59 protein-coding genes, 1 tRNA gene and 1 CRISPR repeat array are annotated in these 57,671 nt (G+C 29.4%); of the genes, 47 read left to right on the top strand and 13 right to left on the bottom strand.

The features are described 5' to 3' along the window. Window positions 1–83 precede the first annotated feature (83 nt). Complete coding sequence (locus tag DW911_RS01490) at window positions 84–1,364, top strand: alpha-amylase family glycosyl hydrolase (RefSeq protein WP_118432153.1); 1,281 nt, start codon at window positions 84–86, stop codon at window positions 1,362–1,364. A 31-nt stretch (window positions 1,365–1,395) separates the two neighbouring features. Here DW911_RS01490 and def read toward each other — a convergent pair whose 3' ends face one another. Together def and DW911_RS01480 are read right to left on the bottom strand one after the other, a co-directional pair. Continuing rightward, window positions 1,396–1,965, bottom strand: coding sequence for a peptide deformylase (gene def / locus DW911_RS01485; RefSeq protein WP_118432151.1), 570 nt, complete (start codon window positions 1,963–1,965; stop codon window positions 1,396–1,398). Between the two features lie 54 nt (window positions 1,966–2,019). Continuing rightward, a complete protein-coding gene (locus DW911_RS01480; protein WP_118432149.1) occupies window positions 2,020–2,199 on the bottom strand; it encodes a hypothetical protein in 180 nt (59 codons plus the stop codon). 120 nt (window positions 2,200–2,319) lie between these two features. Here DW911_RS01480 and DW911_RS01475 point away from each other — a divergent pair, with 120 nt between their 5' ends. The 19 genes from DW911_RS01475 to DW911_RS01385 all read left to right on the top strand — a co-directional run bounded on the left by DW911_RS01475 (window position 2,320) and on the right by DW911_RS01385 (window position 18,804). Beyond that, window positions 2,320–2,586 carry a UPF0223 family protein gene (locus tag DW911_RS01475; protein ID WP_118432147.1) on the top strand — a complete coding sequence of 89 codons (267 nt, stop codon included), beginning with the start codon at window positions 2,320–2,322 and terminating at the stop codon, window positions 2,584–2,586. A 1-nt stretch (window position 2,587) separates the two neighbouring features. Continuing rightward, on the top strand, window positions 2,588–3,814 hold the full coding sequence (locus DW911_RS01470; RefSeq protein WP_118432145.1) for an FtsW/RodA/SpoVE family cell cycle protein: 1,227 nt from the start codon (window positions 2,588–2,590) through the stop codon (window positions 3,812–3,814). Window positions 3,815–3,839: 25 nt separating this feature from the next. Further along, window positions 3,840–4,145, top strand: coding sequence for a spore coat protein YlbD (gene ylbD / locus DW911_RS01465; protein WP_118432143.1), 306 nt, complete (start codon window positions 3,840–3,842; stop codon window positions 4,143–4,145). Beyond that, complete coding sequence (locus tag DW911_RS01460) at window positions 4,132–4,314, top strand: YlbE-like family protein (protein ID WP_118432141.1); 183 nt, start codon at window positions 4,132–4,134, stop codon at window positions 4,312–4,314. The genes ylbD and DW911_RS01460 overlap by 14 nt, the downstream gene beginning before the upstream one ends. Further along, window positions 4,311–4,658 carry a YlbF family regulator gene (locus DW911_RS01455; protein ID WP_118432139.1) on the top strand — a complete coding sequence of 116 codons (348 nt, stop codon included), beginning with the start codon at window positions 4,311–4,313 and terminating at the stop codon, window positions 4,656–4,658. The genes DW911_RS01460 and DW911_RS01455 overlap by 4 nt, the downstream gene beginning before the upstream one ends. Then, the gene (gene rsmD, locus DW911_RS01450; RefSeq protein ID WP_118432137.1) at window positions 4,655–5,206 is read left to right on the top strand and encodes a 16S rRNA (guanine(966)-N(2))-methyltransferase RsmD; all 552 of its coding nucleotides are present in this window, start codon (window positions 4,655–4,657) and stop codon (window positions 5,204–5,206) included. Before DW911_RS01455 ends, rsmD begins: the two co-directional genes overlap by 4 nt. 3 nt (window positions 5,207–5,209) lie before the next feature. Further along, a complete protein-coding gene (coaD, locus tag DW911_RS01445) occupies window positions 5,210–5,698 on the top strand; it encodes a pantetheine-phosphate adenylyltransferase (protein ID WP_118432135.1) in 489 nt (162 codons plus the stop codon). A gap of 164 nt (window positions 5,699–5,862) precedes the next feature. After that, window positions 5,863–7,125, top strand: coding sequence for a dihydroorotase (locus DW911_RS01440; protein ID WP_118432134.1), 1,263 nt, complete (start codon window positions 5,863–5,865; stop codon window positions 7,123–7,125). A 9-nt stretch (window positions 7,126–7,134) separates the two neighbouring features. Beyond that, on the top strand, window positions 7,135–7,890 hold the full coding sequence (locus tag DW911_RS01435; protein WP_118607373.1) for a dihydroorotate dehydrogenase electron transfer subunit: 756 nt from the start codon (window positions 7,135–7,137) through the stop codon (window positions 7,888–7,890). Beyond that, window positions 7,883–8,800, top strand: coding sequence for a dihydroorotate dehydrogenase (locus tag DW911_RS01430; protein WP_118432130.1), 918 nt, complete (start codon window positions 7,883–7,885; stop codon window positions 8,798–8,800). The genes DW911_RS01435 and DW911_RS01430 overlap by 8 nt, the downstream gene beginning before the upstream one ends. Before the next feature lie 85 nt (window positions 8,801–8,885). After that, window positions 8,886–11,033, top strand: coding sequence for an ATP-dependent helicase (locus DW911_RS01425; RefSeq protein ID WP_118432128.1), 2,148 nt, complete (start codon window positions 8,886–8,888; stop codon window positions 11,031–11,033). A 43-nt stretch (window positions 11,034–11,076) separates the two neighbouring features. Then, window positions 11,077–11,565, top strand: a complete 489-nt coding sequence (locus DW911_RS01420; protein WP_118607372.1) for a superoxide dismutase family protein — start codon at window positions 11,077–11,079, stop codon at window positions 11,563–11,565. Between the two features lie 96 nt (window positions 11,566–11,661). Then, complete coding sequence (ligA, locus tag DW911_RS01415; protein WP_118607371.1) at window positions 11,662–13,653, top strand: NAD-dependent DNA ligase LigA; 1,992 nt, start codon at window positions 11,662–11,664, stop codon at window positions 13,651–13,653. A gap of 38 nt (window positions 13,654–13,691) precedes the next feature. Next, the gene (locus DW911_RS01410) at window positions 13,692–14,762 is read left to right on the top strand and encodes a CamS family sex pheromone protein (protein ID WP_118432122.1); all 1,071 of its coding nucleotides are present in this window, start codon (window positions 13,692–13,694) and stop codon (window positions 14,760–14,762) included. A 120-nt stretch (window positions 14,763–14,882) separates the two neighbouring features. Then, window positions 14,883–15,608 carry a hypothetical protein gene (locus tag DW911_RS01405; protein WP_118432120.1) on the top strand — a complete coding sequence of 242 codons (726 nt, stop codon included), beginning with the start codon at window positions 14,883–14,885 and terminating at the stop codon, window positions 15,606–15,608. 35 nt (window positions 15,609–15,643) lie between these two features. Next, window positions 15,644–16,996 carry a 23S rRNA (uracil(1939)-C(5))-methyltransferase RlmD gene (gene rlmD, locus DW911_RS01400; RefSeq protein ID WP_118432118.1) on the top strand — a complete coding sequence of 451 codons (1,353 nt, stop codon included), beginning with the start codon at window positions 15,644–15,646 and terminating at the stop codon, window positions 16,994–16,996. A 52-nt stretch (window positions 16,997–17,048) separates the two neighbouring features. Then, window positions 17,049–17,372 (top strand): cupin domain-containing protein, encoded by a 324-nt coding sequence (locus tag DW911_RS01395; RefSeq protein WP_233541829.1) that lies wholly within the window; start codon window positions 17,049–17,051, stop codon window positions 17,370–17,372. Between the two features lie 101 nt (window positions 17,373–17,473). Continuing rightward, on the top strand, window positions 17,474–18,109 hold the full coding sequence (locus DW911_RS01390) for a TVP38/TMEM64 family protein (protein WP_118432114.1): 636 nt from the start codon (window positions 17,474–17,476) through the stop codon (window positions 18,107–18,109). Continuing rightward, entirely contained in the window at window positions 18,109–18,804 is a 696-nt protein-coding gene (locus DW911_RS01385; RefSeq protein ID WP_233541828.1) for a 16S rRNA pseudouridine(516) synthase, read from the top strand. Before DW911_RS01390 ends, DW911_RS01385 begins: the two co-directional genes overlap by 1 nt. A gap of 13 nt (window positions 18,805–18,817) precedes the next feature. On the opposite strand, the gene DW911_RS01380 is transcribed toward DW911_RS01385, so the two are convergent. Further along, window positions 18,818–20,005: an MFS transporter gene (locus tag DW911_RS01380; RefSeq protein ID WP_118432112.1), complete on the bottom strand. Its 1,188-nt coding sequence runs from the start codon at window positions 20,003–20,005 to the stop codon at window positions 18,818–18,820. Window positions 20,006–20,128: 123 nt separating this feature from the next. On the opposite strand from DW911_RS01380, the gene DW911_RS01375 reads away from it, so the two are divergent. From DW911_RS01375 to DW911_RS01345, 7 genes are all read left to right on the top strand, one after another. Continuing rightward, window positions 20,129–20,578, top strand: coding sequence for a GNAT family N-acetyltransferase (locus tag DW911_RS01375; protein ID WP_118432110.1), 450 nt, complete (start codon window positions 20,129–20,131; stop codon window positions 20,576–20,578). Continuing rightward, window positions 20,571–21,365: an SDR family NAD(P)-dependent oxidoreductase gene (locus DW911_RS01370; RefSeq protein WP_118432108.1), complete on the top strand. Its 795-nt coding sequence runs from the start codon at window positions 20,571–20,573 to the stop codon at window positions 21,363–21,365. The genes DW911_RS01375 and DW911_RS01370 overlap by 8 nt, the downstream gene beginning before the upstream one ends. Window positions 21,366–21,469: 104 nt before the next feature. Continuing rightward, window positions 21,470–22,711 (top strand): pyridoxal phosphate-dependent aminotransferase, encoded by a 1,242-nt coding sequence (locus DW911_RS01365; RefSeq protein ID WP_118432106.1) that lies wholly within the window; start codon window positions 21,470–21,472, stop codon window positions 22,709–22,711. Between the two features lie 57 nt (window positions 22,712–22,768). Further along, window positions 22,769–24,067 carry an ATP-binding protein gene (locus DW911_RS01360; protein WP_118432105.1) on the top strand — a complete coding sequence of 433 codons (1,299 nt, stop codon included), beginning with the start codon at window positions 22,769–22,771 and terminating at the stop codon, window positions 24,065–24,067. Window positions 24,068–24,069: 2 nt separating this feature from the next. Further along, entirely contained in the window at window positions 24,070–24,579 is a 510-nt protein-coding gene (locus tag DW911_RS01355; protein WP_118432103.1) for a nitroreductase family protein, read from the top strand. Between the two features lie 59 nt (window positions 24,580–24,638). Next, window positions 24,639–25,343 carry a hypothetical protein gene (locus tag DW911_RS01350; RefSeq protein ID WP_118432101.1) on the top strand — a complete coding sequence of 235 codons (705 nt, stop codon included), beginning with the start codon at window positions 24,639–24,641 and terminating at the stop codon, window positions 25,341–25,343. Continuing rightward, window positions 25,330–25,581, top strand: coding sequence for a kinase to dihydroxyacetone kinase (locus tag DW911_RS01345; protein WP_118432099.1), 252 nt, complete (start codon window positions 25,330–25,332; stop codon window positions 25,579–25,581). Before DW911_RS01350 ends, DW911_RS01345 begins: the two co-directional genes overlap by 14 nt. A 45-nt stretch (window positions 25,582–25,626) precedes the next feature. Here the strand turns inward: DW911_RS01345 and DW911_RS01340 are convergent, their stop codons facing one another. The 3 genes from DW911_RS01340 to DW911_RS01330 are packed head-to-tail and all read right to left on the bottom strand — an operon-like array spanning window position 25,627 to window position 27,450. After that, complete coding sequence (locus DW911_RS01340) at window positions 25,627–26,226, bottom strand: J domain-containing protein (RefSeq protein WP_118432097.1); 600 nt, start codon at window positions 26,224–26,226, stop codon at window positions 25,627–25,629. Continuing rightward, entirely contained in the window at window positions 26,213–27,055 is an 843-nt protein-coding gene (locus tag DW911_RS01335) for a DUF5685 family protein (RefSeq protein ID WP_118432095.1), read from the bottom strand. Before DW911_RS01335 ends, DW911_RS01340 begins: the two co-directional genes overlap by 14 nt. 2 nt (window positions 27,056–27,057) lie before the next feature. Next, entirely contained in the window at window positions 27,058–27,450 is a 393-nt protein-coding gene (locus DW911_RS01330) for a hypothetical protein (RefSeq protein ID WP_118432093.1), read from the bottom strand. A 194-nt stretch (window positions 27,451–27,644) separates the two neighbouring features. Here DW911_RS01330 and DW911_RS01325 point away from each other — a divergent pair, with 194 nt between their 5' ends. From DW911_RS01325 to pepD, 7 genes are all read left to right on the top strand, one after another. Continuing rightward, window positions 27,645–28,349 (top strand): prealbumin-like fold domain-containing protein, encoded by a 705-nt coding sequence (locus DW911_RS01325; protein WP_118432091.1) that lies wholly within the window; start codon window positions 27,645–27,647, stop codon window positions 28,347–28,349. Between the two features lie 43 nt (window positions 28,350–28,392). Further along, window positions 28,393–30,144 (top strand): ABC-F family ATP-binding cassette domain-containing protein, encoded by a 1,752-nt coding sequence (locus DW911_RS01320; RefSeq protein ID WP_118432090.1) that lies wholly within the window; start codon window positions 28,393–28,395, stop codon window positions 30,142–30,144. A 73-nt stretch (window positions 30,145–30,217) separates the two neighbouring features. Beyond that, window positions 30,218–31,111, top strand: a complete 894-nt coding sequence (locus DW911_RS01315) for a DUF7916 family protein (RefSeq protein ID WP_118432088.1) — start codon at window positions 30,218–30,220, stop codon at window positions 31,109–31,111. 65 nt (window positions 31,112–31,176) lie between these two features. Beyond that, window positions 31,177–32,046 carry a diacylglycerol/lipid kinase family protein gene (locus tag DW911_RS01310; RefSeq protein ID WP_118432086.1) on the top strand — a complete coding sequence of 290 codons (870 nt, stop codon included), beginning with the start codon at window positions 31,177–31,179 and terminating at the stop codon, window positions 32,044–32,046. A gap of 40 nt (window positions 32,047–32,086) precedes the next feature. After that, entirely contained in the window at window positions 32,087–33,466 is a 1,380-nt protein-coding gene (locus DW911_RS01305; RefSeq protein ID WP_118432084.1) for a UDP-N-acetylmuramoyl-L-alanyl-D-glutamate--2,6-diaminopimelate ligase, read from the top strand. Next, window positions 33,463–33,747: a hypothetical protein gene (locus DW911_RS01300; RefSeq protein WP_118432082.1), complete on the top strand. Its 285-nt coding sequence runs from the start codon at window positions 33,463–33,465 to the stop codon at window positions 33,745–33,747. The genes DW911_RS01305 and DW911_RS01300 overlap by 4 nt, the downstream gene beginning before the upstream one ends. Before the next feature lie 11 nt (window positions 33,748–33,758). After that, window positions 33,759–35,192, top strand: a complete 1,434-nt coding sequence (pepD, locus tag DW911_RS01295) for a beta-Ala-His dipeptidase (RefSeq protein ID WP_118432080.1) — start codon at window positions 33,759–33,761, stop codon at window positions 35,190–35,192. A gap of 34 nt (window positions 35,193–35,226) precedes the next feature. Here the strand turns inward: pepD and DW911_RS01290 are convergent, their stop codons facing one another. The 5 genes from DW911_RS01290 to DW911_RS01270 form a co-directional block, all read right to left on the bottom strand. Then, window positions 35,227–37,581: a homocysteine S-methyltransferase family protein gene (locus tag DW911_RS01290; RefSeq protein ID WP_118607370.1), complete on the bottom strand. Its 2,355-nt coding sequence runs from the start codon at window positions 37,579–37,581 to the stop codon at window positions 35,227–35,229. Then, the gene (locus DW911_RS01285) at window positions 37,563–38,204 is read right to left on the bottom strand and encodes a vitamin B12 dependent-methionine synthase activation domain-containing protein (protein WP_118432076.1); all 642 of its coding nucleotides are present in this window, start codon (window positions 38,202–38,204) and stop codon (window positions 37,563–37,565) included. The genes DW911_RS01290 and DW911_RS01285 overlap by 19 nt, the downstream gene beginning before the upstream one ends. Beyond that, the gene (gene metF, locus DW911_RS01280) at window positions 38,185–39,075 is read right to left on the bottom strand and encodes a methylenetetrahydrofolate reductase [NAD(P)H] (protein WP_118432074.1); all 891 of its coding nucleotides are present in this window, start codon (window positions 39,073–39,075) and stop codon (window positions 38,185–38,187) included. Before metF ends, DW911_RS01285 begins: the two co-directional genes overlap by 20 nt. 85 nt (window positions 39,076–39,160) lie before the next feature. Further along, window positions 39,161–40,066 (bottom strand): LysR family transcriptional regulator, encoded by a 906-nt coding sequence (locus DW911_RS01275; protein ID WP_118432072.1) that lies wholly within the window; start codon window positions 40,064–40,066, stop codon window positions 39,161–39,163. Continuing rightward, complete coding sequence (locus tag DW911_RS01270; RefSeq protein ID WP_118432070.1) at window positions 40,063–40,608, bottom strand: DUF1836 domain-containing protein; 546 nt, start codon at window positions 40,606–40,608, stop codon at window positions 40,063–40,065. The genes DW911_RS01275 and DW911_RS01270 overlap by 4 nt, the downstream gene beginning before the upstream one ends. A 129-nt stretch (window positions 40,609–40,737) precedes the next feature. Between DW911_RS01270 and lspA the strand changes: the two genes are divergently transcribed. Genes lspA through DW911_RS01255 form a run of 3 tightly spaced genes read left to right on the top strand, consistent with a single transcriptional unit; the run spans window position 40,738 to window position 42,588 of the window. Continuing rightward, the gene (lspA, locus tag DW911_RS01265) at window positions 40,738–41,226 is read left to right on the top strand and encodes a signal peptidase II (protein WP_233541827.1); all 489 of its coding nucleotides are present in this window, start codon (window positions 40,738–40,740) and stop codon (window positions 41,224–41,226) included. Next, window positions 41,213–42,121 carry an RluA family pseudouridine synthase gene (locus tag DW911_RS01260; RefSeq protein ID WP_118432066.1) on the top strand — a complete coding sequence of 303 codons (909 nt, stop codon included), beginning with the start codon at window positions 41,213–41,215 and terminating at the stop codon, window positions 42,119–42,121. The genes lspA and DW911_RS01260 overlap by 14 nt, the downstream gene beginning before the upstream one ends. Next, window positions 42,121–42,588, top strand: a complete 468-nt coding sequence (locus DW911_RS01255; RefSeq protein ID WP_118432064.1) for a deoxycytidylate deaminase — start codon at window positions 42,121–42,123, stop codon at window positions 42,586–42,588. Before DW911_RS01260 ends, DW911_RS01255 begins: the two co-directional genes overlap by 1 nt. Window positions 42,589–42,599: 11 nt before the next feature. Here the strand turns inward: DW911_RS01255 and rnhC are convergent, their stop codons facing one another. Next, on the bottom strand, window positions 42,600–43,385 hold the full coding sequence (gene rnhC / locus DW911_RS01250) for a ribonuclease HIII (RefSeq protein WP_118432062.1): 786 nt from the start codon (window positions 43,383–43,385) through the stop codon (window positions 42,600–42,602). A 99-nt stretch (window positions 43,386–43,484) separates the two neighbouring features. Between rnhC and DW911_RS01245 the strand changes: the two genes are divergently transcribed. The 6 genes from DW911_RS01245 (at window position 43,485) to DW911_RS01220 (ending at window position 50,301) form a co-directional block, all read left to right on the top strand. Next, window positions 43,485–44,303, top strand: a complete 819-nt coding sequence (locus DW911_RS01245) for a CvpA family protein (RefSeq protein WP_118432060.1) — start codon at window positions 43,485–43,487, stop codon at window positions 44,301–44,303. Then, entirely contained in the window at window positions 44,293–46,605 is a 2,313-nt protein-coding gene (locus DW911_RS01240; protein WP_118432058.1) for an endonuclease MutS2, read from the top strand. The genes DW911_RS01245 and DW911_RS01240 overlap by 11 nt, the downstream gene beginning before the upstream one ends. After that, window positions 46,605–48,374, top strand: a complete 1,770-nt coding sequence (gene uvrC, locus DW911_RS01235) for an excinuclease ABC subunit UvrC (RefSeq protein WP_118432056.1) — start codon at window positions 46,605–46,607, stop codon at window positions 48,372–48,374. The genes DW911_RS01240 and uvrC overlap by 1 nt, the downstream gene beginning before the upstream one ends. Window positions 48,375–48,413: 39 nt before the next feature. Further along, complete coding sequence (locus tag DW911_RS01230) at window positions 48,414–48,611, top strand: helix-turn-helix domain-containing protein (protein WP_118432054.1); 198 nt, start codon at window positions 48,414–48,416, stop codon at window positions 48,609–48,611. Window positions 48,612–48,664: 53 nt separating this feature from the next. Then, on the top strand, window positions 48,665–49,804 hold the full coding sequence (locus tag DW911_RS01225) for a M15 family metallopeptidase (protein ID WP_233541826.1): 1,140 nt from the start codon (window positions 48,665–48,667) through the stop codon (window positions 49,802–49,804). A gap of 86 nt (window positions 49,805–49,890) precedes the next feature. Further along, window positions 49,891–50,301, top strand: coding sequence for a GNAT family N-acetyltransferase (locus tag DW911_RS01220; RefSeq protein ID WP_118432050.1), 411 nt, complete (start codon window positions 49,891–49,893; stop codon window positions 50,299–50,301). 74 nt (window positions 50,302–50,375) lie between these two features. On the opposite strand, the gene DW911_RS01215 is transcribed toward DW911_RS01220, so the two are convergent. Beyond that, window positions 50,376–50,452 (bottom strand) — tRNA-Arg (locus DW911_RS01215). A gap of 142 nt (window positions 50,453–50,594) precedes the next feature. Here DW911_RS01215 and cas9 point away from each other — a divergent pair. The 4 genes from cas9 to DW911_RS01195 all read left to right on the top strand — a co-directional run bounded on the left by cas9 (window position 50,595) and on the right by DW911_RS01195 (window position 56,057). Next, a complete protein-coding gene (cas9, locus tag DW911_RS01210; protein ID WP_118432049.1) occupies window positions 50,595–53,912 on the top strand; it encodes a type II CRISPR RNA-guided endonuclease Cas9 in 3,318 nt (1,105 codons plus the stop codon). Window positions 53,913–54,011: 99 nt separating this feature from the next. Next, the gene (cas1, locus tag DW911_RS01205) at window positions 54,012–54,905 is read left to right on the top strand and encodes a type II CRISPR-associated endonuclease Cas1 (RefSeq protein WP_118432047.1); all 894 of its coding nucleotides are present in this window, start codon (window positions 54,012–54,014) and stop codon (window positions 54,903–54,905) included. A 4-nt stretch (window positions 54,906–54,909) separates the two neighbouring features. After that, window positions 54,910–55,218 (top strand): CRISPR-associated endonuclease Cas2, encoded by a 309-nt coding sequence (gene cas2 / locus DW911_RS01200; RefSeq protein ID WP_233542978.1) that lies wholly within the window; start codon window positions 54,910–54,912, stop codon window positions 55,216–55,218. 38 nt (window positions 55,219–55,256) lie between these two features. Beyond that, window positions 55,257–56,057 carry a hypothetical protein gene (locus DW911_RS01195; protein ID WP_147358155.1) on the top strand — a complete coding sequence of 267 codons (801 nt, stop codon included), beginning with the start codon at window positions 55,257–55,259 and terminating at the stop codon, window positions 56,055–56,057. A 47-nt stretch (window positions 56,058–56,104) separates the two neighbouring features. Further along, window positions 56,105–57,196: direct repeats of the CRISPR family, unit length 36 nt; unit sequence GTTTTGTTACCATATGGATTTTTGCTAGAATAAGAC. Window positions 57,197–57,671: the final 475 nt, after the last annotated feature.

Genomic DNA, 57,671 nt, shown 5'->3' with positions numbered 1-57,671 from the left:
AACACCTCCTGTTTATTATATAATAGCATATTTCATAATATAAATGTCAGTAATTTGTTATAATAGATATAGGAGGTACGTATATGTGGTATCAAGATAGTGTATTTTATCAAATCTATCCTTTAAATATGGTTAATGCACCTCAAGATAATGATGGTCAATGTGTTTCAAGAATAAATCAAATTCAAACATTTATTCCTTATTTAAAGGATTTGGGTATTAAAGCAGTTTATTTTAATCCGGTTTTTTCTAGTGATCATCATGGTTATGATACAAGAGATTATCGCAAAGTTGATGAAAGACTAGGAACAAATGAGGATTTAAAATCATTAATTGAATTATTTCATCAAGCATCTATAAAAGTTGTATTAGATGGTGTTTTTAATCATGTTGGAAGGGGCTTTTTTGCTTTTAAAGATGTTTTACAACATCATAGTCAAAGTCAATATAAAGATTGGTTTTATTTATCTTTTGATGGTGATTCACCTTATCATGATGGCTTTTATTATGAAGGATGGGAAGGACATTATGAATTAGTAAAATTAAATCTAGATAATACAGAAGTGCAAAATTATTTATTAGAATCTGTTGATATGTGGATTAATGAGTTTAATATTGATGGTATACGTTTAGATGTTGCCTACAGTTTACCAAGATGGTTTATGGCTATGTTAAAAGAACGTTGTCGAAATTTAAAATCAGATTTCTTTTTACTAGGAGAAGTATTAGGAGATAATGCAGGTTATATGTTTAGTGAAGCGCATCTAGATAGTATTACTGATTATCCTGGTTTTAAAGGATTATGGTCTTCTTTTAATTCGCTTAATATGTTTGAAATAGCACATACTCTAAAACGTAATTATGGTGAAATGTATAAAGGTCAAAGTTTATTTACTTTTGTTGATAATCATGATGTAACAAGAATTGCTAGTCAATTAACTGACTTAGACAAATTACCACTTATTTTTGGAATGCTTCTTACATTACCAGGAATACCATGTCTTTATTATGGTAGTGAGTGGGGGCAAAAAGGAGTAAAGGGTCAAGGAAGTGATGATGCTTTAAGACCTGCCATCAGTGAACCTTTAGCTAATGAACTGACTGATTATATAAAAAAATTGATTTCTTTAAGAAATCAATATCCAGCTTTGAGTCATGGCAATTATCATGAATTGGTACTTACCAATCGTCAGTTTGTATTTGAAAGAACCACTAGGGAACAAAGAATGATTATTGCTTTAAATATAGATGATCAAAATTACCAATGTCCAGATATTTTTAATGTACAATCATTTGAAACGTTATTAGGTAGTCATGATAGTTGCTTACCACCTAAATCATTGACTATTTGGAAAATTAAATAAAAAAACAGGCTTCAATTTTTGAAGTCTGTTTTTATTCAATGACCATTGCATTTTCAATTGGTACTAATGGATAATCTTTATTAATATGGTCGTAATAAAGAACGCCATCAAAATGATCTAATTCATGCTGTAAACAAATGGCTAAAAAACCACGAGCAACAATAGAAACATTTTGATCAGTTAAAGCATCATAACCTTCAATTGTGACTTTAGCATGACGAGGTACATAACCTTTAACATCTTCGTCTACTGATAAACAAGCTTCACCAGTTTTTAAATAAGATTGTTTTTGAGTATATGAAACAATCTTTGGATTGACTAAGGCATAATCAGTTGATTTTGTAGGTTCTCCGTTTTCATCATAATCTAACACGTGAATAGCACACATTCTTTTAGGAATTCCTAATTGAATAGCAGCAATTCCAACAGCAGGACGTAAATTATATTTTTCAGATAATTCTTCATCTTGACTGGCTACAAGGAATTCATGCATTTCCATTAATAAGTCATGATCCTCTTTACTAAGAGGTAAAGATACCTCTTTTGATATTGTTCTAATTAATTTGTTTTGATCATTTATAATATCTTTCATTAATAACATACTATCACCTCATTACTTGGTCATTATAGCACATTTTGAGGTGATATTAATACATTAAGGATGAATTCTTGAATTTCCACAAATGATTAATAATAAGAATACAACTAAGACAATCGCAAACCAACTGCATCCACTGTTGCATCCAAATGATGATAAAGGCATGGCGCTACCACATGAGGAACATCCACCGCAGCCAAATGGGTTACAGCTAGCAAAGTTACAACCACAGTTCATCTTGATCCCTCCTTCTAGTACATATTATTCTTAAATGGGAGATTTGTTAGGGATAATGTCCTAATTAAGTTTATTTTTTAGTTTATTTAAGATATAATGTTCAAGAAATGGGGTGAAATTATGGATTACAATTATCCATTAGATTATACATGGTCAACAGAAGATATTATTGATGTTATGGCATTATATAACGCTGTTGAACAAGCTTACGAACAAGGAATTAGTAAAGAAGAATTTATGAAAGCTTATCGTCAATTTAAAAATGTCGTTCAAAGCAAAAGCGAAGAAAAACAAATTGATCAACAATTCAAAGAAGTTTCATCTTATTCAATCTATCAAGTATATAAAGCAAGTCTTGAAAATGATTGGATTAAATTAGGAAAATAAAATGAATCAGATTAATAGAAAATTCAGTAATTTTTTTAAGAAAAAAGGAGCAGATAAAACCATTTATGGTGCTGTAAGTGTTTTAATTTGTTTTGGAATTGTCATGATTGGTTCAGCTTCTGTAGGAGCTGTTTCTTCAAAGGGCTTAAACTTTGTCCTTAAAAACATGGGAATGCAGGCTGCATATGCAGTCATTGGAATTATAGCTATGATGATTTTATCAAAAAAATTTGATAATCGTTGGGTTAATCATCGTACGAGTTTACTCGTTTATTGGATAGGTATTGCTTCAATGTGCGTATGCCGCTTGTGGAGAACGAAAGGATCTTATGCTTGGATCCATTTAGGACCGATAACTATTCAACCGGCGGAGTTCATGAAGATTGCCATGATTTTAATTTTATCTTACTTTTTAACAGAAACAGATGCAGCTTTTGTGGTTAAAGGAAAATTTAGAACGAATGAATTAAAAAAACAGTTTTATAAAAAGAAACTTATTGATTGTGTTATTAAACCGATAGGAATGATGTTATTTGTAGCTATTATTGGAATAGGGGTACAGCATGACTTTGGTTCAACTGCGATCTTAGCAGCTATTTGTTTTATTTGTTTTATGGTTACGACGAGACCTTATTATAAAACATATAAAAAGATTATTTGGATTGCAGTTATTGCTTGTATTGTTGTTGGTCTTATAGTGGCAAAGTTCTTTTTGCAAAGCTATCAATTAGCGAGAATTACAACTTGGCTTAATCCATTAGAAAATATTTATGGTGATTCATGGCAATTATTAAATTCAATGATTGCTTTTGCTAATGGTCAACTATTTGGTAGAGGTTTTGGAAATTCTATTCAAAAATATGACTATATATCAGAATCTCATAATGATTTTATTGGTGCTATTATATATGAAGAACTAGGAATCGTAGGTTTAGCGTTTATTATTATTCCTACAGCTATTATTATTTTTAGATTATTAAAATATGCTGATAAAATTCAAGATAATCGTTCACGTATTATTTTAACAGGTGTTGCCTCTTATTTCTTTTTACATTTGTTTGTTAATTTAGGAGGAATTTCTGGAATGATACCAATGACAGGAGTCCCTTTGTTACTCGTTTCATATGGAGGATCATCAACACTGGCTACTTTAATGGGGATTGGAATATGTCAATCCATTATTGCTCGTTATAACAAAGATAAACTGCGCACCGATGCATCTTATTAACATATAATATGATGAGGTGAAAGTTGTGGATAATCTTGAATCATTTAAATCTTTTTTAAAAACAATACCTTCTATTAAAGATGATGTTGTAAGTAAAAAATATACTTGGCAACAGATTTATGAAATTTATACTTTATATGGACCTAAAGATGATTTTTTTAAACCTTATCTTAATCGTCAAAATGATCAATTACATTTTATGGATATTGTCAAGAATATTGATTTCGACGGTTTAGCATCTTCTTTACAGTCTATTGAAAAAGTATTAAATATGGTTAATTCTTTAATGAGTAAAAATGATGCAAAGGATCATTGGTATGACGAAAAATGATGTTTATATGTATTTACGATATCATCCTCAATGGTATATCGTTTTATCAAGATATCCTGAAAGATATCAAGATTTGTTAGAAGAAATGAAACAAAAACAAAATAATGAATTAATTGATAAATTAGATAAGCTATCTTTATTTATTCAAATGATGGAGATGTTAAAATGAATGAAAAAATTGATAATCTTGTTTGTGCTATTAAAGAAGATCAACGTTATATTAATTTTATAGAAGCATCTAAACTTTTAGAACGTGAAGATGTACATCAATTATTAATACAATATCAAACTGTTTTATCAAAATTAAATGAGTTAAAACAGTTTGATCAGTACATAGACAATTCTAAAATTAGAAAAGAATTGAAAGATATTAAAATGCAAATGGCAAGTGATGATATCATTCAAAACTATTATCAATGTTATCATGAGTTAAATGATTTATTAGCGCATGTTACTCATATAGTTTTTAATGGCATTAGTGATTCTTTAGATATGACGGGGATAAATTTATGAGAGTAATCGCAGGAAAATACAAAAGTCGACAATTAAAAGTGCCTAAGACAAATTTAACGAGACCTACGACAGATCGTAATAAGGAAAATATGTTCAATATGATAGGACCTTATTTTAATGGTGGAACAGTATTAGATTTATTTGGTGGTAGCGGTGGTCTTGGTATAGAAGCAATGTCTAGAGGTTGTGATTGTCTTTATACAGTAGATAAACAATATGAGGCTTTTAAAACAATTAAAGAGAATTTTACATTATTAAAATTAGAAAATGCGTATGTTTATAAAATGGATTATCAGCGAGCTTTAAAGCGTTTTAGTGAGGAAAATATTAAATTTGATTTAGTATTTTTAGATCCTCCTTATGGTAAAGGGTTAGTTGACGGCATTTTAAAAACATTAGTAGAAAATCATGAATTGAAAGATGGTGCTTTAATTATGATAGAAGAATTAAAAGAAGTGACTTTTCTGCCTATTAGTGGATTAGAACTCATTAAAAAGCATCAATATGGAATTACAGCTTTAAATATTTATCGTTACAAAGAGGATTAAAAAATGAAAGAAAAAATAGCAGTCTATACGGGTACGTTTGATCCCGTTACGAATGGTCATTTAGATATTATTGAAAGAGCAAGTCGTGTATTTGATAAACTCTATGTTACAATATGTAAAAATCCTAATAAAAAAGGAATGTTTAGTGTAGAGGAAAGAAAAATATTATTGCAAGAAGCAACAAAAGAGTATGACAATGTCATCATTGATGCGACTGATATGTTATCAGTAGAGTATGCTAAAAGTGTAGGAAGTCAAATATTGGTACGTGGTATACGTGCGACTATGGATTTTGAATATGAACTACAGCTTGCGTTTTCTAACCAGCATTTAGATGCTGATGTAGATATGGTCTTTTTTATGACAAGACCTTCACATTCTTTTATTTCATCTTCAGCTATTAAAGAAATGGCAAGTCATCATCGTTCATTAGAAGGGCTTGTTCCACCATGTGTAGAAACAGCAATGAAAGAAAAATTCAAAGATCAATAAAGTTTATATATTGTCTGATATACGAGTATGTGTTATATTAAAAAACAAAGGGAGAGTGATGATGATGGAAACAAAGGTAGCTTTGACAATTCTAAATGATCACTCTTTTTACATTTATTTTTAACATATCAAGTTATTGATATGTTTTTTTATAAGGAGGGTTTATGAAAACAGTTATTCAAAATGGACAAGTATTTTATCAAGGAAAAATTCAATCATTAGATGTAGAAATTACTGATAAAAAAATAAGTGCAGTAGGAAAACATTTAGAAGGTGAACACACCATTGATGCAAAAGGATTACTCGTTATCCCCGGATTAGTTGATTTACATGTTCACTTACGAGAACCAGGATTTGAACATAAAGGAACGATTAAGACAGAAACATTATCAGCTAAACATGGTGGCTATAGTCATATTGTAGCGATGGCTAATACATTACCATGCATGGATAATATGGAAACAATTGCAGATTTTAAACAACGTGTAGCTAAAGATAGTTGTATACATACTTATACTTATAGTGCGATTACTAAAGGATTAAAAGGAAAAGAATTGGTGGATTTTAAGGCTAATCATCAAAGTGATATTGTGATGGGATTTTCAGATGATGGAAAAGGCGTTCAAAGTCAAGACATGATGGAACAAGCTATGAAAGAAGCTAAAAAATATGAAAGTATTATTGTTGCACATTGTGAAGATGAAAGTGAACTTCAACCAGGAGCTTGTATTAATTTAGGTAGAGTTTCTAAAGAAAATCATCTTGTTGGTATTAATAATGCTTCTGAATATAAACAAGCATCTCGAGATTTAAAATTAGTTGAGAAAATTCATAATCGTTATCATATTTGTCATATCTCAACTAAAGAAACAGTTCAAGCATTAAAAGAAGCTAAAGCTAAAGGATTACCAGTAAGCGGTGAAGCTTGCCCTCACCATTTGATTTTAACAGAAGATAATATTAAGAACTTGAATCCTAATTATAAAATGAATCCACCTTTACGTAGTAAAGAAGATTTAAATGCTTTAATTGAAGGAATTAAAGATGGTACTGTATCTTGTATTTCTACAGATCATGCACCTCATGCCTTTGAAGAAAAAAATAAACCAATTGATCAAGCACCATTTGGTATTATTGGAAATCAGCATGCTTTTTCTTTAATGTATACATACTTGATAAAAAAAGGTTTACTAGACTTAGAAACAGTCATTAAAGCGATGACAATTCAACCAGCAAAGGTGATTGGTTTAGATCATGATTTAGCAGTAGGAAAAGATGCTAATATCGCTATCTTTGATTTAAATGCTAAGTACATGATTACTGAAGAATCATTGTATTCTAAAGCAAAAAATACACCATTTTTAAATACAGAATGCTATGGTTTATTAAAATACAGTATTATTGATGGAAAGATAGAAGAAATGTAGGAGGAAATTATGGCTAATTTACAGGGAATGATGAAAATAGAAAGCATTAAAAATATTGCTGATGATGTTTATGAGATGGTTTTAAAAGGTGATGGGGCCAAGTATATTAAACAACCTGGACAATTTATTAATATTAAGATTAATGATAGTTTACAACCTTATTTAAGAAGACCTATGTCTATTAGTGATTATGATGATGAAACAATTGTGATTGTTTTTAAAGTTGTGGGACAAGGAACAGAAATCTTAAAAAATAAAGAAATTGGTGATACTTTAGACTGTTTAATTGGATTAGGTAATGGTTTTACAATTAAAGAAGGAAAAGCCTTACTTATTGGTGGAGGACTAGGAACACCACCATTATATAAATTAGGAAAAGAATTAAAAAAACAAGGTATTGAAGTTACAACAGTCCTTGGATTTAATAGTGCTAAAGATGTTTTCTATCAAGATAAATTCAAAGAATTTGGTGATGTATTTGTAGCGACAATGGATGGATCATTAGGAACAAAAGGAACAGTTGTCGATGTTATTAAAGCAAATAACTTAACTTTTGATCAATATTATACATGTGGACCAGAACCTATGTTAGATGCTTTAGTAATGAATTATCCAGAACATGGGCAATTATCGTTTGAAGCTCGTATGGGATGTGGTTTTGGTGCTTGTATGGGATGTTCATGCAAAGTGAAAACAAAACCTTATAAACGAATCTGTGTAGAAGGACCAATTTTAGTAAGTGAAGAGGTGATTGTAAATGGCTAATTTAAGAGTATCTTTACCAGGATTAGAAATGAAAAATCCAGTTATTCCTGCCAGTGGAACATTTGGATTTGGTTATGAATTTACAAAATTTTATGATATTAACGTATTAGGAAGTATCATGATTAAAGGAACAACTTTAGAACCCCGTTATGGTAATCCTTTACCACGTATTGCTGAAGGACCAAGTGGTTTATTAAATGCTATTGGTTTACAAAACCCTGGGGTTGAAGCTGTTATGAATGAAGAATTAGAAAAATTAAGACCAGTTTATCATGATAAAGTTATCGCTAATATTGGTGGAAGCTCTCCAGATGATTATGTTGAATGTGCACGTCGTCTTTCAACTCATGATATGGTCGGTGCTTTGGAATTGAATATCTCATGTCCTAATGTTCATTGTGGGGGTATTCAATTTGGAACGAATCCAGAGATGGCTGCAGAATTAACTAAAAAAGTGAAAGCAGTGAGTCAAAAACCAGTCTATGTTAAATTATCACCTAATGTTACTGATATTGTCGCTATGGCAAAAGCTGTAGAAGCAGCAGGAGCAGATGGTATTACGATGATTAATACTTTAATTGGTATGCGTTTTAATTTAAAAACTGGAAAACCAATTATTGCCAATGGGACAGGTGGTTATTCAGGACCAGCTATTTTCCCGGTTGCTTTAAGAATGGTTCATCAAGTTTCTAAAGCAGTCAATATACCTGTTATTGGTATGGGTGGTATTAGTTGTGCTAAAGATGTTATTGAAATGATGATTGCTGGGGCTGATGCAGTGGCCATTGGTTGTCAAAACTTAATTGATCCTTATGCTTGTGATAAAATCATTAAAGATTTAAATGATGAGCTTGATGCAATGGGAATTAAAGATATTAATGACATTGTAGGATTGTCTCATCAATATTAAAAAATAAAAAGTTTCTTAGAAATAAGAAACTTTTTCTATCTAAAAATACAATCTTCATATATAATGTAAGGACGGAGGGAAGTCTATGGATTTAAAAAGTGTATTAAATGAAAATCAATATCAAGCAGCAACTTATTTAGATAGTCATCTTCGTATTATTGCTGGTGCTGGATCAGGAAAAACAAGAGTTGTGACTTATCGAATCGCTTATTTGATTGAAAATATTGGTATTGATCCACGTTCTATACTGGCAATTACCTTTACCAATAAAGCTGCAAATGAAATGAAAGAAAGGGTTCAAAAATTAATTGGTGTTCAAGCAACAGGCTCACTTATTTGTACCATTCATTCTTTATGTGTTCGTATTTTAAGAGCGCATATTAATGTCTTAAATTATCCTAGTCATTTTACCATTATGGATGAAGAAGACCAAAAAGCTTTATTAAAAAAGATTTATAATCAACTAGAAATTGACCCTAAAGTTTTTTCAATAAAAAATATGATTAATACAATATCAGGATACAAATGTGCCCGAGTATCACCACAAAGAGCTTTAGAATTAGCTGGTAATTTTGCTGGTGAAACTAAAAAAGCAAAAGTTTATGAAGCATATGAACAATATAAAGAAGATCATTTTTTATTAGATTTTGATGATTTATTATTAAAAACGGTCTATATATTTGATCATTATCCTGAAATATTAGAAAAATGGCAACGTAAATTCCAGTATATTCATGTTGATGAATTTCAAGATGTAGGGGAAATAGAATATCATCTTGTTCATTTGTTAAGCCAAAATGCTAAAGTATGTGTTGTTGGAGATCCTGATCAGACAATCTATAGTTTTAGAGGGGCTGATGTAAACTATATTCTTAATTTTGATAAAGACTTTAAACCTAATCATACTGTTATTCTAGATCAAAATTATCGTTCAACAGGAAATATCTTAAATGTAGCGAATAACTTAATTCGTAAAAATAGAAATCGTTTAGAAAAAGATTTATATACAAATCAAACTGGCGGTGAAGATGTTGTTCATTATGTCGCTAAAAGTGAAGAAGAAGAAGCAAACTGGATTGCTAATAAGATAGAAGATATTATTAATAATGAAGAAGGTGTCAATTATCGTGATTTTGCTATTTTATATCGAGCAAACTATTTATCACGAGTTATTGAACAAGTATTAATTCGTAAAGGAATTGATTATCGTATTTTTGGTGGTTTGAAATTCTTTAGTCGTAAAGAGGTTAAAGATGCTTTAAGCTATCTTCGTTTAGTTAATAGTGATGAAGATTTAGCTTTTGAAAGAATAATAAATGTACCAGCTAGAGGAATTGGTAAAAAGACATTGGAAAACATTCAAAATGTGGCTTTAAATTATTCAATTAGCCTTTATGAAGCTTTAACTTTACATAGTGATGAAATTCGTTTGTCATCTAAAGCTAAAAAGGAAGTTAGAAATTTAGTTGAAGCTATTGAAACAGCGAAACAATCTAAAAAACCATTACATGAAATGTTTGAACAACTGATGATCGATGTTGGTTATTTAGAAATGTTAAAAAGAGATTTAGAAGATAATCGTATTGATAATATTCATGAATTACAACGTTCAATATATGATTTCCAAGTTGCTAATCCAGATACAGCTACTTTAGAAAACTATTTACAAGATATATCATTATATACTGATAACGATGTTGAAGATGAAAGCCAATATGTATCATTAATGTCAATTCATATGGCTAAAGGACTTGAGTTTAATTATGTCTTTGTTTTAGGTTTATCAGAAGGCATTTTTCCAAGTTTTAGAAGTATGTCTGAAAGTGGCGATGAAGGTTTAGAAGAGGAAAGAAGATTAGCGTATGTAGCCTTTACGAGAGCTAAAAAACAATTATTCTTAACCGATAGTGAAGGATTCAGTTTTGTAACGGATTCGCCTAAAATTTCAAGTCGATTTGTAGATGAAATTGGTAATGAAGGTATTGTGCATAGTGGCGCAAGACCACGTTATAAAACAAGTGATTATATACAAACAGGACCTACTAAAGAGGAAATGATAGGTAATAATGAAGTCACGGACTGGCAAGTTGGTGATTTAGTCATGCATGATGTATTTGGTAAAGGTGTTGTTGTTAAAGTCAATAAAACTATTCTAGATATTGCTTTTGAATTACCTGTTGGCTTAAAATCTTTAATGGCTAATCATAAAGCATTAAAACGTTTAACGAATTAATACATAATTTTGATTGCTTAACATAATCTATAATGGTGAGATAATGAAAGTAAAACAATCAAAATTAACAATGATGATGTTAAAAGCAATAGAAAATAATCCACAGGCTTATGCTTTGATAAAAGGAAATAAAATAGAAGGGACAGTCAGTTTCTTTAATATGTTTGATGGGACCTTAATGGTTTATCAAATCAGTGGTTTACCGACAGGTGAAAAAGAGAATCATGCTTTTTTTGGCTTCCATGTCCATGAAGGTAAAACTTGCATTAATGATACTGCTATTCCTTATGAAAAAACATTAGGACACTTTAATCCAACTAAGCAAGATCATCCGTACCATATAGGTGATTTACCACCTATCTTTGCTAGTCATGGTACTGCATGGGCTATGATATTTATTGATAAATTTAGACCATCAGATATAATTGGTCATACTTTAGTTATTCATGAACATGCAGATGATTTTAAAAGTCAGCCTGCAGGAGATTCAGGTATGAAAATAGCTTGTGGTGAAATCAAGAAAATGAACTAAAACATGGAAAATTCCATGTTTTTATTTTAAAGAGTTATATCTTTTCTCTAAGTGGGGATTTTGATATAATAGAAAGGTATATGGAGGAATGAAAAAATGGATGATTTAAAGAAATATGAAGAATTAAAAAAGACAATAGAATATCATAGTGATCGTTATTATAATCAGGATAATCCGGAAATTTCAGATTATGAATACGATATGTTAATGCAAGAATTAAAACAGATTGAGAAGAATCATCCTGATTATGTTACTCCTGATTCACCTACACAACATGTTGGTGGTACAGCAAAAAGGGAAGCGGGTGTATTGATTAGACATCGTGTACCTATGCTATCTTTACAAGATGTTTTTTCTAAAGAAGAAGTAGATGAATTTGTACTTTCAATGCAAGAACAACTTGTAGATCCTACATTTGTAGTAGAATACAAAATTGATGGTCTTTCTATGGCCTTAAGATATGAACAAGGAATACTGACAACAGCTATTACCAGAGGTGATGGCATTATTCAAGGTGAAGATGTAACGGCTAATGCGAGAGTTATTAAAGATGTTGTAAAAAAACTAAAGGAACCGATTGAATATTTAGAAGTCCGTGGTGAAGTTTATATGACAAATCAAGCCTTTGATCAAGTCAATGAAGTACAAGAATTAAATGGGAAAAAACTTTTTGCGAATCCGCGAAACTGTGCTGCAGGAACATTAAGACAATTAGATTCACGGATTACTAAAGAAAGAAATTTATCAATGTTTATTTTTAATATTCAAGATATTCGAGGTAAAGAAATTCTAACTCACAGTCAAGGATATGAGTTTTTAAAACAACAAGGAATGAAAATCATTGATAATTATCGTGTATGTAAAACAAGTGATGAAGTTTGGCAAGCTATTCAAGAAATTGGTGAACAGCGAGATCAACTAGGATATGATATAGATGGGGCTGTTGTGAAGATTGATAATTACGATCAAAGAGCGCAACTAGGAAATACTGCTAAAGTACCACGTTGGGCTATTGCTTTTAAATATCCTCCTGAAGAAAAAGAAACAAAACTACTAGATATAGAATTATCAGTAGGAAGAACGGGAAGGATTACACCAACAGCTATTTTTGAACCTATTCGTTTATGTGGAACAACAGTTTCTAGAGCAACACTTCATAACCAAGACTTTATTAATCAGTTGGATATTCGTATTGGCGATACGATTCTTGTCTATAAATCAGGGGAAATCATTCCTAAAGTAAAACGTGTTGTTAAAGAAAAAAGACCCGAAGGAACAGAACCATTTTTAATTGGTCATACTTGTCCAGTTTGTGGTGCACCTACAGTTCAAGAAGAAGGAACAGTAGATATTAAGTGTTCTAATCCAAGTTGTCCAAGTAAACTCGTAAGAAATGTTGTTAATTTTGTTGGTCGTGATGCTATGGATATTAAAGGGTTTGGTTTGGCTTATGTGGAAACGCTCATTAATCAAGGATATATTCATGATTTAAGTGATATTTATACATTAAAAGATAAACGACAAGAATTGTTGGAACATAAAGTGATTGGTTTACAAAAGAGTACTGATAATTTATTAAATGCGATTGAAAAAAGTAAAGAAAATGATGCTGTTAAATTACTTACGAGTTTAGGTATTTCTAATATAGGTAAATCAGCTGCCAAGTCTTTAATGAAAAAATATCAAACAATGGATGCTTTGATGAATGCATCATTTGCAAGTTTAATTGAAGTTAATGATATCGGTGAAACAAGTGCTAAAGCGATTATTGATTATTTTAAAGATGAAAATAATCAAAAAATGATACAAAAATTTAAAGATTATGGTTTGAAAATGGAAATTGAACAAAGTGAACAATCAAATAAATTAGAGGGTCTTATTTTTGTTGTTACAGGAACATTACCAACTTTATCTAGAAAGGAAGCAACAACGTTGATAGAGGATAATGGTGGTAAAGTAACGGGTTCTGTGTCTAAGAAAACAAATTATTTAGTTGCTGGTGAAAATGCAGGAAGTAAGTTAACGAAAGCACAATCTTTAAATATTACTGTCTTAAATGAAGAACAGCTTAATGAGATGCTAAAATAATAAAGACATGTTATAATGCATTTAAATAGGAGGCTTTTATGAAAAAAATAGTTCTTTTTATACTTTGCTTATTAGTTTTAACAGGATGTACTTCAGCTAAAGATACGGTTGATAAAAATAGCAGTAAAGATACAACATCAACAGATTCATTAGATGATACTTTTTATCCTATTGTTAATTTAGGCGCAAATACAAACCGTGAAACAATATATAGTGATTTTCATGGTACTGATGATTTTCAAACAATTGGTCGTGAATTGCAAGTTCTTTCTACTGAACATTATTCAACGAGTAAATATTATATGTCTGAGGGGTTACAGTTTACAAAGGATGATAAAGATAATTTGTTATTGAGATCAGATGATCCCAAAAAATATCCTTATTCTTTACAACCATCAAAGGGAACAAGTATTGAAAATATAGAAAATCCAATTATGGTTGAAAATATTTATGAACAAGATTATTACACAAAAGGAGCTACTGACTATAAGTTAGAAGGATTATCTGTGGCTATTGTGGTTCATCCTAAAGATAGCTCAGATCATGAATTATCAACACCAATGAGTGATTCAGTTGTTAAAGAATATGCTAGAGGAACGATTGAAAAACTATATAAATATATGCAATCAAAGAAAAAATTAAAAGATTTGCCAGTGTTTATTGCTGTTTATCAAGCAGCCACAAGTAATAATTCTTACAGTGGTAAATATATTTATAGTTCTTATTGTAATGGTTCTGTAGGATCTATTAGTGAGTTAGATTATAATACTTTGGTTTTTACAAGTAGTGATGCTGAAAAAAAAGATGCTGAAACTTCTTCACAATTTGCTATTTTTAAAAATAATTTAAAGAATGCTGCTACTGAAGCAGTGGGAGTTATTGGTTATGGACGTTACCAGGATGGTCATTTAAAATCCATGAAAATACAAATGTCAGTTAATATTAAAACGTACACTGAATTAATCTATTTAGTACAATTGGCTGCTGATGATTTGGATAGTCGTTTTAGTGGCTTTGATATAAGTGTCATTGTCAATGATCAAGATGGTCTTAAAGCAGTGATTATTAAAAAATCAGGTAAGAGTGCAGAAAGTACTTTATTGTATTAATGACAATAATTCAACAAGATTAGCTAAGTAGTCTTGGTATAATGTTATAGTGAAAAGGTATTTCTTAATGTACAAACAGTAAGTTATTTGATAGAATATGAAAGTAAAGAAGGTGAAAAAATGGCCAAACAAAGATTCTCATTTGATGACACTGAGGAATATGATAGAAATGATTTAAATAAAAAATCGGCTGTCAAAAAAGAAGAGTTTGTCTTTGATGATTCATCTCATCAAAAGAAAAAAAGTGTTAAATCAATGAAAAAGAATAATAAAAAGAAAGGTAAAATTAAAAAGTGGCAGATTGTTTTAATTGCACTTATTTCTTTGATTATTGTTTTCCTTATTTATATATTTGTTGCTTCAGGAAATAGTGATGGTCCTGTATATGGAAAGCGTTGTGAAAAATTAGTTTCTATTGATAAGAGTCAATTTAGCCAAGTAGAAAGCAATGTTGTTGCTAATGATAAAGTGGAGCAATTAAAGATTGAAAAGCACTGTCGTACAATAAAAATGACTTTTAAATATACTGAGGGAACAACAGCAAATGATGCTATCAGTGTTGCAACGGACGCATTACATCAATTAGATGATGCTCTAGGAAAAGAAAAAAGTTCTGGTGCTTCTTGGTCCCAAGTATTTAATAAAGCAAATGGTAGAATGCAATATGATGTGGATTTTGTTTTAAAGGGTAGTGGTGATGATTTTCCTGTTTTTGGAACAAAACATGCAGGTGTTGACAATATTTCTTTTACAAGCGCAGCTGTAAAAGATCAAGAAACAACGGATAAAGTATACCAACGTCAAGCTGAAGTAGATGCCGCAAATAAGGCACAACAAGGAAACTAAAAACGAGCATAGCTCGTTTTTTTTGGAGGTGGATTATGAAAAAAAATGATTATTTTATTGGTGAATGTGTGGATATGTCACATGATGGAAAAGGTATTGTAAAATATGAAGGATTTACTTATTTTGTAAATGGAATGATTACTGGAGAAGTTGGAAAAATAAAATGTATTAAAATGCTTAAAAATTATGGGGTAGGGCGTCTTATAGAGATAAATGAGCCTTCTATTTATCGTCAAGCTCCTCGTTGTCATATTTATCAAGGGTGCGGAGGTTGTCATTTAATGCATTTGAATCAAACAGGACAACAGTTATTTAAAACTAAAAGAGTTAAGGATTGTATGGAACGAATTGGTCATAGCTATGTTGAAGTACAAGATTGTTTGATGCAAGATGATCCTTGGTATTATCGTAATAAAGTTCAAGTTCCCGTTGGATATAATCAAAAAGGTGAACTTGTTACAGGATTTTATAAACAAAGGACCAATGATATTATCGCAAACGACCATTGTTTGATTCAAAATAATGACTCTAATAAAATTGTAAAAAGAGTCAAAGAACTTATGATACAATACCAAATTGAACCATATGATAAAGTTAAACATACAGGAAATATAAAACATATCTTGACTAAAAAGGGATTTTATAGCCAAGAAGTGATGCTTGTTTTTATTTCTTATCGTCAGACAATTCCTCATATTCAAGAAATAGTTGACCAGCTAACAAAAGAATTTCAACAAATAAAAACCATCATTCAAAATATTAATCCTCGTCATGATAATGTTATTTTAGGTGATCAGGAGATATATTTGTATGGACCTGGTTATATTTATGATACTTTATTAGGTAATAAGTATAAGATTTCTTTAAAGTCATTTTACCAAATTAATCCAATTCAAGTTGAAGTTCTTTATTCAAAAGCCATAGCTGCAGCAACCTTATCTAAGGAGGATGTGGTTTTAGATGCTTATTGTGGGATTGGAACGATTACTTTATCATTGAGCCAACATGTAAAAAAAGTATATGGTGTGGAGATTGTAGAAGCTGCCATTAAAGATGCTAAAAATAATGCTTTAATTAATCATATTGATAATGTCGAATTTATATGTGATGATGCAGGAAAATATATGATTGATTTAGTTAAACAAGATATTCATTTAGATGTTGTTTTTGTTGATCCTCCTAGAAAAGGTTGTTCAAAGGAATTTTTAGATTACTTAATTAAAGCAAATCCTAAACAAATTATTTATATTTCTTGTGATGTAGCAACTCAAGCCAGAGATATTGCTTATCTTCAAGATTTTGGTTTTCAAGTAACTTATTGTCAACCGGTGGATATGTTTCCTCATACATCTCATATTGAAAATATTGTAAGAATTGAAAAAGCATAATTGTATAAAATAGAGTACATCTATAGTACAATAATAAATGGAGGAAAGATATATGTTAAAAAATATTGATAAAAAAACGGTAGTAACTTTAAAAGAAGAAGTAAGTTATCAAAAAGGTCAAGTTATTTCTAAAACTTTAGCACAAAATAATGCTTTAAGTGTGACTTTATTTTCTTTTGATAAAGGAGAAGAAATAAGCAGTCATAAAAGTGGTGGAGATGCTTTTGTTACTTGTTTAGATGGTGTAGGTGAAATTACTATTGATGATCAAAAATATATATTAAATGAAGGAGAATCAATTGTGATGCCTGCCGGTCATCCACATGCTGTTTATGGTAAAGAACAGTTTAAAATGTTATTAGTAGTTGTATTCTAGGAAATGCTTAAAGTATTTCCTTTTTCTTTAGAAAAAATTAAGGGTTAATAGGACTAAAAATAAAGAATTATAGAGAATAATAAATACATGAGGTGAAATGTATGACGATAAAGAGAAAACGCATGTATTTATTCATTTTAGCGATTATAGTTTGTTGTTTACTGGTTTATAAAATAGATTGGCAGCATCTACTTATCATAGTGAGTCATTATCCTGCAGGGTTAAAAGAAATAACAATGATTTTATTACAAGCACTACAAATAGTGATTGCCTTTTTACCAGGGGAGCCATTAGAACTTTTTTCAGGTTATATGTTTGGTTCATGGTGGGGTACAGTTATATGTTTACTTGGATCACTGCTAGGAACAATCATTGTATATGGTTTAGTAAAAAAATATGGGTATCAAATCATCCGATTCTTTTTTAAAGAAGAAAAAATTAATGAGTTTAAGCAAATATTAGAAAAGAAACGAAATAAGTATTTATTATATGGGCTTTACTGTATTCCAGGTTCGCCTAAAGATATCATGACATATATGATGTGCTTGTTTGATCTTTCTTTATTTAAATGGCTTATTTTTACAACCCTAGCAAGAATACCAAGTATTGTGACTTCAACTTTTTTAGCTGGAACAATAAAAAATCAACAATACGACCTTGCAATCATGATATTCCTTGTTACAATAATTTTAGTTATGATTGCTATGATCTATTATCGAAAGGTGAAAACAAAATAATGAAAGATCTTTATTATATCATGATGTTTAATCATCTAGGTAACGCTAAATATTGTAAAAAACTAATAAAAAATAAACATGTCATGGTTAATGGAAAGACATGTTTAGATAGTCATTATCAAGTTCAATTTGATGATGATATTACAGTTGATTATCAAAAAATAAAAGCACAGCCTTTTACATATATCATGTTAAATAAGCCAAAAGGTTATATTTGCGCTCGCTATGATCAAAAATACCCTTGTGTTAATGATCTTATTGATCAAAAAGATTGTTATTGTTTAGGAAGGCTAGATAAAGATACGACAGGTTTATTAATTATGAGCGATGATCCCACTTTATCAAAAAGATTGTTATTACCGCAAAATCATGTTTCAAAAAAATATTTTGTTACGACTCAATATCCTATGAATCATCAATATATTGAAGCCTTTAAAAAAGGTATTATCATTGATCAAAACACACTTTGTTTACCAAGCCAATTAGAAATCATTGATGATTATCATGGTTATGTTACTTTACAAGAAGGAAAATATCATCAAATAAAAAAGATGTTTTTATCTTGTCAAAATGAAGTTGTTGATTTAAAAAGAATATCATTTGGTCAAATTCAACTTGATCAACAATTAAAAATAGGAACGTATCGGTATTTAACAGAAAATGAAATTAAATTATTAATAAAAAATAGAGAATGAACTTCATTCTCTATTATACTTTTTCAGCTGTAAGACAAACAATGATAGCTCCTACAACAGAAAGAACAACACCAACTAATAAAACTTCATGAACACCAATGGCATCTAATAAAATACCACCAATAAAATTAGCGAAAACACCTGATAAAGTCATAGCTGTTGTTACCATTGATTGACCTTTAACACGATCGGCAACTGCTATTTTTTCATTAACATAATAAACTGATGCAGGAATAAATAAAGCATAAGCAAACATTTGGCAAACTTGACCAATATAGATCATGAGCATATTAGTAGCAAAGAAAGTAATCACATGTTTAACTAAAAACATGATAATTGAAAACTTAATCAAAGTGCCACAATTTATTTTTTTACTTAGTTGATTAAAGTAAGCCATTGTAGGTAATTCTAACATAGCTGCTAAAAAGATTGCATTACCCATATCACTACTATTGCCACCAATATTATTAATAATTTGAATAAAGAAATTATTAATAATTGTATGAGCAAAATAAACAAGAACAAATCCTAAAAGAAAAACAATGAACTTCTTATATTTGGCACAAAATTGACCAAATGATAATTGAGTTGTTGTTTCTTCTTTTTCTTGATGATCATCTTCAACAATTTGATAATTTCCTTTAGGTAAAACAAATACCTTAACAACAAGATAAAGTAAAACAGAAAAGATAATATAAAATAAAGGTAATAATTCAGGGGAATAATCAGCAACAATATGTCCTAGTGCCATTGAAGTAACAGCATAAGCAACAGAACCAAGTCCTCTTGCAAGACCGTAATTAATATGAATACCGTATTTTTCAAATGTAAAGGCAAGAGAATTCATAAGGGGCATAATACTTGACATTAATGCAAATATTGTGACAACTAAAATTAAAATCATCATGCCTGTTACAGGAACTATGTATAAAATAGCAGATAAAGCAATAACAATCATCATGATGATACTTAACATTTGTCTAAGTTCTATTTTTTTATGTTTATCAGCAAAGGATGCTAACATTGGTTGAGCAATAACGGCAATGATATTAGATACAGCCAAAACAATACCGATTGTTGAATTGTTGAATTTTTTGTCTAATAAATAGACGGATGCATATCCCATCATGGCACAAAATGCAGCAAAATAAAATATCTGACTACCAGCATATTTTATGTCTAAAACTTTTTCTTTTTTCATAATCGAACCTCCATTAACTATATCATATCATGTTTGTATGCGCTTAACTATATTTAAAAGTACCATTTTACTTTTATTATGTTCTTTTTTTAGATAAAATATAATAATAGTGGAGGTTTATTTATGATTACACAATTAACAAAAGAATATAAAGAAGAATATTTAGAATTAGTTAATGAATTTTATCACAGTGAGGCTGTTTTACACCCTGTGCCTTTTCAATATATGGAAGCAACTTATCAAGAAGCAGTCAACAATTCACCTTATGTAGGATGTTATTTATATTTAGTTGATCAAATGCCAGTGGGATATATGCTTTTAAGTTATTCTTTTTCTGCCGAAGCAGGAGGCAAGGTTGTATGGTTAGAAGAACTATATATTAAAAAACAATATCGAGGACAGGGAATAGGTCATCAATTTTTAAAATATTTAAATGATGAGGTAGTAAAAGATAAGGCACGTGTACGTTTAGAAGTAGAACCAGATAATGAACGTGCTTTAAAATTATATAAGAGCCAAGAATTTGAAATATTACCCTATATTCAAATGATTAAGGACTACCAAGATGAGTAAAAGAATTATTGTTGTGACTGGTGCCAGCAGTGGAATGGGAAAAGAATTTGTTTACCAAATTATCAAAAAAGAATCAGTTGATGAGATATGGTTAATAGCGAGAAGAAAAGAGCGATTAGATCAACTTGCACGTGTAATTTCTATAAAGAGCAAAGTATTAAGTTTAGATTTATCATCTAAAGAAGATTTGAATACTTATAAAGTCATGTTGGAAAAAGAAAATGTAGAAATTGTTATTTTAGCTAATTGTGCAGGTTATGGTAAAATTGATCATTATGAAAATATCAATCACGAAACAACAATGAATATGATGAATTTAAATATGAAAGCAATAGTGACGATGATTGATTATTCATTACCCTATATGGTAAAAGGATCCAAGATAATGAATCTTGCATCGTGTAGTGGTTATTTACCGATTCCTTATTTAAATGTTTATGCTGCCAGCAAAGCTTTTGTTTTAAATTATTCAAGGGCACTTAATCGAGAATTAAAATATCGTGGTATTCATGTTTTAGCGGTATGTCCTTATTGGGTCCACACTGAGTTTTTTAAACGTGCCAAAGACCAGCAAAGTCATGATGTTTTTCGTTTTTATGGAAAAATATATCAAGCTCAACCAGTTATTAATAAAGCTATCAAAGATTTATATCGTCAGCGAGATGTTTCATTGTATGGCATTATTAATAAATTACAAATCTTTCTTGTTAAGATTTTACCTATGAACCTTGTAATGAATGTATGGTTAAAAATACAAAATTTACATGGAGAGAAGAATATTAAATAAGATTTTATACAATTATACAATTATTTCTAAAAAGAAATTGACAAATAAAGATATAACGCTTACCATATTTGAGAAGATATTATTTAAAATAAGGGGTATATAAAATGAAAGAATTTATTAAGTCCAGTATTGATCAAACACCAATTGAAGATAATGTATTTAAGATTGTTTCTTTAGCTAATGAAGATATAGCTAAAATAGGAAAAGAAAATGTGATTAATGGAACAATCGGTGCCTTATATGATGAACAAGGTCAATTGGTTGCTCTTGATTCAGTATTTGATACATATAATCATATTGAAAACAATCAAAAGGCTAAATATGCAGCAAGTTTTAGAGGAAATGATAACTTTAGACAACAAGTATTAAAATGGGTAAGTCAGGGAAGTGAATTAAATTTAGCCTCTTCTGTTATTGCAACACCAGGGGGAAGCGGTGCTGTCAGTTCAACGATTATTAATACTTTAGATGCTCATGAAACATTAATTTTGCCTTCTATTGCTTGGGGTTCATATAAATTAATGGCTGGTATTGAAAATATTAATGTAACAACTTATGAAATGTTTGATGGTGATCATTTCAATTTAAATAACTTTAAAGAAGTATGTCAAAAAGTGATGGATCAACAAGGAAAAGTTGTTGTCGTGATTAATGATCCTTGTCATAATCCTACTGGTTATTCAATGTCTCATGATGAATGGCAAGAAGTGATTGCTATTGCAAATGAGTTATCAAGTAAAGGACCATTTGTTATTTTAAATGATATTGCTTACATAGATTATTCATATCAATTAGAAAAATCACGTACATATATGAATTATTTTAATGATATTAGTGATAATGTTATGGTTGTTGTTGCTTTTTCATGTTCTAAGACTTTAACATCATACGGACTTAGATGTGGTGCGGCAGTTGTTCTTGCTAAGCAAAAAGAAAGTGTTCGCCAAATGGAAATCGTGTTAGAAAAACATGCTCGTGCTAATTGGTCTAATATTCCTAATGCAGCTATGGAAAACTTTGTGCGTGTCACAACACAACATCTAGATTCTTTCTTAAAAGAAAAAAATAAATATGTTCAGTTGCTTAAAGAAAGAAGTTCAATTTTTACTCAAGAAGCTGATGCTTGTGGATTACAATATTATCCATATAAAGAAGGATTCTTTGTTACTTTAAAGATTGAAGATAATCAACTTTTAAGTCAGTTCCATGAAACTTTAATGGATCATCACATTTATACTGTTAAAGTGAATAAAGGAATTCGTGTTGGTATTTGTTCTTTATCTGTTGCTAATTGTAAAGGGTTAGCAAAGAAGATGAAAGATATTCTTGATCAATGCCAAAATTAATAAAATAAAAGGGGACGGTTCCCCTTTTTTATCATAAGTGAAAAGGAGAAAATAAGAATGTATCGAATTATTTCAAAACTCATTATGTATGGACACATGGATGAAGATAGTATTTTAATGCAATTAGCTAAACTCATCGATGATAATACTTTACCTGAAGATCAATTAATTGCGGCTATTTATAGTCAAATTAAACATTTATTAGAACTTGCAACACAGTATGGTTTTAATGGTAACTTATGGCATAATTATTTAACATTTATTTTAATTACAAATGAAAATCCATTTAGTATTACTTGTGAAAAGCAAGGGGCTAAAGATGGAAGTGTTAATCATTTTGCAAAAAATGATTTTAAAGTATTTAAACAACTATTTGATTATGATTTTAGTGAAGTAGAAGAACGCCTAGGAATCGATTGTTTTTCTGTTATTTGTGATTATAAAGCCTTACAAAAACCTGAATTAATGTATAATAAAAATGTTTCTGAAAAAGTTCAAAATTTATCATTAAAATTAGAAAAGGCAAAAGATGAAAATGAATTCTTTGATATTGTTACGACTTTCTATAATGATTATGGTGTAGGTATGTTTGGCTTAAATAAAGCCTTTAGAATTGCTTCTAGCCAAGAAAACAAAGTAACATTAAAACCTATTAATAATATGGATGAGGTTGTTTTAGATGATTTAGTAGGTTATGAAATTCAAAAGAAGAAATTATTAGACAATACAATTGCTTTTGTTGAAGGCAGAAAAGCGAATAATGCTTTATTATATGGTGATAGTGGTACTGGTAAATCTACAAGTATTAAAGCTATTGTAAATGAATTTTATGATCGTGGGCTACGTATGATTGAAATTTATAAACATCAGTTTAAAGATTTATCTAATATTATTGCTCAAATTAAAAATCGTAATTATCGTTTTATTATTTATATGGATGATTTATCTTTTGAAGAATTTGAAATTGAATATAAATTTTTAAAAGCTGTTATTGAAGGTGGGGTAGAAACAAAGCCTGAAAATATCTTAATTTATGCAACAAGTAATCGTCGTCATTTGATTAAAGAAAACTGGTCTGATCGTAATGATGTTGTTCAACAAAATGGTATGCATCAATCTGATACAATGGAAGAAAAATTATCTTTAGTTAATCGTTTTGGTGTTAAAATTAATTATTCTAAACCTAATCGTAAAGAATTCAATACCATTGTTTTAGAATTAGCTCATAAAGCAAATATTAAAATGTCTGATGAACAATTACTTGCTGAAGCAAATAAATGGGAATTATCTCATGGTGGGGTTTCTGGTAGAACAGCTCAACAATTTATTAATTACATTCTAGGAATGGAGGCATAGTGATGGAAGCAATTGAAGCTTTACAACAACGAAGAAGTAATCGTTTATTTTTAGATAAACAAATATCTCAAGATGAATTAAATAAGATTTTACAATGTGGTCTAAATGCTCCTAGTGGAAAGAATAAACAAGATACAAAGTTAGTTGTTATTCAAGATCAAAAAACATTAAAAGAACTATCAAAGTTGAATGCATTCATTATGAAAACAGAGAGTGATCCTTTTTATCATGCACCTACACTCATTATTGTTTTTGCTCCACAAGATTCAGTTAATCGTATTAAAGATGGCTCAGCAGTTCTTACTAATTTACAAAATGGAGCTTATGCATTAAATATAGGTTCATGTTGGATTAACCGTGCTAAAGAAATGTTTGAACTTCCTGAAGGGAAAAAATATTTAGATAAGTGGCATTTGACAGGATATGAAGGTGTTGGTTGTTGTGTTTTAGGGTATAACCAAAAAGAACCTCAACAAATAAAGAGAAAAGAAAATAGAATTATTTTTGATTAGAAGAGGAAACTCTTCTTTTTTTTATCTTTTTTGATATAATACCTAAAAAGGAGTTAGTTATGGATAGAAGTAGATTATATAGAATAAAAAAGTTCTTATTTGTTTTTATTAGTATTTTAATGATTGCAACATTAATCCGTGTTTTCTTTATTAAAGATGCTAAACGTTTATCAACAAGTATTTTTCAACTAGTTCAATACTGTTGCTTTATGATTATATTGATATCACCACGATTAATTAAAAAGAGATTAAATATTTCTGTACCTATTGAAATACATGGGACAATCGCTATTTTTGCTTTTTCAGCATTAGTTTTAGGAGATGCTTTTAATTTTTATCATACTTTCCCTTGGTGGGATTCTTTATTGCATTTCTTTTCAGGAATTATTTTATCTTTTATCGCATTATGGATTATTAAAGTTATCATGAATGAAAAAAGTAAATATATTTATATGAATCGTTACTTTACAGCGTTATTTGTTGTTACTTTTTCATTAGCTTTAGGTGCATTTTGGGAAATTTGTGAGTTTACATGTGATGGTATTTTTCATACCAATAGTCAACAATATATGGAAACAACACGAGGAACGCTTATAGGAAAAAAAGATGTTCCTTTAGTTGGTCATGAAGCATTAAGAGATACAATTAAAGATTTATCTTTAGATTTAGCTGGATCACTTATTGTAGCAATTTATGGTATTGTAAGATATGATCATATTGCAAAAATAGAGAAAGAAATGGGGGAAGATGATGATAGAGTTTAGATATGATACTCAATTATTAATTGAAGGAAAAAATTTAAATGAAGATGAAATTAATGAGTATTTTATTCAGCACTTTAAAGGAGATTGTTTATTAGCGGTTGGTGATGATGAATTAATTAAAATTCATTTTCATACTAATGAACCATGGAAAGTCCTTGAATATTGTTCAACCTTAGGTGAAATTTATGATATTGTGGTTGAAGATATGGACCGCCAATCTCGTGGTTTAAAGGGATAATAAAATGCATTTCTAAACAATTTAGAAATGCATTTTTTATTTGTACTAACAGTAAAAACCACGACAACAACAGCTCATTAAACAATTCAACATCAATACTTGATAACAACAATCCATAGATGTATCAGGTCGACCATAACTTTGACTCGTTGTACGATATTGAGCTGTATTTCCTTGTAATTGTTGTAATAACATTATATATTGAAAGTTCATCGGTTCCATATTGACTGCTGTCCTAGCATACTCACGGGCACGGATATTATTACCAACACCATTTTCAGCTAAGGCACTATAATAAAACCACATTGCATTACGGGTACGAATTTGTCCTAATACTTGTAAGGCTTCGGGGAAACGACGAGCATTAATAAAACCGGCAGCTTCATTAAATGCTTCTTGATCATTTCCAGTATATTGATAACTATAGCTAGTATAGCCACCTTGGTATTGATTACCTTTTTTGCGACTATCCATGATTGTCTTATAAGCATTTTGTACTTCCTTGAATTTTTCAGTATAAGCAGCTTGATTAGGATTGTTAATATTGGCGTCAGGATGATATTTTTTTGATAAACGGCGATAGGCCTTTTTTACTTCATCATCACTGGCGTCAGGAGTGATACCTAATACATCATAAGGATTCATTTTTCTTCTCCATTCTTTTACTTTTGATGAGTGCATATTTTGTCCAAACACCACTGTAGATAATATTTTTAAGAATCTCGCTATTTTCGATAATAGGAAGTTTTTCAAAATAGAAACTACATTCACTCATCATCATCTCTAAAATATTGACATATTTTTCTTCAAAATCAGTGTTTTGATATTTATTTTTTAAAGGATTATAATGATTCTTTTTAATATCTTCTTCAATATCATCATAGGCATCAAGCAAATAAATAAATTTACCTAAATAAAATCCTAATTGATACAAATCATCCTTAAACGAATCATTATCATAAATCATGATATGCCCCATAATTATACCAAAATGACGAGATATTTCATCAAGATCTTGACAATTATTTTGTTCAAGATGATGAATTTGCTCAAGTTCTTTTTTTATAAGAGTACATTTTTCAGGATATTTCTTTTTGATTTTTTTCATATTTGCCTTTAGTAGTTGATGATAAATATTTTGATGAATACTATGATCATCTATCATATCATCCTCACACTTATAGTATGTTAAAATCATATTCATATCACTGGCATAATGACCATATTTGTTTTTTAAAACAATATGTTTTTTTGTAGGGTGAAGTGGACAACGATAACTTTCTATTTGACTTTGAGGTTCGTATAAAGAAGATAATAGCAAATAAACAAAAGTTAAATCATTACTTAAAGAAAGCTGTGCTTTTCTACCATAATCTTTTTTTAATATTTGGCATAAGCCACAATAATATTGTTGGTAGATTTGGTCTTCTTTGATTTTAAGTTCTGGACGATTTGTTGTAACATATCCAAACATGATTAAGTTCTCTTTTCAAAACGTTCATGACATTGAGGACAAGTAACAATAATTTTTCCTTTTCCTTTTGGTAGTCTTACCATTTGTTTACAATGAGGACAACGAAAATATTTATGTTGACGGTCATGTAAACGTTTATTTTGTAAATTGAAAAATTGAGTAATGGGTTTAATCAATTGAGTATACTTTGTGTTTTCATTGTATCGTTTATAGATTTGTTTGGAAAACATACGGTAAATGACAATAAACCATAAGATATAGCCTAATATTAAGATAGCAGGTTGATTAATAAACATATTTAAAATAAATAACACAATAACAAATACAAGTAAATGGTTATTTAATTTATCAATTCCATAACGACCTTGCATAAAACGAATTAATTTTTCTTTCATATTCATACTCCTTATTTTTCTAGCATTATAAAAAGAAACTGTTAACCTAAAATGAACTATTTTATTATGACATGATTATTTTGATTAATCAAAATAAATTCATATTACTAATGCTTAAAATAAAAAGGATTTCCTGCATTATTTGACATTCTTTATTTCTTCTTTTTATTAAAATAATTTAGGAGGAGAATGTCATGAAAAGAAGATTATTTATAATGGGAATGATGTTGTTATTGCTTTTTACACTACCTGTTTTTAAAATAAAAGCTAAAACAACGAGTCAATCAAATATCAATTATAAAATTAATGTAACCTATATAGATCAAGAAAGTCAAAAACAATTAGCTCATTCTATTATAAAACAAAATGCCAATACTCATTATAATTTGAACAGGTCATTTAAAGGCTATCAACAAGTTAAGATAAAAGGAGATGAAATAAAAGGACTTTTAAATCAAAATAAATACATTGAAGTATATTATACTCCCTATCGAAGTTGTTTAACGGTCAAACTTAAAAAAGAAAATAATCAAGCTTTAAAAGGTACGGTTATGGTTTTATATAAAAAAGAAAATGGTAAAGAACAAATCATAGAAATGTCTCATCAAGAATCACAGTATAGCTTTACTTCATTGAAAGATGGTAAGTATTTGCTATACCAAAATAAAGTTCCAAAAGGTTATATCAAACTTAACAAACCAATTGAAATCAGGATTAAGAAAGGAAAAATTTATCATCAAAATAAATCAATTCATCAACTCATTATAAAAAATAAACAGATAAAAAAGTCGCAAAAGAATCCTCATCAACAATTCTATTTGTATATTATTGTTTTACTTATACTGATAAGAGTGATGTTTATTTTAAAGACCTATTATAAAAACAAACAGGGTAAGTAGTCGTAGTCAATGATTTGTGTTAAAATCATCGTGAGGTGGAAGTATGCTAGTAAGTATTGAACATGCATTTAAAAAATATGGTGAAAAGATGATTGTCGATGATGCTCATTTTTATTTAGATCAAAAAGATAAAGTTGCTTTAATTGGTGTAAATGGTACAGGTAAATCTACATTGTTGAAGATGATTGCAGGTCAAGAAGCATTTCAAGGGCAAGTAATGTATCAAAAAGATATTAAAATCAACTATTTATCACAAAATCCAGTATATCAAAATGGTGATACGATTTTAGAAACAGTAAAGAAACAAATTGATACCAAAGATTTAAACTTATATGAAATTAAAACGATGTTACATCGTTTTGGAATGGAAGATGAAAATAGACTGGTTGATCATTTATCGGGAGGACAATTAAAAAGAGTGGCTTTAGCGATTGCTCTAATGAAGCCATGTGACTTACTTATTCTTGATGAACCAACCAATCACTTGGATAATTCGATGATTGAATATTTAGAAAAATATTTAATAAAATGGAAAAAAGGATTATTGATGGTGACGCATGATCGTTATTTTTTAGAGAGAGTATGTCATCGTATTGTTGAATTAAGCCAAGGACATCTATATAACTATGAAGCAAATTATTCTCAATATTTAGAATTAAAACAAATAAGAATAGAAAATGATTTGAATGCTCAAAGAAAAAGAAAGAATTTTTTAAAGAAAGAATTAGAATGGGTACGAGCAGGAGTACAAGCACGTACTACTAAAAGTAAGGATCGTTTACAACGATTTGAACAGTTAAGTCAAATAGCAGATGTTGCTGTAGAACAAAAAGTACAACTCATGGATGTATCAAGAAGATTAGGAAAGAAAACGATTATTTTACATGATATATCACATTCTTTTGGTGAACGCTTATTATTCCAACCCTTTTCTTATACTTTTAAAAGATATGATCGGATAGGTATACTAGGAGATAATGGAACAGGAAAATCAACTTTACTTAACATTATTACGCAACAAATAAAACCGACATCAGGAAGTGTTGAAATAGGAGAAACTGTGCATTTTGGATATTTTAAACAAGGCTACGAAGATTTACCATTAAATAAAAAAGTCATTGATTATATTCAAGAAGTTGCGAGTTATCAACAATTTGGTAAGGAAACATTGTCTGCTAAAAATATGTGTGAACGTTTCTTGTTTGATGCAAAGATGCAACATACCTTGATTTCACGTTTATCAGGTGGTGAAAGAAGAAGACTTTATTTACTAAGGGTTTTAATGACAATGCCTAATGTTTTGGTACTTGATGAACCAACTAATGATTTAGATATTGATACTTTGACAATTTTAGAAGATTATTTAGATTCTTTTGCAGGAATGATTATCGTTGTAAGTCATGATCGTTATTTTTTAGATCGTATATGTGATGGTTTATTTATTTTGCAAAATCAAACTTTAAGATATCAAAATGGGGGATATAGTAGTTTAATCTATAGTCAAACCCAAAAGGAAAAGAAGGAATCTAATGGAGCTCATGATTATCGTAAAGCAAAACAAAGTCGTTACCGTATGCCTTATTTAGAGAAGAAAGAACTAGAAACAATTGAAGGAACAATTCAAGATTTAGAAAATCAAGTTTCATCATTAGAGGAACAACTTAATAGTTTAGAAGATTATCAAGAGATAGCTAAGATATGTGATCAAAGAGATCGCTTAAACGAAGAACTTGAACAAAAAAATGAACGTTTTTTAGAACTATTAGAGCTAAAAGAAAAAGAAGAACAAAGCTAATGAATGCGCTTTAAATATCATTGACTTTTATGTATATACAAGCTATGATATGAAAAGTGAAGGAGAATAGAGTATGAAAAGATTATTAAACTGTACAAGTAGTGAAATGTTAAAAATGGATGGTCAACAATTAAAGCAAGCCATTCTTGCAAGTGAAGGTAGAACTGTTATGACTGAAACAGTTGTGGCTATTGAACCTTTATTAGGTGATTTAACAAATGCTGAATTAGCTGTATCATTTGGTAGTGATATGGTTTTATTAAACTGTTTTGATTGTCAAAATCCTAAAATCGCTGGAATTGAAGATTGTGAAAACCCTGTTAAAGAATTACAAAGATTAGTGGGAAGACCAGTAGGATGTAATTTAGAACCAGTAGATTTAGATGCTGATATGATGGAAGAACGTCATACTATTGCCTCAGGAAGACAAGCAACTAAGGAAACATATATTAAAGCTCAAGAATTAGGGTTTAATTTTATTTGTTTAACTGGGAATCCTGGTGTAGGTGTCTCAAATCATTCAATCTGTGAAGCTATTAAGGAAGCTAAAAAGTATTTTAAAGGATTAATTATTGCCGGTAAAATGCATGCTGCTGGTATTGATGAACCAATCGTAGATATGGATAGTATTAAAGAATTTATTGAAGCTGGAGCAGATGTTATCTTAATGCCAGCAGTGAATACTGTTCCTGGTTTATCTGAACAAGAAGTAACAGAAGCATGCCGTTATATTAAAGCTCATGGTGCATTATCTTTAAGTGCTATTGGAACAAGCCAAGAAGGTGCTGATGAAGCTACAATTAGAGAAATTGCGTTATTAAATAAACGTTGTGGTGTTGATATTCAACATATTGGTGATGCTGGATTCTGTGGAATTGCTTTACCAGAAAATATCATGGCTTTATCTATTGCTATTAGAGGAAAACGTCATACATATCATAAAATTGCTTCATCTATTAATAGATAATTCAAAGTCGACTTGGGTCGACTTTTTTTAATTTTGGTTTAAAATAAAGATGAGGAGAAAATCATATGAAACATGTATTTATATTAAAATCAGGAACCGATCAACAATTTTTAAATCAGATTATTGCTTGTATGCAAGGATATCAATACGAATTTCGTTTTACTCAAAATTTGGATGAAGCAAGAGAAATCGCTTTAGAATACCAAAAACAAAAGTGTCGGCTTTATGCTGTAGGGGGTGATGGCTTTGTTCATAAAGTAGCAAATGGTATGGCTTATAGTCAAAATGAACTCGTAGTCATTCCACAAGGAACAGGTAATGATTTTGCTAGATCACTTTATCAAAGTAGAGATCCAATTCAGATTTTAAAGAAAAGTCTAACATTAAAAGCGCAACCTTTTCATTTAATTAAGTGTAATGATGTTTATTGTATTAATATATGTTGTTGTGGGCTCGACGCACAAATAGCGAATCAAGTTCATTTAAAAAAATATCCCATCATACCGCGATCATGGCAGTATATGATGCAAATATTAAAACAAATCATCACATTACCAAGTTATTCTTTAAATATCACTTATGATGATTTACAAATATATCGTGGGAATGTAACAATTGGTGCGTTTTGTAACAGTCAGTATTTTGGTGGTGGTTTCTACATTGGCTATCATACAGGCTGTAATCAAGATTTAATTGATATAGAAGTCGTTGATGCTATCTCTAAAAAGGAATTACCATTTTATGCATATCATTTATTAAGAAGAACTTTACATAAGACAAAGAAATATCATCACTATCAGTACTCTCATATTGCTTTAGATATTCAACAAAACGTTAATATTGATGGTGAAATATTTGGTAGGGGACATTATGATTTAAAGATGTGTCCTCATGCACTTTATGTTGTCAGTGAAAAACATATCAATCAACATTGATTTGTATTATAATAGGATTGATTAAAAAGGAGTTATAATAATGGAAATAAAACTAAAAACGGACTCAAGAAAAGTCAAACCAGGAGATACATTTATTGCGATTCGTAATGTTGAACGTGACGGTCATGATTATATAGAGAGTGCTATTAAAAATGGAGCAAGTAAAATTATTTGTGAAGAAGGAAATTATGACGTTGAAACAGTGATTGTTCCTGATACAAGAGCTTATTTAAAAGATTATTTGTATCAAAATTATTATCCTGAATTTAAAGATATGAATTTAATCGGGGTAACCGGTACAAATGGGAAAACAACTATTTGTTATATGATTTATCAAATGTTAGAAATGTTAAATCATCCAGCTAGTTACATGGGAACAATTGGGTTTTATTATCATCATCATTATCTTAATATGGTGAATACGACGCCTGATGTTGATGTTTTATATGATTATTTTTTAAAGGCTAAAGAAGCAGGATGTAAGACAATGGTCATGGAAGTGAGCAGTCATGCTTTAGCTAAAGACCGTATACATGGTTTGGAATTTGATGAAGTCGCTTTTACTAATTTAACACAAGATCATTTAGATTATCATAAAACGATGGAAAATTATGCAAAAGCAAAACAACTATTATTTAAAAAAACTAGAAATAATAAAATAGCCATTATTAATGGTGATGATCCACATGCACATTATTTTATGTTGGATCATAATTGTAATGAAATCATTAGTGATCATCAAGGTGATTTGGTTATTGATGAAATTAAATTTACTCATTTAGGAACTTATTTTTCTTTTGATTATCAAGGAAATCATTATCAAACCAAAATTCAAATGGTAGGTAGATATAATGTTTACAATTACTTAACGGCGTTGTTGCTAATTCATCATTTGGGTTATCGTATTGAAGATATTTTAGCGTTGAATGATCGTTTAAAAGCACCTAGTGGACGTATGGAACTCATTGAATATCATCAAAATGGTATTTTTGTAGATTTTGCACATACACCAGATGCTGTTAAAAATGTCTTAGAAAGTGCAAAAGAATTTAAAAAAGGAAGAATTATGACTGTGATGGGATGCGGTGGTGATCGTGATCCTTTAAAACGTCCGATTATGGGAGAAATAGCAAGTGAAGGCAGTGATTTTGTGGTGATTACAAGTGATAATCCACGTAGTGAAGATCCTAATAAAATCATTGATGATATTGTTAAGGGATTAAAACATGAAAATTATATGATTGAACCAGATCGTAAAAAGGCAATTGTAAAGGCAATGGATATGTTAGAAAAAGATGACATTTTACTCGTACTTGGCAAAGGACATGAAAATTACCAAATTACCAGTACCGGTAAACATCATTACAGTGATCAAGAAGAAATCCAAAAATATATTGATCAACATGAAGGAAATGCATGAGAATTATTCAATTATCTATAGATGATATCCATTATCATTACTGTCCTTATCGACAAGGTACTTATGATTCAGTCAAAAGAATAGGTTTGTCTTTTCCTATCAAAGTTATTTACAAAGATAATCAATATTACTGTCAAGATGGACATAAACGATTATCCATTATTCATGATTTAATTGAAAATGAGGAAGGATATCTTCATTTAAAAAACGTTCCTGTTATAGCTTTAAATGATGGAAGTACACGCTCTAATGATTGTTGGCGAGGCAAAAATACACATTAAGGAGGATTAAAATGGGTTTATTTCAGTTAGAAAATAGAATTGATTATTATTTTCAAGAAATTTCAAATATTCCAAGAGGTTCAGATAATGAAAGAGGTATTCGAGATTATATTGAACGTTTTGTGGTAAGTCATGGTTTATCTGGTGCTTTTGATGAAGAAAATAATAATTTCATTGTATATAAAGAGGCAAGTAAAGGTTACGAAAATCATGAACCAGTAATGTTGCAAGGACATTTAGATATGGTTTGTGAAAAAAACAATGACAGTCAGCATGACTTTTTAAAAGATCCTATTGAACTTATCGAAGAAGATGGATTTTTGCATGCGAATAAAACAACTTTAGGAGCTGATGATGGGGTAGCTATTTGTTATATGTTAGCTATTTTAGAAGATCAAACACTCAAGCATCCACCATTAGAATGTGTCTTTACTGCTCAAGAAGAAGTTGGCTTAAAAGGAGCAATGGCGCTTAATAAAAGTCATATTCATGCTAAAAGAATGATTGGACTTGATAGTGGGGATGAAAAAGTGGTGACAATCAGTTGTTCTGGTGGTAGAAGAATGATGGTTGAAAAAGAATTACATTATATAAAAAATAATCTTCCTTGTTATCAAATTACAATTGGTGGATTAAAAGGTGGTCACTCAGGAGATTTGATTCATTTAGAAAGAGGTAATGCTAATAAATTAATGAGTCGTCTTTATTATCAGTTCTTGTTAAATGATATTGACTTTGCATTAGGAAGCTTACAAGGTGGATTAAAGGATAATGCGATTCCTCGAGAATGTGTAAGTGTTTTTGCAAGTCATAGTGATGAACAAAAAATAAAGGATATAGTAGAAAAAGTTGAACAAGAAATAAAGGCTGAACTTCAAGAAAGTGATGCAGGGTTATCTATTCAATTTAATCAAACTACGGCACTTGATCAAACTCTTTCACTTCAAGAAAGTCAAGATATTATTAAAATGATGTATTTATTACCAAATGGTTTTCAACATAAATCATTAGATATGGATTTAACAAATGTTTCTTTAAATATGGGTGTTGTTAATATGGAACAAGATTTATATATTTTATATTCAATTCGTTCACCATTTGAATCAGCAAAAGATGAATTATCTCATCAAATTGCCCTTTTAGCAGAATTATTTAAAGGAAAAACATATATCGAAAATAATTATCCAGGATGGAATTATGATCCACATTCAACACTTAGAAAACAATATATTGATTTTGTTAGAGAGAGTGAAGGTATTGAGTTGATAGAAGAAGGAACACATGGCGGTTTAGAAACAGGAATTTTTAAAGGGGCTATTCCTGATTTGGATATTGTTACAATGGGTCCTAATATGTATGATATTCATACGCCTGATGAAAGATTAGATCTTGCATCTTATCATCATTGTTATCAACGGTTGATTCATTTTTTAGAAAGACTATAAAAAAACAAAAGAGAATTTTCTCTTTTGTTTTTATTTAATCAAAAAGTTTATTCATAAGTTCTACAGTATCCATAGCATCTTTGACATAATAATCAGCATTGATTTCTTTTGCGTAATCTGGTGTTAATACAGCACCACCAACAAAAATAGGACAATCAATATGATTTTCTTTTAATAAAGTAATGGTATCTTTCATAGAAATAACGGTTGTTGTCATTAAAGCACTTAAACCTATAGCTTGAGGATGATGTTGCTTGTAGGCTTCTAATACGGTTTCTTTAGGTACATCTTTTCCTAAATCAATGACATCGTATCCGTAGCTTTCTAAAACGACTTTAACTATATTTTTTCCAATGTCATGAATATCTCCATGAACAGTAGCAATAATGATTTTTGCTTTTTTATTTTGGTCTTGTGTTTGGAAACCTTGTTGAATGATTTCAAAAGCAATTTTGCTTGTTTCTGCTGCTTGAATTAATTGTGGTAAAAAGATTTTATTTTGTTCATAATCTTTACCTACTTGGTCTAATGCAGGAATAAGGATCTCATTAATGATAGAAAGACCGTCTTGGTTTTCAAGCATTTGTTTTGTTGCTTTAGTAGCTTCATCTTTTAGACCGTGTAATACAATGTCGAATAAAGACATTGTTTTTTGTTCAGTTTTTACTGTTGTTTCTTGATTGGCTTGGTGGTCAATATAAACTGTAGCATCATGATCATAATTATAAAGAACATTGAAAGCATCAATAGTACTCATGAGTTCTTTATCTAATGGATTAATAATAGGTAAATCTAAACCAGCTGACATCGCCATGGCTAAAAATGTTTTATTAAGTAAAGGTCTATTAGGTAAACCAAAAGAAACATTACTTACTCCTAAAACGGTATGGACACCAAGTTGTTTAACCATACTGACAGCTTTAACTGTTTCCATGACTTCTTTTTGTTGAGCAGAAGCTGTCAATACAAGACAGTCAATGATAACATCTTTTTTATCAATACCATATGTAGCGGCTTTTTTGATAATCTTTTTAGCAATTTCATAACGCTCTTCAGCTTTTAAAGGAATACCATTTTCATCAAGGGTTAAACCAATTACAACACCACCGTATTTTTTAACGATTGGGAAAATCTCTTCCATAATTTCATCTTTACCATTAACAGAATTAATCAATGGTTTTCCATTATAATAACGACAAGCTTGTTCAATGGCACTGGCATGAGAACTATCGATTTGTAAAGGAACATTTAAAACTTCTTGTAATAATTTAATAACATGCTTCATTGTCTTTGTTTCATCAATACCAGGTAAACCAACATTGACATCTAAAACATGGGCTCCTGCTTGTTCTTGTTTAATACCTTCTACAACTAATTCATCATAACGTTGTTCTTTTAAGGCAGCTTTTAATTTTTTCTTCCCGGTTGGATTTAAACGTTCTCCACAGACAACAACATGATGACCAAATTCAACTGTTTGACTACCACTGGATACTCTTGTTGCTTTTTGGACAGTTCTTTTTTTAACAGGTTGATGACAATGAATACTTAATTTTTCAATAAATTCTGGGGTAGTACCGCAACACCCGCCAATAATCGCAACACCATGATCAAGGTGAGGAAGACAAGCTTCACTAAATTCATCACTTGACATGTGATAACATGTTTTACCATCAACAAGAACTGGTAAACCAGCATTAGGTTGAACCATGACAGGTAAATGAGTATATTTTAATATTTGATCTAAAATAGGAGTAATTTCTTTAGGACCTAAAGAGCAATTGATACCGAGGGCATCAACATTTAACCCTTCTAAAATATTGACCATGGTTAAAGGATCACATCCAGATAGGGTACGTTGATTAGCTTCAAAGGTCATTGTAACGAAAATAGGTAAGGATGAGTTTTCTTGGATGGCTAAAATAGAAGCTTTAACTTCATAGATATCAGTCATTGTTTCTAATAAAACAACATCAACATCGTCCTTAATGAGGTCAATCATATCTTTTATACTTTGATAAACTTGGTCGAAAGTCAAAGTTCCCATAGGTTCCATTAATTGTCCTACGGGTCCAATATCAAAAGCAATATACGCATCAGGATTAACACGATCACGTGCGATCTTAGCGTTTTCTACAGCTTTTAAAATCACTTCTTGGTAATTGTATTTTGATTGTTCAAGTTTTAAAGGATTAGCTCCAAAAGTATTAGTTGTAATAAAATCGGCACCCGCTTTTAAATATCGTGAATGGATATCGATAAGTAAATCCGGATGATCAATATTATAATATTCAGGAACTTCGCCACCTTTTAATCCAGCATTTTGTAATTGAGTTCCCATGGATCCATCAAATAGGAGTATTTCTTTATTTAGTTTGTCTTGTAACATCTTTGACCTCGCTTTCTAAATTGACAATGTTCAATTTGTTTACAATGATGACAACTTTTTTTAGTTTTATCTTGTCCTAAACCAATGATGCCAATCATTGATTTTTGAGGAAGAAGTAAATCATTATTTTGAATCGTTAATCCAATATGCTTAGAACAATCTAATAATTGCGCAAGTTCTCGATTTAAAGAAAGAGGAACACGACCATAGCCTGGACAAAAACGGAAAGTTCTTTTCTCTTTAATGATTGTTTTTTCATATTCATCACAACATGCTTCAAGATAACTGCTGCCAATGGCATCCATAATTGTAGCTTTAGTCATATTAATTAAATATAATTTTTTCATTGTTCTTTCAAATGCTACACCAAGAGTGCATCCAATAACAATAACTTCATGACAATCTTGAAATAATGTTATTAAATCATCATACTCTAAGGAAATATGGTGAAGTCTTAGAGGATGATGATTGAGTGGATAGCGTTGATAGACAACTTTAAAATGGGCAATTTGATTGATTTCATCTAAACATTCATTAATGAGTTTTTCGGTTTGTATATCGATAGATTGCCCTTGATATCCTAAATATTTAAGGGCTTGTTCTTTAATCTTTGAAATATTCACGACGGATAGCTTTTGTTCTTTTTAAAATTTCTTCAGCAATTTCAGGTTTATTCATTGTATAAATATGAATACCATCAACACCTTGACTCATTAAATCAATAATTTGATATGTTGCATAATGTAATCCAACTTCTTTACAGGCTTCTGGATCATCTAAAAAACGTTCCATCATGCTTGCAAGCGAATAAGGAATTGAACAATCTGATATTTTAGATAATCTTTTTAATTGTTTAGAACTTGTAGCTGGCATGATTCCAGCAATAATAGGAACATTAATGCCTATTTGGCGAGCACGTTTAATTAAACGATAATAATATTGATTATCGAAAAATAACTGAGTGACAAGATATTTAGCTCCAGCATCTACTTTCTTTTTTAAGTTTTGAAGATCTTGTTCAAAGCTTTCTGCTTCAAAGTGAGTTTCTGGATAGCAAGCTCCTGATAAACAGAATTGATCAGGAAATTGTTCACTAATAAATTCATTTAAATCACTTGCGTATTTAAAATCTCCTTGTAAATCTCTTTGATCATAGTCTTGAGGATAATCCCCACGTAAGGCTAAAATATTTTCAATATTATTATCCTTTAATTCATTTAAAATATCGATTAAATCTTCTTTGGATGTATCAATACAGCTTAAATGAGCAACGGCTTCAATATGATATTGATTTTTAATAATAGATGCAATTTTAGCAGTATTCTTACTTGTAGAACCACCAGCCCCATAAGTAACTGAAATAAAATCAGGATTTAATTTAGCTAATTGACTAATTGTAAGAAAAATGGACGAAAGATCATCACCATGATTTTTAGGTGGAAATATTTCGAACGATAATGTTGGTCTTTTATTTAATAAGTTATTTATTTTCATGTTTCTCTACCTCTTTTTCTACATTATATAGAATTATGAAATATGCGTAAATAATAAAAAAATTATAATTTGCTATAGATTAAAACTATAACAAATTATAAATATAATGATTCATTTTATCAATATAAATTTGTCCTATTTTTGATAATGCAACATTTTTTTGTTTAATATAACCAATTTCAATCATATCATCTAATTGTAAAGGAATAGCAATAATATCAGGATTTAATTCTTTAGAAATAATGCCTGTAGAAATGATATAACCATTTAATCCTAATAAAAGATTAAAAAGGGTAGCACGATCATTGACTTGAATTGATTTTTTATGGGTATAGGTACTGCCAATCTCTTCAGAAAAATAAAATGAATTTTGATTTCCTTGATTGAACGATAAATAAGGATAATCATTGAGTTGTTCTAAAGATAAGATAGAAGCAGAAGCTAAAGGATGATGTTTACCTATAAAAACATGGGGTTGAGCTTTAAATAAAGAATGAAAGGTCAATTGGTTTTCTCTAAATAACTTTGTAAGTACTTTTCTATTAAAGTCATTTAAATATAGAATACCTAATTCACTCTTCATACTCTTTACATCTTCGATAATTTCTGCAGTTCTTGTCTCTTGAATAGTAAAATCATATTCATTATAGCCATATTCTTGAATTAATTCGATAAATGCACTAATCGCAAAAGAATAATGCTGGCAAGATATAGAAAATTTAATTTTTCTTTCTGTTTGATCTAAATAACGTTCTTCTAATAAATGTGTTTGTTCAATAATTTGCTTGGCATAACCTAAAAATTCCTGTCCTTCATTTGATAAAGAAATACCTTTATTGGTACGATTGAAAAGAGTAATACCAAATTCTTGTTCTAATTCTTTGATAGCACTAGATAAACTAGGCTGTGAGACATAAAGTTTTTTAGCTGCTTCATTCATTGAACCGCTATTAGCAACTTCAATTAGATATTTTAATTGTTGTAATGTCATTTAGATTCCTCTAAGTGATCAAGAATAAGTTGAATGATACGTGTAATTTGGTCATTTAATGAAGCAAGTGATAATACTAAAATTAATAAATCTTCTTGATTGTTTAAAGGTAGTTGATAATCTTTTAAATATTGATGGATGAATTGAGGTAATTCATCTTGTTGTTTATCTTGTATTTGATAAAATTGATTATAAATATTTTCTAAAGAAATATTTTCTTGGTAGTAAGGGGTTAATAATTGTTTGATTTCTTGAATAGTAAGAGAGTTTTTTAATTGATAAATCATTAACATTGAAATGATTTGTTCTTTTGAATATTTTTTTCCTTTAATAGGCGTAATAACTTTAGCTTTACTATAATTATTAACCATTGTTTTTGTTAGTAATTTATCGTCTTCATATCTTTTATTATTTTCTAATTTTTGATCAAAAAGGGTAATAATTTGATCGATGTATAAATCTAAATCAGGAATATCATCTGATGAAAGATGACTTTGACTTGCTACTTGATGAATAATCGTTTCCAATTCTGTTTGTGTCATATGTATACCTCCAAGTCAAATTCTATAACAAAGTTACAATAAGTTCAAGATACGGTATTGGAAACTACTTCATTAAATTGAATATTGGTTTTTTTAAGGGGTTATTGTATAATGACGATGGGTGATAAAATGAAAAATATAAGTACAAAAAATAAAATATTTTATCTTATTACGATTTTAGTCATTGTAATAGGAGATCAGTTAACAAAGTTTATTGTTGATTCATCAATGAAACTAGGTCAATCACAAGAGATTATTTCTCACTTTTTTTATTATACTTATTCTCATAATAAAGGAGCAGCATGGGGGATGCTAACAGGAAGAATAGGATTGTTTGTTATTGTTTCCATTGTGGCGGTTGTAGTGATGGCTGTTTATTTTAATAAAACAACACCAAAAAATGTGTTAACACGTTATGGTTTAGTTCTCACATTTAGTGGTCTTATTGGTAATTTGATTGATCGTTTATGGTTAGGATATGTACGTGACTTTTTAGATTTTATTATTTTAGGTTATGATTTTCCTGTCTTTAATATTGCTGATATGGCGGTTGTGATTGGAGTAGGACTTATTATTGTAGAAATATTATTAGAGGAGTATATACATGGAGAAAGTTAATTTACAGGCAACAAAAGACGATATTCGTTTAGATAAAGAATTAGATCAACATTTTCCTGATTTATCAAGAACGTTGATACAAGATTATATAAAAAAAGGACTGGTAACAGTTAATGGAAAAAAAGAAAAAGCAAGTTTTAAATTAAAAGAAAATGATTTAATTGAAGTAACCATTCCTGAAAATGAAAATATGGATATTGAACCAGAAAATATCCCTTTAGATATTGTTTATGAAGATCATGATGTCATTGTAGTAAATAAACCTTCAGGTATGATTGTTCATCCTAGTCAAGGTATCGTTAGTGGAACGCTTGTTAATGCATTGTTATATCATTGTCATGATTTGTCGGGTATTAATGGAGTAAATAGACCAGGAATTGTACATCGTATTGATAAGGAAACAAGTGGTTTATTAATGGTAGCTAAAAATGATGTAGCTCACCGTTCTTTAACTGAACAATTAAAAGAACATAGTGTAACACGTCGTTATATTACTTTAGTTCATGGCAATATTCCTCATGAATTTGGTAAAATTAATGCGCCTATTGGTCGTGATCGTACTAATCGCCAAAATATGGCCGTAACGAAAGAAAATAGTAAAGAAGCAATTACTAATTTTAAAGTGTTAGAAAGATATGATGATATGACATTGATTGAATGTCGTCTTGAAACAGGACGTACGCATCAAATTAGGGTACATATGGCTTATATTGGTTATCCGGTTTATGGTGATCCTAAGTATGGTTATAAAAGAGATGACCAAAGTCATGGTCAATATTTACATGCAAAAGTTTTAGGTTTTATTCATCCAACAACTGGTGAATATTTAGAATTTGATAGTGAATTACCAGATTATTTTCAAGATAAAATAAAAGAGTTGAAAGGAGAAAAATAATGGCAAGTAAAATTATTTCTTGGACTCAATACTTTATGGGAGTAGCTAAGTTATCAGCTTATCGTTCTAAAGATCCTAATACTCAAGTAGGTGCTTGCATTGTGAGTCCTCAAAATAAAATTGTTGGTGTGGGTTACAATGGACTTCCTTGGGGTTGTGAAGATGATGAATTTCCTTGGCAAGTAAGAGAAGGAGAATTATATGATACAAAATATCCTTATGTTGTTCATGCAGAATTAAATGCTATTTTAAATAGTACTGCACCATTAAAGGGATGCCGTATTTATGTTTCATTATTTCCTTGTCATGAATGTGTCAAAGCTATCATTCAAAGTGGTATTGCTGAAATTATTTATGAAGATGAAAAATATAACGGAACACCTAGTGATCGTGCTGCTAAACGGATGCTAGATGCAGCGGGTGTTAAATATACAAAAGTAGAACCTTTTGAATTAGAAGTTAAATAAAAAAGAAGCGCTTATTTCTTAAGTGCTTCTTTTACTCTTTTAAAGTTTGTCATATTTGTTTTGGTTACTTTAAGTAACATCTTTTCACCATATTTTCTTGCAATATCTACTGCTACATTTTCAACAGTGGAAGTTGTGCCACGAGGTAGTTTTATTTTTAAACTGCGAGACATATTATTAAAATACTGATAATATGCATACCTTGATAATATTGCAGAACACATAATTCCTAAATACTTCTCTTCACCTTTTTGTTCAAAAGATAAATCCTTAACAACAATTACTTCATTTTTTAAATAATTATAATAAGTTTTAGGAGAAACAAATTGATTTACCACTTTTTTATCAATTTTCATTGCCACTTTTTGCATTACATTCGTTACAGCTTGATTATATAATTTAGCTTTAATGTTAGCTAAATTAAAACCTTCTTGTGCCATATGATTATAATGCGAATTATCTAATATAAGCAAACTGTAAATTAAACGATCTTTTATTTCACGAGCGGTCTCAATTATTTCTTTTGAAGTCATTGTTTTAGGATCTCGAATATTTAAACTCACTAACCAATCAAAGTCACGTTCGTCGACGTAACAAGCAACAACGCATAATGGACCAAAAAAGTCCCCAGAACCTGTCTCATCACAACCAATATGTGATAAGTCGTAATAATTTTTTGCGCGCTCATCATTTAACGCTGATACGTTACTTCCATGTTCATTTAAAGGAGCGTGATATGAGGCATGCATGTTTATAATGTTTGAATTTGCAGAACAATTATTTTTTTCTACATTCATGTTTTATCTAACCTCCTGACGTATATACTAATTATAGCATAAATTTGTCATTTTGACACTATATTTTTGTTTTGGTACAATAATCCAAGGGGTGATGACATGATTTGGCAAATGAAACCGTTCATTATAGATTTTATTGTCGTTTTATTTTTTCTTTTGATGATTTTTATAGGTCTTATTAAAGGATTTGCAGTAAGACTTTATGATTTTTTAGCTACTATTTTAGCTGTAATTGTGGCTTATTTTTTGTCGAGTCCGCTGTCATATATATTTGTTATTTATCAAAGTGAAGGTTTACTAGAATTTTTAGGAGAATATATCAATCGTATTATTTTATTCTTTATCATTTTTGTAATCTCAAAAATTGTTTTTGCTTTATTAGGAAGGATAATAAAGCCATTGTTTAAATCTTTATTGCATCATTTTTCTCTTACTCGTTTTGCAGATCGTATCTTAGGGATGGTTTTAAGTGCTTTAGAAGCCATCGTTATGATTTATATTGCTTTAACAATGGTTGTTGTTCCTTTTATAAGTGATGGAAAGAAAATGGTTAAGAATACAATTATTGCGAGTAGAGCCATTGAATTGGTTCCTTACTATAGCGATATGCTAAGTGATATCAGTAATGATTATATGCAAATGGATGCTATTTTTAAAAAATCAAGTTCATATGATGGTAAAGATAGCCAAACTGTTTATATGATGAGTCAAACTTTACAACATGGCTATGATTATCATTTGTTGACACAAAGTCAATTAGATGAAAAAATAAATGATTACTATTTAAGTTTAGATCATGTAACACTTGATCAACAACAGTATCAGGCTTTAATAAAGCTATTAAATACGGGTTCAAATCAAGTTAAAAAGAATGAAATATTAAGTAAAATAGAAGTAGGTGATGGACATGAAAAATAATGATGATACTTTAGAATTTAATGAAATAAAAAAACAAATTGCTGCTCTTTGTCATAGTGAACTTTCTAAACAAAAAATAACAGCATTAAAACCTTATCAAGATTTAGATGATTTACAATACCAACAACAATATATTCTTGATGGAATGGCTCTTATTTATGCTTATGGCAATGTTCCTTTAGGACAGTTTGATGATATAAAACCGCATTTAGATAAAGCTAATAAAGATGGTGTTTTATTCCCTGATGAGCTATTAAGTATTCAATCATTACTTTATAACATTAAAGAAGTAAAACAGTATCTTTCATCCAATGATGCAACACATAGTCAATTAACTCAATTAATAGATTTACTTTATTTACCACAAGAACTATTGGATCAAATTCATCATTGTATTGATCCTTCAGGACATATTCAAGATCATGCTAGTCATGAACTTTATACAATTAGACAACGTTTAATGCATTTACAATCACAAATTAGAAAAAGAATAGAAAGTATTAAAGCTAAAAATGTAGATTTACTATCACAAGATGGTATTTCTTCTCGTAATGATCATTTAGTTTTACCGGTTAAAGCTGGGTATAAAAATCAAGTATCAGGAATTGTTCATGGTCATTCGGCAACGGGAAGAACATTATTTATTGAACCAGCTGAGATTGTGGCGCTTAACAATCAATTAGCCTCTTTGCAACAAGATGAACAAATAGAAATACATCGTATTTTATTAGAATTATCAAGAATGGTAAAAAGACATTTCGATATTTTATTAGAAGATTGTCAAAATTTAACAGAAATTGATTATATTTTTGCGATTAGTTTATTTGGTAAAAAGAATGAAATGATTTTACCTGAGGTTCATCAAGATTATCAAAGTTTAGTTTTAAAACAAGCAAAACATCCTTTAATTGAGCGACAACAGGTTGTTGCCAATGATATCGTCTTACAAAAACCACAAAATATTTTATTAATTAGTGGAAGTAATACGGGAGGTAAGACCGTTGTATTAAAAACAGCAGGTTTACTTTCTTTAATGGCTATATGTGGACTTCCAGTTCTTGCAAGCGAAGCCAAGATTCCATTATTTCATGATATCTATGTTGATTTAGGTGACGAGCAATCTATTGAACAGTCTTTATCTACTTTTTCATCACATATGAAAAGATTAGTGCATATTACTGAACATGCCAAGTTCAATAGTTTAGTTTTAATTGATGAAATTGGTTCAGGAACTGATCCACAAGAAGGTCAAAGTATTGCTCAAGCAATCTTACAATATCTTCATCAAAAAGGGTGCTTGGTGTTAACTTCTACCCATTATTCAGGATTGAAAGAATATGCGAAGGCTTCTGATTATGTCAAAGTCGCTTCAGTAGAATTTGATCAACAAGCAATGAAGCCGACATACCGTTTGATTGAAGGAAGTGTTGGTAATTCTTATGCTATTGAGATTTCTGCAAGATTGGGGTTAGATCAAGATATTGTCCAAGACGCTAAAAAGATCAAAGAAGCTTCACTTACTACTTCACAACGATTATTAGAGAAGTTACAAGATGAATTATCTAGGGTTCAACAAGAAAAAGATCAACTTGATGAATTGTTATTAGAAGCAAAAAAGAAGAATAATGAATATAACGATAAATTAAATAAATGGCAAAGTCAAAAAGAACAATTAATGGAAGAAGCTAAAAATGAAGCCAATGAAATTATTGAACAAGCTAAAACACAAGTTTCTAGGGTAATGAAGAATCTAAATGAACAAAGTCAATTAAAACCACATCAGGTTATTGACGCTAAACGTCAATTAGATTTATCTAAACACGAAAAAGAAAAAGTAGTTCGCCAAAATCATCATCAATTTAAAATAGGTGATGTTGTCAAGGTTCTTTCGGTTAATCGTCAAGGAGAAGTCATGGATATCAATAAAAAAGGTGTACTTACTATTGGTATGGGTGGTTTAAAAATCAATGCCAAAACAAATGAAGTTGAATTCTTACATGAAAAAGTAAAAGAAAAAGTAGTAAAGAGTAGTTTAAAACCATTAAAAACATCTAAACCTCAAGGATATGAATTAAATATTATTGGCTTACGTTATGAAGAAGCGATGATCAAAGTAGACAAGTTTATTGATGATGCTCTTGTTCATCGTTATTCGATGGTGCGTATTGTTCATGGTATGGGGACAGGTGTTTTAAGAAAGGGAGTAAGAAAGTTGTTAGATAAAAATAAATATGTTGTATCTTATCGTGATGGAGGACCTAATGAAGGTGGCTTAGGGGCAACCTTGGTGTATTTTGAATAATGGATATAACTTATATAAAAAATAAACTTTCTTTACTGCCTTTAAAACCAGGGTGTTATTTAATGAAAAATAAAGAAGGAACAGTGATTTATGTTGGAAAAGCAAAAAAATTAAAGAATCGAGTTTCTTCTTACTTTGCTGGCAGTCATAACTATAAAACAACAAAACTTGTAGGTGAAATCGAGGATTTTGAATATATTGTTTGTGATAGTGAAAAGGAAGCGTTATTATTAGAAATTAATTTAATCAAAGATTATGCTCCTAAATATAATATTTCTTTTATGGATAATAAATATTATCCATATATCCAAATGACTAAAGAAACACATCCTCGTTTAAAAATAGTTAGAAGTGCCAAAGATAAAAAACATAAATACTTTGGACCGTTTCCTGATGGTACAGCTGCTAGAGAAACTTTTAAATTATTAAATCGTCTTTATCCCCTTAGAAAATGTAATCATATACCTAAAAAGCCATGTCTTTATTATTCGTTGAATCAATGTTTAGGACCTTGTATTCATGAAGTAAATGAAGAAGTTTATAAAGATTTAACAAATCAGATTACCCGTTTTATTCAAGGTGATACTAAAGAAGTGATTGATGATTTAAAACAAAAAATGGAAGAAGCTTCCAAACAATTAAACTTTGAATTAGCCAAAGAATATCGTGATTTAATACAGCATATTCATCATGTAACAAGTAAACAGCATGTTCAATTTAGTGATTTAACAGATCGAGATATTATTGGTTATTATCAAGATAAAGGCTATCTATCTATTCAGTTATTTTTTATGCGTAATGGTAAACTATTGGCTAGAGATTTAAATTTAGTTCCTGCTAGTGATGATGTTCAGGAACAAATTATTCAATTTATTGTTGGCTTTTATCAAGAGAATACGTATCCTAAAGAGTTATTTGTACCGATGGATTTAGATACATCATTATTAGAAGAAATTGTAGAGTGTAAAATCATTAAACCCCAAAAAGGGAAAAAAGCAGATTTAGTCAATATGGCTTATGAAAATGCGAAAGAGTCATTAGAAAAGAAATTTTTATTGAAAGAAAAAAATGAAAAAGCAACCATTGGTGCAATCAAACAGTTAGGTGAAAAATTAAATATGCCTTTACCTAGAAGAATAGAATTATTTGATAACTCTAATATTCAAGGTGCCTATGCTGTAGCAGGAATGGTTTGTTTTATAGATGGTGTTCCAAGTAAAAAGAACTATCGTAAATTTAAAATTAAGACGGTTGAGGGACCGGATGATTATGCTAGTATGAAAGAAGTTATTTATCGTCGTTATTATCGTGTATTGGTAGATGGTTTAGAAAGACCGGATTTAATTATTGTCGATGGCGGTAAAGGGCAAATTAAAGTGGCTGATGAAGTCATTAAAAGTTTAAATATGGGGATACCAGTATGTGGTTTAGCCAAGGATGATAAGCATTCTACAGCTTTATTATTAGATGGACAAGGTCAAATTGTTCCTATTGATAAAAAGAGTGATTTATTTTTCTTGCTAACAAGAATGCAAGATGAAGTCCATCGTTATGCGATTTCTTTTCATAAAAATGTACGATCTAAATCTTTATTTCAATCTATTTTGGATAATGTAGAAGGAATTGGACCAAAACGTAAAAAAGAATTATTAAAGCATTTTGGCAGTGTTAAACGATTGAAGGAAGCATCAATTGATGAACTTAAAGAAGTGTTGCCACAAGATGTGGCACAAACTTTATATAAAGTTTTACAAAGTACCAATTCTTAGTTAATCACATATATTATAGTAGTGAGGGGATGCTATAATATGATTTTAACGCCACGAGAAAAAGAAATATTTAATTTATTAGTTGATAATTTTTCAACCAAAGAGATAGCTTTACAGCTTGGTATTAGTGAAAAGACAGTAAGAAATCATATTTCTAATGTGATTCAAAAACTAGGTGTTGATTCACGTATTCAAGCTGTTTTTGAATTAGTGAAATTAAAGGAATTGCGCTTATAAGCCATTCCTTTCTTTTCACTTCAAGATAGTATATAATGGGTGCAGGTGATAAAATGAAATTAAAACGTTGGCATTTATATGGAATAGCTTTTATTTGTTTTATATTAGCTTTTACAGCATTAAATTATAAATATGATCGTTTTTATCGTGTTAATGGCATTAACAATGATAATCGTGCATTAATTGAAAGATATTTAGATAAACAGGAACAAAATTATCTAATTGATAATGCTATTCCGGTTAATCAATTCATAGATTATATCACATATGATCAATTCAAATTACAAAACTATACATATTATAATTCTTTAAGAAAAGTAAAAACTTATAGTGATTTATCTGTTTTATTAGATGAAACCAATAAAATAGTAGATAAACTTACAGTAGAGTTTGGAAATCATATAGATACTAATTTTAATTTATTAATTAAAAATAATTTGGCTTTTGCTTATTTAAATAGCGAGTATTTTGATTTTGATAATATAGAATACTATCAATTATTACGTACTTTATATGATGATAGTGATTATAACTATATTGCTTTGACTAATCGTTATGTTTCAATTTTTGAAGAAGAAAATTTAACGAGCCGGATTATCTACCATCATTTTAAATCAATGATTGATACTTATGACGCTAATGGTGTTGCTACACTCATGACGAATACTTTAAAAGATGGAGCTAAACGTCTATATAAAATTGATTTAATGAAACAAGTTGTGAATAATCAAACTTTTATATCAAGTTATCAACCCAAAAAGCTGACGATGATAGCTGATATTCCTCGTTTGAGTTATACAATGTATTTACAAGATGAAGCCTATAATCAATTGAAATCAATGTATAAAGCGATGAATACGGAGTTAGATCATGGGTTTATAGTTTCAAAGGCTTATACTAGTTATGATGTGTTATCGCTAGAAGGTGATCAAGCAGGTTACAGTGAAATGCAATTAGGAACATCGGTCATCTTAAAGAAAAAAGGGATATCTGATCAGGACTTTAATCAAACAGATGTTTATCAATGGTTAATCAATCATAGTTATGAATATGGCTATATTTTACGTTATCCTCAAGATAAAGAGGCAGTAACAGGGCATGGCTATGATGCAACATGTTTTCGATATGTGGGTATAGATATTGCAACATCACTTCATCAAAATCAATTAGCATTAGAAGAATATCAAGAGTAGGTGGAGTCTAAAATGAAATATCAATTTGAAAAAGCAACACTTCAAGATGTAAATGAAGTATTTGAATTAGTTAAACAAAGAGTAGCGTGGATGAAGCAGGTATTCATCAATGGAATGATACAGATTATTTAAATGCTTATCCATTAGAATATTATCTTCAACAAGCTAAATTAAACCAATTGTATGTATTAAAAGATAACGAACATATTGTGGGAGCTATTGTATGTTTACAAGAAGACACACGTTGGCAAGATCAACAACCAGCTTACTATCTTCATAATTTTGTTAGTATGATAGGTATTCAAGGTGTGGGTTCTATTATTTTAAAAGAAGTAGAAAAACTAGCAAAAAGCAATCGTAAAACAAGATTACGTTTAGATTGTGCGATTGATAATCAAAAATTAAATGATTATTATGAAAGTCATGGTTTTTATTATGCAGGGAAATGTCAAGATGGACCTTATATTGGTAATAAAAGAGAAAAGGTTATAGAATAAAACGGTACAATATGTACCGTTTGTTTTTATATAAAATAAAAAAAGTCTTGAATAATCAAGACTTAATTTATAAATGGCGTCCACGAAGGGATTCGAACCCCTGACCGCACGCTTAGAAGGCGTGTGCTCTATCCAGCTGAGCTACGTAGACATCTCACCTAACTGCCTAATTAGAATAACATATATTTATTATTTAGGCAAGATAAAATTGAAAGAAGAATGAATAATTTTATCATATCATATTCGTGTTATTTATAGTATAATATATTTAATCTATGTAAAGGAGAAAAAATATGGGAAGATTGGTTTTAGGTTTGGATATTGGAATTACATCGGTGGGATATGGTGTAATTGATATTGATGAAAATACTTTTGTTGATTATGGGGTTCGTCTTTTTAAAGAAGGTACTGCTTCTGAAAATGAAAAAAGAAGAGCAAGCAGAAGTGCACGAAGATTAAAAAGAAGAAAAGTCAATCGCTTAGAAGATATGAAAAAATATCTTGAAAAAAATAATATGTATGTTGCATCTTATTATTATCTTAATCCATATAAAATGAGGGTAAAAGGGCTTAATGAAAAACTTTCTTTAGAAGAATTATGCTGTGCAATTATGCATATTACTAAAAAAAGGGGAACGACACTAGAAACATTAGCTGATGAAACAAAAGATGATGAAGGAACAAAAGCTGTTTTATCTTCTAATAGTCAGTTATTAAAAGACGGTAAATTTATTTGTGAAGTTCAATTAGAAAGATTAAACGAACAAGGACATATTAGAGGAACTGAAAATAACTTTAAAACAGAAGATTACCTTCATGAACTTGATGCTTTGCTTACCAAACAAAAAATTGATGAAAAGATAAAAAATGATATTGTTAGCATAGTAGCGAGAAGACGTCGTTATGATCAAGGACCGGGTAGTCAAATTTCGCCAACACCTTATGGAAGTTATCGTTTGGTTGATAATCAACTTGTTCATGTTAATTTAATAGATGTGATGAGAGGGAAATGTAGTATTTTTCCTGATCAATTAAGAGCACCTAAACAAGCTTATACAGCAGAATTATTTAACTTATTAAATGACTTAAATAATCTAACGATAAATGGTGAAAAAATATCAGTAGAACAAAAAGAACAAATTATCGAACATGTCAATACAAAAGGAAATATTACAGTTAAACAATTACTAAAATTATTAGATGTTAAAGAAATTGAAGTGAGTGGTTTTAGGATTGATAAAAATGAAAAACCAATCTTAACTGAATTTAAAGGATTTAATAAAGTTTTAAAGATATTTAAAAAATATAATCAAGAAAATAAGTTGGATGATAAAAATATTGTTGATCAAATTATTGATATTTGTACAAAAGCTAAAGGGGTAGAAGAAAGGTATGAACAAATAAAGACATTATATCCTGATTTTAATCAAGAAGTGCTAGTTGATCTTGCAAGTATGAAAGGAATATCTGGCTATCATTCACTGTCATTAAAAGCGATGAAGCTCTTGAATAAAGAATTATTAAATACTGAAATGAATCAAATGCAGTTATTACATCAAATGGATTTATTTAATAAAAATAGACCATCATTAAAAGGTAAAAAGAATATTGAAGCAGATGATAGTGCTATTTTGTCTCCCGTTGCTAAAAGAGCACATCGTGAAACATTTAAAGTCATTAATGATTTAAGAAAGAAATATGGTGAATTTGATAGTATAGTTATTGAAACAACAAGAGATAAAAATACACAAGAACAAAAAAATCGAATTAATGAAAATCAAAGACAATTTGAAAAGAAAAATAAAGAGATTGATGAAATTATTAAAGGAGCAGAAATTGATCCTGAAAGAGTGAATAATAAAACAAGAAATAAAATACGTTTATATTTAGAACAGGATTGTAAAACAGCGTATACGCAACAAGCGATAGATTTACATACTTTGATTTTTGATGATAAAGCTTATGAAATTGATCATATTATACCTTTATCAGTTTCTTTGGATGATTCATTATCAAACAAAGTTTTAACTTCAAGATTAGAAAATCAAGAAAAAGGAAATTTAACACCTATAGCAGCCTATTTGAAAAATAAATTCACTGATGGAAATCTCACAAATTATCAAACATTTGTGCGTAATAACAAAAATATGAATCGTAAGAAAAAAATGAATTTATTATTCGAAGAAGACATTACAAAGTATGATGTGGCGAAAAAGTTTATTAATCGTAATTTAGTAGATACAAGTTATGCTTGTCGAACTGTCATGAATACTTTACAACATTATTTTAAAGATAATGATATTGATACGAAAGTTCATACTATTAAAGGACAGGCAACGAATGCTTTTAGAAAAAGAATTAATTTACCAAAAGAACGTGAACAAGACTATTTTCATCACGCTATTGATGCTTTAATTGTAGCTTCATTAAAGAAAATGAATCTTATTAATTCTTATTTAATGACCTATGATTTAAAAGATTTATATGATGAAAAAACAGGAGAAGTCTTTAATGTTTTACCGGATAATCAATTTTTAGATCCAAAATATATATCATTTATTTCTAATTTAAAAAATATATACTATGAATCCAATCAATATGTTTTAGGTTTAATTGACAAAGATACTATGCATTATCCATTGATTAAGGTTTCTCATAAAATTGATACTAAACCTAATAGACAAATTGCTGATGAGACAATTTATAGTACAAGAAATGTAGATTCACAAGAAATGCTGGTAGAAAGAATCAAAAATATTTATGACCCAAAGGAAAAGAAAGCTATTGAACTTGTTAATAATATTATTAATGATGATACTGATAAATATATTATGAAACATAAAGATTCAAAAACTTTTGATAAAATAAAAGTAGTTGTATTAGATCATTTTAATACATATAAAGAATCTAATGAATATTATGGACTTGATAAAAAAGGTAAATATGTATTAAAAGGTGAAAATCCATTAACATTATATGAACATGACTTTGGACCGATTACTAAATATGCAAAGAAAAATAATGGACCAGCCATTACTTCTATCAAATTTTATTCAGAAAAACTAGGAAATCATTTAGAAATTACTTCAAACTATCGTGTTCATAACAAAAAAGTGATTCTTAAACAAATTAGTCCTTATCGTACTGATTTCTATTTATCACCTGAAGGAAAGTATAAATTTTTAACTGTACGTTATAAAGATGTATTCTATAGCAAAACAAAGCAAAAATATATTATTTCAAGAAAATGGTATGATCAAGAAAAACAAAACAAAGGAATAGGTGATGATTGGCAATTTGTATGTTCGATGCATCGAGATGAACTCATTGGTCTTGTTAAAAAAGCAGGAGATAAGTATGTTTATGATGCTGCTATGCAAGAGGGAGGCAAGACACAATACCATGACGGCGTTCACTATGAAATCTTGAAATTTACTGCAACTAATAATGATAAAAAAGGAATGTTTGAAGTAAAGCCAATTTGTATGATGTGCAATAAAAGGTTAATGCCATCTGTTGGCACATTCATCAAAATCCAAAAATTTGCAACAGATGCATTAGGAAATATGTATGAAATTAAAGAAAATATATTGAAATTAGAGTTTGATTAGGATATACTATAGATGGTTATATTCTAGCAAAAATTTATATGACCTAACAAAACAAGGGTTTATCCCGGATTCGGCTCTTCGGAGCCTTTTTTTGTTTTTATGGGACACAGAGTCATATACATTGAAAAATGTGAGTATCTGAAATTATATTTAGACAACATTAAAGTTCAATACAATGATATTGATTTATTGCTTCCTATTTCAGATATTCAAATCTTAGTTATAGACAATTATAAATCAAGTTTAAGTATACCTTTAATAAATAAATTAACAGAAAATAATATATGTACAATTATATGTGGGATAGACCATATCCCTAAAAGTTATATTTTACCAATGAATGGTCATTTTTCACAAAGTGGTAACATTAATAAACAAATCATGTGGGAAGATCAAAAGAAAAAAATACTACATCAAAAAATAGTAAAAGCAAAAATTTATAATCAAGCAGAAATATTAAAAAGAAATAATAGAAAATTTGAAGTGATTTTAAAACTATATCAATTTATGGATGAAGTTGAATTAGATGACGTAACCAATAGAGAAGGCTTAGCGGCTAAGATGTATTTTAGAGAAATGTTTGGTGATGATTTTGTACGCTTTGATGAAGATGTAATCAATGCAGGATTGAATTATGGTTATAGTATCTTTAGAGCACTTATTTCATCAATTATTGTAGCTAAAGGATATTTGCCAAATTTAGGTATCTTTCATCGAGGAAAACAGAATATGTTTAACTTAAGTGATGACATCATAGAAGTATTTAGACCAATAGTAGATCATTACGTATGTAATCATATGATGGAAGATATTCTTTTTAAACAAGAACATCGAGAAGCTTTAATTCAATTAACTTCTAAAAAAATAGAAATAGATGGTAGAAAGCAAACAGTAAGTAACGCTATATATGTTTATATTGAAAGTATTATTAAAGAATTAGAAACAGATGAAGTAGCTTATATATTTCCTTTACCTATTCTTTATGATTTATGAATTTATGAGACTCATACTATTCTTTGACTTGCCGATGACAACTAAAAAAGAAATAAAAACATATACTCATTTTAGAAAATATCTTATAAAAAATGGGTATATGATGATGCAGTTTTCTGTATATTGTAAAATATTTCCTAACCGAGAAGCTGCGGTTAAGCATGCGGATGTTTTAAGAAAAAATATTCCTAAAGAAGGACAAATAAGATTATTGATGGTTACGGAAAAACAATATGCAAGAATTGAAGTTATTGTCGGTGGAGTCTCAAATCAAGAAAAAATAGTCAATGCGGATTCATTTATAAAATTATGAATAGACTCACGATAAAAAAAGGAAATATAAAATATGATATGAACATTGAATATGTCAAATATTGTTTAGGATTTAATTACGAAGAAAAATTTAATTTTATGAAAATATTGAAAGAAGCTTGTCTGCATCCAAAAGAAAGCGAATATACTCAAAATAATACAGGTCATGCTCAAGTATTGATTAATGATGAAATCATTAATCCTAAAACAATCCAATATTTTCATGTATCTACAGATTATTCTCTTCTTAGTGATTTAAAGTTAACCAGTCAATCTATAGTCGCTAAATATTTAGAAGTATTAATTTCACAAAATGATAATACTGATACAATTAATACAATTAACTTATTGTTAGAGTCATTTAGTAGTGAGTTGGATAGCGATATAATACTATCAAGATTTATAACTTATACTCCTAAACAATTTTTAAAAATTCTTTTACCTGTATTTTTAAAGGAAGAAGAACAAGCTAACGAATATGACTTAACATATGAAGAGCTCATTCTTTTACAGTTGAAGATGATTGATTTTATATCTAAAAATCAAATAGAAAAAGCAAGAGTAATGAATTTAATTGAAATTCCAGTATTAACGAGAACAATCAATGATTACTTAAATATAATGAATCAATGTTTATCAATCATTATATTAAACAACACAAAAATAGAATTAGATATAAATCATATTTATCTATTTGATCATCTTTGCTTTGATTTAAATGATGAAAATATTTTATATAACGTATTTCTTGAAAAAGGCATTTGTACATTACAGGAGGCTAAAGCAGAAATGAAAAAACTTATAAACAACAAACTTGATATGTCTATAATAAACAGATAACAAAAAATGGTTGCATCTATTCAAATACATGATAGTATGTATTTGAGGTTTTGTTACCATATGGATTTTTGCTAGAATAAGACGGCAACAGATCGAGGAACAATTATTCACCGGTTTTGTTACCATATGGATTTTTGCTAGAATAAGACAAATGTGTACTAGTGGAAATTATGAAGTAAGTTTTGTTACCATATGGATTTTTGCTAGAATAAGACTCAATGATCTATATTATAATGCCTATAGATGTTTTGTTACCATATGGATTTTTGCTAGAATAAGACTATATTGTCGAATTTTGACCGAACCATCTCGTTTTGTTACCATATGGATTTTTGCTAGAATAAGACCTTCAGCTAACATCCTCTCATCACTACCGTGTTTTGTTACCATATGGATTTTTGCTAGAATAAGACTTGTTTGTAGCTGTTGAAGTTTGGTATCCGGTTTTGTTACCATATGGATTTTTGCTAGAATAAGACACAAAGATAATAACGGAGTTGCTATTTGTCGTTTTGTTACCATATGGATTTTTGCTAGAATAAGACCAATCTTGAAATCGTGGTTGATGGAAATGAGTTTTGTTACCATATGGATTTTTGCTAGAATAAGACATAAATTTACCTTTTGTAGTATCACCGTAAGTTTTGTTACCATATGGATTTTTGCTAGAATAAGACTGCTAAAAGAGAGCAAGAATAGACCAACCGGTTTTGTTACCATATGGATTTTTGCTAGAATAAGACTTAATTTGTCAAAACAAACTGTAAATGCTGGTTTTGTTACCATATGGATTTTTGCTAGAATAAGACAGATAATCGCAAACATAGATATTCCAGATTGTTTTGTTACCATATGGATTTTTGCTAGAATAAGACATTGGCACATATCATTGAATGATGATACTTGTTTTGTTACCATATGGATTTTTGCTAGAATAAGACAAGATATAACATGACTCCAAATGAACTTTTGTTTTGTTACCATATGGATTTTTGCTAGAATAAGACAAATGCATTTTTGCTAAAAATAAAAGGTGGGTTTTGTTATTATATGGATTTTTGCTAGAATAAGACATTACTTGATTCCAGTTAAGGAGTAAGTTTGTTTTGTTACCATATGGATTTTTGCTAGAATAAGACTACAAGGTACAAATACTGGTGCTAACTTTGGTTTTGTTACTCTATAGATTTTCTATTGAATTACTTTATTATTTTTCCTATAATATTTCTATAGGAGTGCTCCTTCGCCCTTTAAACACTGAAATATTGTGTCGGCGGGGGTGGCACTCCTATTTTTGTGTAGGTAGAGATAAAAAATGAGGAAGCGATGTTGGTGTTTTTTTAGTTAGAACTTATCAAAAAATTATAAGCAAAGATATTAAATAAAGAATATTAGCTAATTTTATTTAATGGGTATTTTGCCGTTTAAAAAATTTTTGTTAGAATATGGATAGAGGTAATTATTATGAAACTTTTAATATGTTTTTTTATTATATTGATTATCGTAAGGAGAAGACGTAATTCTTAAAAAGAAAAAAATGATAACATTGTGTATTCTTATTTTGAACTGAACCCAATTTGTTGGACAGATGAATTTCAGATAGTAACGATTATT

The organism is Erysipelatoclostridium sp. AM42-17 (assembly GCF_003480255.1).
In the GTDB taxonomy this organism is placed as follows: Bacteria; Bacillota_I; Bacilli_A; order Erysipelotrichales; family Coprobacillaceae; genus Faecalibacillus.
Note: the sequence above shows the minus strand (reverse complement) of the source record. Positions and strands in the feature narration are given on the sequence as shown.

Bases quoted from the DNA above. Each gene is read 5' to 3' on its own strand.
- DW911_RS01430 (WP_118432130.1), top strand. From the start codon at position 7,883: ATGGCTAATTTAAGAGTATCTTTACCAGGATTAGAAATGAAAAATCCA.
- DW911_RS01385 (WP_233541828.1), top strand. From the start codon at position 18,109: ATGAAAGATCTTTATTATATCATGATGTTTAATCATCTAGGTAACGCT.
- DW911_RS01305 (WP_118432084.1), top strand. From the start codon at position 32,087: ATGGAAATAAAACTAAAAACGGACTCAAGAAAAGTCAAACCAGGAGAT.
- DW911_RS01480 (WP_118432149.1), bottom strand. From the start codon at position 2,199: ATGAACTGTGGTTGTAACTTTGCTAGCTGTAACCCATTTGGCTGCGGT.
- DW911_RS01255 (WP_118432064.1), top strand. From the start codon at position 42,121: ATGGCAAGTAAAATTATTTCTTGGACTCAATACTTTATGGGAGTAGCT.
- DW911_RS01335 (WP_118432095.1), bottom strand. From the start codon at position 27,055: ATGTTTGGATATGTTACAACAAATCGTCCAGAACTTAAAATCAAAGAA.
- DW911_RS01225 (WP_233541826.1), top strand. From the start codon at position 48,665: ATGAAATTAAAACGTTGGCATTTATATGGAATAGCTTTTATTTGTTTT.
- DW911_RS01440 (WP_118432134.1), top strand. From the start codon at position 5,863: ATGAAAACAGTTATTCAAAATGGACAAGTATTTTATCAAGGAAAAATT.
- DW911_RS01350 (WP_118432101.1), top strand. From the start codon at position 24,639: ATGGATAGAAGTAGATTATATAGAATAAAAAAGTTCTTATTTGTTTTT.
- DW911_RS01275 (WP_118432072.1), bottom strand. From the start codon at position 40,066: ATGACATTACAACAATTAAAATATCTAATTGAAGTTGCTAATAGCGGT.
- DW911_RS01405 (WP_118432120.1), top strand. From the start codon at position 14,883: ATGGCCAAACAAAGATTCTCATTTGATGACACTGAGGAATATGATAGA.
- DW911_RS01270 (WP_118432070.1), bottom strand. From the start codon at position 40,608: ATGACACAAACAGAATTGGAAACGATTATTCATCAAGTAGCAAGTCAA.
- DW911_RS01360 (WP_118432105.1), top strand. From the start codon at position 22,769: ATGTATCGAATTATTTCAAAACTCATTATGTATGGACACATGGATGAA.
- DW911_RS01230 (WP_118432054.1), top strand. From the start codon at position 48,414: ATGATTTTAACGCCACGAGAAAAAGAAATATTTAATTTATTAGTTGAT.
- DW911_RS01290 (WP_118607370.1), bottom strand. From the start codon at position 37,581: ATGTTACAAGACAAACTAAATAAAGAAATACTCCTATTTGATGGATCC.
- pepD (WP_118432080.1), top strand. From the start codon at position 33,759: ATGGGTTTATTTCAGTTAGAAAATAGAATTGATTATTATTTTCAAGAA.
- rnhC (WP_118432062.1), bottom strand. From the start codon at position 43,385: ATGAATGTAGAAAAAAATAATTGTTCTGCAAATTCAAACATTATAAAC.
- DW911_RS01470 (WP_118432145.1), top strand. From the start codon at position 2,588: ATGAATCAGATTAATAGAAAATTCAGTAATTTTTTTAAGAAAAAAGGA.
- DW911_RS01195 (WP_147358155.1), top strand. From the start codon at position 55,257: ATGAACATTGAATATGTCAAATATTGTTTAGGATTTAATTACGAAGAA.
- cas9 (WP_118432049.1), top strand. From the start codon at position 50,595: ATGGGAAGATTGGTTTTAGGTTTGGATATTGGAATTACATCGGTGGGA.
- metF (WP_118432074.1), bottom strand. From the start codon at position 39,075: ATGAAAATAAATAACTTATTAAATAAAAGACCAACATTATCGTTCGAA.
- coaD (WP_118432135.1), top strand. From the start codon at position 5,210: ATGAAAGAAAAAATAGCAGTCTATACGGGTACGTTTGATCCCGTTACG.
- DW911_RS01460 (WP_118432141.1), top strand. From the start codon at position 4,132: ATGACGAAAAATGATGTTTATATGTATTTACGATATCATCCTCAATGG.
- DW911_RS01420 (WP_118607372.1), top strand. From the start codon at position 11,077: ATGAAAGTAAAACAATCAAAATTAACAATGATGATGTTAAAAGCAATA.
- DW911_RS01315 (WP_118432088.1), top strand. From the start codon at position 30,218: ATGAAAAGATTATTAAACTGTACAAGTAGTGAAATGTTAAAAATGGAT.
- DW911_RS01240 (WP_118432058.1), top strand. From the start codon at position 44,293: ATGAAAAATAATGATGATACTTTAGAATTTAATGAAATAAAAAAACAA.
- cas1 (WP_118432047.1), top strand. From the start codon at position 54,012: ATGGGACACAGAGTCATATACATTGAAAAATGTGAGTATCTGAAATTA.
- DW911_RS01260 (WP_118432066.1), top strand. From the start codon at position 41,213: ATGGAGAAAGTTAATTTACAGGCAACAAAAGACGATATTCGTTTAGAT.
- DW911_RS01340 (WP_118432097.1), bottom strand. From the start codon at position 26,226: ATGAATCCTTATGATGTATTAGGTATCACTCCTGACGCCAGTGATGAT.
- DW911_RS01365 (WP_118432106.1), top strand. From the start codon at position 21,470: ATGAAAGAATTTATTAAGTCCAGTATTGATCAAACACCAATTGAAGAT.
- rsmD (WP_118432137.1), top strand. From the start codon at position 4,655: ATGAGAGTAATCGCAGGAAAATACAAAAGTCGACAATTAAAAGTGCCT.
- DW911_RS01410 (WP_118432122.1), top strand. From the start codon at position 13,692: ATGAAAAAAATAGTTCTTTTTATACTTTGCTTATTAGTTTTAACAGGA.
- DW911_RS01375 (WP_118432110.1), top strand. From the start codon at position 20,129: ATGATTACACAATTAACAAAAGAATATAAAGAAGAATATTTAGAATTA.
- ligA (WP_118607371.1), top strand. From the start codon at position 11,662: ATGGATGATTTAAAGAAATATGAAGAATTAAAAAAGACAATAGAATAT.
- DW911_RS01245 (WP_118432060.1), top strand. From the start codon at position 43,485: ATGATTTGGCAAATGAAACCGTTCATTATAGATTTTATTGTCGTTTTA.
- DW911_RS01300 (WP_118432082.1), top strand. From the start codon at position 33,463: ATGAGAATTATTCAATTATCTATAGATGATATCCATTATCATTACTGT.
- DW911_RS01345 (WP_118432099.1), top strand. From the start codon at position 25,330: ATGATAGAGTTTAGATATGATACTCAATTATTAATTGAAGGAAAAAAT.
- DW911_RS01330 (WP_118432093.1), bottom strand. From the start codon at position 27,450: ATGAAAGAAAAATTAATTCGTTTTATGCAAGGTCGTTATGGAATTGAT.
- DW911_RS01475 (WP_118432147.1), top strand. From the start codon at position 2,320: ATGGATTACAATTATCCATTAGATTATACATGGTCAACAGAAGATATT.
- uvrC (WP_118432056.1), top strand. From the start codon at position 46,605: ATGGATATAACTTATATAAAAAATAAACTTTCTTTACTGCCTTTAAAA.
- DW911_RS01390 (WP_118432114.1), top strand. From the start codon at position 17,474: ATGACGATAAAGAGAAAACGCATGTATTTATTCATTTTAGCGATTATA.
- DW911_RS01455 (WP_118432139.1), top strand. From the start codon at position 4,311: ATGAATGAAAAAATTGATAATCTTGTTTGTGCTATTAAAGAAGATCAA.
- DW911_RS01355 (WP_118432103.1), top strand. From the start codon at position 24,070: ATGGAAGCAATTGAAGCTTTACAACAACGAAGAAGTAATCGTTTATTT.
- rlmD (WP_118432118.1), top strand. From the start codon at position 15,644: ATGAAAAAAAATGATTATTTTATTGGTGAATGTGTGGATATGTCACAT.
- DW911_RS01435 (WP_118607373.1), top strand. From the start codon at position 7,135: ATGGCTAATTTACAGGGAATGATGAAAATAGAAAGCATTAAAAATATT.
- DW911_RS01395 (WP_233541829.1), top strand. From the start codon at position 17,049: ATGTTAAAAAATATTGATAAAAAAACGGTAGTAACTTTAAAAGAAGAA.
- DW911_RS01380 (WP_118432112.1), bottom strand. From the start codon at position 20,005: ATGAAAAAAGAAAAAGTTTTAGACATAAAATATGCTGGTAGTCAGATA.
- DW911_RS01325 (WP_118432091.1), top strand. From the start codon at position 27,645: ATGAAAAGAAGATTATTTATAATGGGAATGATGTTGTTATTGCTTTTT.
- DW911_RS01310 (WP_118432086.1), top strand. From the start codon at position 31,177: ATGAAACATGTATTTATATTAAAATCAGGAACCGATCAACAATTTTTA.
- DW911_RS01425 (WP_118432128.1), top strand. From the start codon at position 8,886: ATGGATTTAAAAAGTGTATTAAATGAAAATCAATATCAAGCAGCAACT.
- DW911_RS01370 (WP_118432108.1), top strand. From the start codon at position 20,571: ATGAGTAAAAGAATTATTGTTGTGACTGGTGCCAGCAGTGGAATGGGA.
- def (WP_118432151.1), bottom strand. From the start codon at position 1,965: ATGTTATTAATGAAAGATATTATAAATGATCAAAACAAATTAATTAGA.
- DW911_RS01490 (WP_118432153.1), top strand. From the start codon at position 84: ATGTGGTATCAAGATAGTGTATTTTATCAAATCTATCCTTTAAATATG.
- cas2 (WP_233542978.1), top strand. From the start codon at position 54,910: ATGAGACTCATACTATTCTTTGACTTGCCGATGACAACTAAAAAAGAA.
- DW911_RS01320 (WP_118432090.1), top strand. From the start codon at position 28,393: ATGCTAGTAAGTATTGAACATGCATTTAAAAAATATGGTGAAAAGATG.
- lspA (WP_233541827.1), top strand. From the start codon at position 40,738: ATGAAAAATATAAGTACAAAAAATAAAATATTTTATCTTATTACGATT.